Here is a 57671-nt window from a genome sequence, read left to right on the forward strand (position 1 = left end):
GATTGCTTGAATCAGAAGTCTCGAAGTAAGGCTGAGCGGCGCAGGACTAACAACTGGGCGTTCTACCAGCTCAGGATGTTTGTAGCCTACAAGGCCGCCATTGCTGGAGTGCCTGTGGTGTTGGTGCCGCCCGCCTACACCAGTCAGACCTGCCACAAGTGCCTGCACATCCACCCTGAGCAGGGCAAGTCCTACCGAAGCGGTAAGTCGTTCAAGTGTGGGCATTGTGGGTGGGAAGGGGATGCTGACCATAACGCTGCTCAGGTGATCTCTCTCCTTGGGGCGACTGTAAACTCGCCTGAAATTCCGAAACTTAGCTGTCCTCTGGGTCAGCTAGGGATTGGGATAAAGCTCGCACCCTGCGCATAGCGCGGGTGTCGGGTAGTTTACGCTTCCTGCTCAATACAATAAAGGGCCTGCAAGCCAGCAGACCCAAGGAAAAGCCAAAAGGCGGTAAGTTGAGGTCTCTTAGATCAGGCCCAGCCAGGAAGCAACGCCTTGGCCCGTCACCGCTTCGATGACAATGGCCAACACGAAGCCAATCATGGCAGCCCGACCGTTGAGGCGCTCTGCATACTCGTTAAAGCCAAACTTGGGCTCAGACAAATTGGGATTAGACATGAGAACCTCCAGGGTAAATGGGAACGACAGAGAGTGGGATCCGTAAAGAACGAAAACGAGAACGGCACTTGACCTTCAGTATAGTTTGCATTTCTTCATGATCGCAAGCAAGGTGGTCACCCGCTGCCAATGGCGGCGATGATCTGCCGCGCCAGGGGAATGGCCGCCTCATAGGCTTTGCCCTGATGCAGATGCAGCACCAGCACCCAGCGGGGATCCGGTAGGGGCCAAAAGGCCAGCAACCAGGCTTGAAAATCTTCTGCCCAGAGAATTGGTCGTCCTCGTCGTTGAGGATTGAGGATGGTGCCAGACTTGGCTGCCACTGGGATCCCTTCTGGGGCAATGCCGCGACAGGTGCCCGCTGTTGCCGCCAGGCTCATGCCGGCATGGAGAGCCTCCCAAATCCAAGCCGGTAACGAGAGAGCAGGCAGAGAGACCTCGCCAGAAAGGGGTACACCTCGGCGGGCAATCACGCCCCCATAAACCAACAGCTCCCAGGGATCCACCGGCCCAGCCAGACCGGTCGCCAAGAGCGGAGCCGGAGTTGTATTCTGCACACTCCCTAGACCGAAGCGCCGCAGCCACTCCACCAGGGTATCGGCCCCCAGCTCCCAGCCCAACTGGTAAAAATGCACGTTGCAAGAGTGGGCCAGGGCCTGGCGCAAGTTCAAGGTTCCATGGCCGCGGGGATCCCAGCAGGGTAGGCGGCCCAACCCCAGTTGCGGCGGCGGATCCCACCAACCCGGACAGTGGATCAAGCGCTCCCCAGAGCTGATCCCGGTCTGCAGAGCAGCAGCGGCAACGGCACACTTGACGGTTGAGCCAGGGCTGGCCCTGATTCTGGAAGCCTGCTCCGGCTGCCAAACCCTTGTTAAACGACCGGTGTTTAGGTTGAGGACGGCGGCAAAATCGCGCGGATGGGGCAGCCCTGCAGATTTCCCCTGCAAGCCCCAGGTCAAAGCAGAACCCAATAGCCAGGCTCCACAGGTGCGGCGGTTCATCTGCTGTCGGCCCCGAAAACCCAGGAAGACACGGGCGGATCCCTGTTACAAAAATTCGGAAATCGCAGCCTTCTCACGGACTAGGGTAATCTGAGTTCAGGTCAATGGAGATAACCCTCATGGCAATTCAGCGTGGTGCCAAAGTCCGTGTGCTGCGGAAAGAATCCTACTGGTACCGGGATGTGGGAACGGTTGCAGCGGTGGATACCAGCGGCATTCTCTATCCGGTGATCGTTCGTTTCGACAAGATCAACTACTACAACATCAACACCAACAACTTCCGCGAAGATGAGCTGGAAGTGTTGGAAGCTCCCAAGGCCAAGGCCAAAGCCGCTCCGGCCAGCTAAGCCAAAGTTCTGATGCCGGGGACTGTGTTCTTGAGCAAGTCGTTCTGTGCCTGAACTGCCGGAAGTTGAAACAGTTCGGCAAGATTTGCAACGCCTCACCCTGGGGCCACGCATACTTGCGGTGGAGGTGCTCCTGGCCCGCACCATTGCCTACCCTGCAGGGGAGATGTTTGGGCGGAGCTTGATTGGCACCCGTTTTACCCAGTGGCAGCGGCGAGGAAAGTATCTCCTGGGATCCCTGGATTCGAGAGCTGTTCTGGGCGTGCATCTGCGCATGACCGGGCAGTTGCTCTGGGTGCAGGGATCCACCCCTTTATCAGCTCACACTCGTGTTCGTTTGGCCTTCGAGGAAGGGTGGGACTTGCGCTTTGTGGATCAGCGCACCTTTGGCCAGATGTGGCTGGTGCCTGCCGGTGTTGAGCTGGAGGCGGTGATCCCCACCCTGCAGACCTTGGGGCCGGAGCCCTTTTCGCCAGCTTTTTCTGAGGCCTATTTCCAGGCTGCCCTGCAGAAGAGCCGCCGTCTTATTAAAACCGCGCTGCTGGATCAATCGCTGGTAGCCGGGGTGGGCAACATTTACGCCGACGAAGCCCTGTTTCTGAGCGGCATTCACCCTTTGACGCCAGCAGTTCAGCTTTCGGATGTGGCCAAGGCACGCCTGCGAGAAGCTTTGATCGAGGTGTTACGGGCCGGGCTGGAGCAGCGGGGCACCACCTTGCGGGATTACCGGGATCTGCGTGGGCTCAACGGCAACTATCAAGGGCAAGCGTGGGTGTACGGTCGGGAAGGGGATCCCTGTCGCCTCTGTGGCACCCCAATTCAGCGGATGAAGCTGGCAGGTCGGTCGGCCCACTTTTGCCCCCACTGCCAGCCGCAACAGAGCTAGTGGCGCTCCTCAAGATATGGGGGATCCCTGGGGAAATGGGCCAGAGCGGCTACCATCAGCAGTAGGAGGGGATCCCAGTGAAAACCATGGGATGGGCACGGCTCCAACCTGTAAAGCCCTTGATGAGGGGAAGTCGCCTCTGGTCGGGAGCGCTGTTGGCGCTGGGGATCCCGACGGCTGCGGCCTTTGCCCAACTGGAGTTGGATGCCCAACTGGGCCGCTCCCAAATTGTTTTTCCCAGCAAAGATTGCCCCGCCTGCAACCTAACGGGGGCAGAACTGCCGGGAGCTGACCTCAGTGGGGCCAACCTGAAAGAAGCGATCCTCAGACAGGCCAATCTCCAAGCTGCCGACCTCTCCCAAGCGATCCTCAATCTGGCCGATTTGAGAGGGGCCAATCTGAGTGGCTCAGCTCAGGCGGGGGCTTTCTTGTGGGAAGCCGATCTGGCGCAGGCCAACCTGCAGCAGACAGATCTGACGGGTGCCAATCTGCAGGTGGCCAACTTAAGCGGGGCCGACTTGCGTCGAGCCATCCTCACCCGCGCCGACCTCACAGGGGCCAAGTTACACAATGCCGATCTGCGGGGGGCCGACCTGCGAGGCGCTTTTCTGGAGGGGGCGGATCTGACCGGCGCCCTGTACAATGCCCAAACCCGGCTGGATCCCACCTTTGACCCCCAGGCCCGCGGCATGGTCTTGGTGAAGCCATAACCCCCCTCTCCCCAAGGGAGAGGGGCTGGGGGTGAGGGCGCTTTATTTGGGATCCCCCCTTGGGCAGATTAAAACCAGCACCCCCTCGGCTGGGATCCCCTGCCATGACTTCCCCTGTCCGCGTTCTCATTGCCGACGATCATCCCCTCTTCCGGCTGGGGCTGAAGTTTGCCCTGCAAGCCCAAGGATTTGAGGTGGTGGCCGAAGCCGAGACGGGATCCCAGGCCGTCAACTGTTGTCGCAGTTGCCCCATCGACGTAGCCATTTTGGATGTGCGCATGCCGGATGGGGATGGGATCGCCGCCTGCCAGCACATCACCGAGCTGGGTCTGCCGGTGGTGGTGGTGATGATGACCACCTTTCAGGAGCCGGGTCTGATTGAGGCAGCCCGCCGCGCCGGGGCCAAAGGCTACCTCTCCAAAGAGACCGACCCGGCGGAATTGGCCCGCGTCATCCGTCAGATTTTGTCCAACCCCGAACGAGACTGGCTGCCTGCCCGACAGGAGCTGCCCAAGCTCACCCCCCGCGAGCTGTGTGTGCTGCAACTGATGAAAGAGGGCTTGGCCAACAAACAGATTGCCCGCCGTCTGGGCCTGAGCATCGAAACCGTCAAAGAATATGCCAGCACCGCCTACCGCAAGCTGGATGCTAGCGACCGTGTCACCGCCCTGCTCAAGGCGCAGCAACTGGGGATCTTGTGAATTGGAGAAAGGGCTTGGGGATTCCCCCCAGAGGTGGGGATTTGCGGCGGCCATGATCACCGGCATACTGTTGCTAGCTTGGCATCTTGACAAGGGATCCCTGGGGTGCCGCCTTCCCCTTCACGTTGTCCGAGATACGGTATGTCTGCTCCTTCCACGCTGCTGCTCAAGCTCACCCTGCGCTTGCTCGCCTCTTTGAAAGCACGGGTGGATCGGCGCAAGATTCGAGAGCGGGGCTTTGTCCTGCCGGTTGCCATTTTGATCGTGCTGGTCTTGAGCTTGGTGACGGTGGGGCTGCTGACCCGCTCTACCCAGCGCACCATCCAAACCCAGGTGGAGCGGGCGGAGCTGACCATTAGCCGGCAACTGAATGCTGCCATCGACCGGGCCAGGGCCAAGATCGACAACCTGATTCGGGATCGCCGCCTGCCCAACAGCGCTCCCACCGATGCCCAATTTACCTCTGCCCTGACCAACGATGGCACGGCGGTGCCTGCAGAGCCCTCGGATCCCTATACCCTTCCCGATGAGCGGCGCTTTTTGCTGAACTACAGCGCCCTTGTTCCGGATCCCCAGGATCCCAGCCGACGAATCCAGGTGCGGCGGCAAGCCCCAGCCTGGTGGTTCTTGGTGGATACCGATAACAATGGCCTCAACGACTCTGTAACAGTTTATACCATCCTCTACGCCCGTCGCGCTCCGGTAGAGGGCCAATCTGGATTGCAGGGTTTTGAGGAAAACATCAGCGATACCGAGCGGGCGCGGCGACTGGTGATGCGCGGCGGGCCTCTTCAAGGATCCGCCCTGGCAGGGTGTAACGATTCCCCTGTCAACCAAACCGCCAACCCCAACGTGGGGGACTGGTTCCAGGTGGGCTCATCTTTGCAAAAGCCCTTTCAGGTCTATGCAGTTACTCTTCCCATTGAGGGGGCCGACTCCACCACCCGCGCCGTTTCGGCTTTGCAATTTCAGCAAGATCGGCGGCGGGATCTGCTGAACAAGTGGGGGGTTTTCAACCGCGGCGACGTGGAGTATTTCTTTACACCCGGCTACAACTGGAACGGCGCCATCTACGCAGGCGGTAGCCTTTTCTTCCGGTACACTGCCAACAACTTGTTCCGGGCTTTCACCATCAGCTCGGAGCAGTCTTGCTTCTACATGCCGCCGGAAAACTCGGAAATTACAGCCTATGGAGAGCTGGTGGCAGGGGCCATCGGCTATGTCGGGCAGGATGCAAGCGACACCCTAATTTTTGATGCCCACCCCGGCGTGGCGGATGTGCCGCCAAGTACGCCCCTTCCCCGCCTGAATAACCTCAATTTCGATTCGGTTCAAAACACCGCAGCTCCTGAGATGGTAGCTCTGGATCCGCTGGAGCTACAGCTTTTTGGTCGCATTCGTACCCGCGGAACCTACGCCCAGGATCCAGCGGGATGGTCAGTCTCTCCAATTAATGTCAGGCGGAATTCAGCGAGTGGCCCACCAGGACGAGTTCAAGCAGGCGGCTTTCAGTCAACGGAAGACCAAGTCTGCCCCCCCTACGTGGACGATGTGTATCGGGCCGACAACCGCTTTGGCCCCAAGGCCAGCTATGACCGTCCACCGGTCAACCCTGACCCGGCAAGGGGCTGCGATGTGGACACCTTTGCTCAAACGTTTGGTGTCAGGGCTGGTGCTCCGATCCCTGGGGATGCTCAGAACAACCAGAGGGAATCTCTAACGCAAGACAACCCACCCCCAGGCGCCCTTTCCGAGGTGGGCTTGGATGGCTATTGGGAGCGGCGGGCCCGTGTGGAAGGTCTGCGGGTGATCGTGGGCCAGCGGCTGGAACTAACCCGCACCGATTCTTTGCCTTTGCCTCTGGTGCCCACCGGGAATGCGGATGATCCCACCAAGCTGCAGGCCATTTTCATCAGCAACGAGGCGCGGCAACGCCTGACGCTGCGGGATAACCCGGCGGCAGTGCAGGCTACAGCCGTTTACCACTACAGCCACAGAGATGGCCGCTTTCCGATAGCCTGCCTGGCTACGGTGGCCCACCCAGGCTCTCCCTGGAGCTTGCAGCGGGCTTCCACCTTCCCTACCGGCGACCAGCGCACTCAACTGGGCATCAACTTCTTTACTGGAGAGGGCACCAACGTTTGGGAGTATGACCCCGAGCCGATGCGGGAGCAACTGCGGCCTGGCACCCCCTTGTGGACGGCCCTCACCAACCTGGCCAATTTTGCCGGCGATCCCGATGGGGCCTATCCACCCAGGCAAGAAGCGGGCCGCATTCACCCGGATCCGTTTATTACGGCCTTTGGCAACTTCTCCGAGCTGCGGCGGGTCATCGATACCGTTAACAGAGGCACCTCTGTTGACCAACTGAGCCTAGCTGACCAAACCACCCTGCAAACGGCAGGCTGCATGTTGGGCATGCTGGCCGACAACATCCTGCGCATTGAGGCGGCTGCCACTGCCAGCAATCCCATAGCCGAAATCCTCCGGGATGACATCCAAGCCAGCCGAGCTGGGGACCGAGAAGCAGCCAACCGGTTTTATCTGCCGCTGCGCTACATTTTCCCTCTGCAGACCTTCCACCACAGTGTGCCTCCCAACCCCGACGATGACCTTGAAAATGAGCGGAGGCAGGCCTACCCCTTCCTACAGGGGCCAGTAACCTATCAAGCCGTGGTGGATCTGGAATCCATGAGGCTGAGGCCCCGGGCCACCATTGACCAGTGGACTTTGCCCCGTGCCACTGCCAACTGCCCCAATAACACTGCTGGCCCCAACAGCAACCAGTTTGAGCTGATTCGGGTTGGTAATGGTAACCAGTGTCATCGCGTGCCCTTTAAAGATTCCGTCTTCTACGATGGCCGCGAGGCGATGGCGGTGCGGGCCCTCAACATCGACCTGGCCCTGCTGACCAACAACGTCAACGGACAGGCCAGGGGGTTGATTAACGGGGACACTTGGCTGCCTGCCGGCATTGGCGAGAACCGAGAAGGGGGGATTTTCTACGCCTTCCGGGAAGATGCCGTGCGGGAAGATGCCATTGCCCGCCCACCCTTGGGCGCTTTTAATAACTACCTAACCAACTGGCGCAACGGAAATGCCCGCGGTGACTTGGGCAGCGCCGGTATTATGAACGCCGGTCAGCCGAATCGAGGCACGGCCAATGGCCAAACGGTCTGGGATCCCCCTGTTTCCAATCCGGGTGGACTCAGCCCCAAACCGGTGGACTACTATGCCGATCCGGATCGGCGGCCCTACGGCTTCCGGCTGCGCAACGGGGCGGTGCTGGCCCGCGGCGGGTTCAACCCTGATGACGCGATTTTTGGCCTCTCCTTCGTTTCCGACAACCCCGTTTACATCCAAGGGGACTTTAACCTGCACCGGACGAGGAACGGGCAGCGGCTGGAGGAGTTCACAACTCTTCTTAACTTCGGAGCAGATGGCCTCTACAGCAACTTCTACGGGCGGCTGCGGGCCAATGAAGATCGGCGCTTTGCCCGGGCGGCGCAGGATCTCTGGCGGCCGAGCGACGTGTTGGGCGACTCGGTGAACATCCTCTCTGCCGATTTCTGCGATGGCAGCATCGACGACGGCTTTGTGCAGGATGCTACGCTCAACGGCGGCGGCAGCAGCTTTGTGGCTAACCGGAACTACCAGGGCAGCCCACAACGAGCCTCGGCTCCTCGCCGCAACGAACACTACGGCTGCAGCGGGGATAACCTAGGGGCCAACACTTCTTTCCTCAACCAAGCGCTGGTGATCCGGGGCGACAACTGGCCGGCTCGGGATCCCAACAGAGATGGTGCTGGGGTTCTGCGCTTCGACAACACCAACGGGGCGCAGAATTTGGGCAACCACGTGCGGCGGCCAGGCTGGCCGGAGGTCTTCGCCCGCGACACCATCTTTGCCCGCCGCGACAGTGCCAACCCGAGCTCAAATAACGCTGACAGGACAGCAGGGCTTGGCGTGCCAGAAGTGCGGCTCTTGCGCGCACCCGATGCGGGCTATGCCAACTTTGGCACCCGCATTTCGGCTTTGGGCAACCCGGTGCTGGACACCTCTCGCTGGCTGCTGATAGCTTCCCTCCAGCCTTGCCGACCGCCTGAAATGGAAGGAGGCGGTGGCCTGTTGGCCGAGTACTACAACGGCTGGATAACCAGCCCGCAGAACCAGTACAACCCCGACACAGGGTTTGGGGACACCGGAGCCATAGGCCCCCTGCCTTCGAGCGCTCAAGATGACAACCTGCCCTACCTGCGGGCAGTGCGCTGGCCGGATCCAATCTACCCTGCTCAAGATTGGCAGATTGGCTCTTTCATGAGGGAGGAGGCTCAGGGAGGGCCAACCTGCAACACCTCAGGCGGCTGGGGCAGCTCAGCCGGCTCGCGATGGGCCTGTATTCGCGATGCTTTAAAAACCGATGGTTCCGGTATTTCCGGCTGGGATCCCCCTAGAAATCCACCTGGAAAAGGCTTTGCCTTCTGGGAAGACGGTGGCCATCCCGATCTCCCGCCTTGGGGTGGGTTCTACTACCTGTTTGCCAACCAGAACTACCTGAGCACCAACTCCCCCTTCCTCTGGCCCTTTGGCTGGGACGGCTGGCCTTTGTGGAATACTCAACCCAACTTTCCCAAGGCTGACTTTTTGTGGATGCCAAGATGCAGTGAGCCGGATATGAATCCGCCTCAACTTCCCGCTGATGCTCCAGACATAGACAGGGGCAACATAGGCTTCTGGCGCTCCTGCTGGCGGCGCAGAGACGGATCATGGGGAAGTGGCAACAACCTCGGCAACGACTTTTTTGTGGTGCGCTGGGTAGGGGAGCTGTATCCCCGTTGGCCGGGTGTTGCGACCTACAACCTCAACACCGACGATGGGGGCCGACTCATCATCCGCAGGAACCCCAACTACACTCTTAACCCAGATGAGGAAGAGCCAGCTTTTAGAGGCTTCTATCGCAATGCGGGCACTCGTCTAGAAGAGCTGTCGGAGGATGAGGCTGTCGGTGTCGAAGCCTGGCGGGATGGCGCCGATAACCGTGTGAGTTTCCGGCTGGAGCTGCAGTGCGTTACCGACTACACTCGGCCTTCTCCCTACCTGGTGGAGATCCAAACCTACGAGAACATGGGCAATGCCTTTGTCCGCTTCACAACCCAGGGAGATGGGCAGCCGCTGGAAAACTATGACCTTCGCTACCTGAAGCCGCTGAAGCCGGTCAACCTGCCCTGCCAGCCGGATCAGACTAAACCTCTGGCACCCAACCAGCAGTACTGCGCAGAACCCCTCAATTGCGATCCCATCTGGACAGACTGGACTCCTGCATGTAAAACCAACATCTGTCAGCAAACCACTATTAAACAAACCAGAACTGCCACCTTGCCTGCCGGTTGCCCTGGCACTCCGCCGTCGGAAACTCGGACGATCACCTGCTACCCTCAGTACAACTACGGGAAATGGTCGGACTGGATGCCTCAGTGTACCCAGCAGCAGCAGTGCAACAAAACCACCATTACCCAAACCCGCACCCGCACAGTAACGCCGCTTTGTACCAGCCAAAGCCCCTTCACCGAAAAAGAAACCCGAGCCTTTACCTGCCAGCCTCCGGGGGCTACCTGCACCGACACAGGCTGGACTCCTCAGTGTACGGTGGCCAACGGCGGCCAGACAATAACTCAGAGCCGCACCGTGACCTGCACCTCAAGCTGCGGAACCACTACTTCTACAGAAACCCGGACATTTCCTTGCCCGCAGACCTGCAACTACAACTGGGGCCCTTGGTCACCGGCCAGTTGCGATGAGGTCATCAACCAGATCGCCTGCGGCACAACCAAAACCTTTACCCAAACCCGAACGGGCACCCTCATCGCCAACACCAGCAGCCCCACCTGCTCGCCCACCACAACGGGGACAAAAAGTTTGACCTGTCAAGGGCGTCCCTGCGGGCCCAGCACTTTTGCCCCAGAAACGCCCTCCAAGAGCCCCTTGGGCGAGTGGATGGCGGCCAAGCCCAACACGGTGGATCTGCGCCCCGTCTGGGAAATCCAAGCGGATCCGGAGCCGGAGACCATCAGCGTGAATACGGTGGCTGCGGCTCCTGCCGAGGGCGTAACCATTGCTCTGCAGCCGCAGCTTTCGCCGGTGCTGGAGGTGAAGGCGGGGGTGCCCAAGCCACCCAAGTGGCCCAACCCTGCCGAGGCTCTGCAGGCGGCCTTCAATTGGATGTTTGGCGAACCGGCCTATGCTGCCCGCGAGGGCTTGGTGAGAGGTGGCGTTCTCTCCGAGATCGTTTCTCAACCCAACCGCGAGCCCGGCATCCGCCCGGCTATCAAGGGAGAGGCTCTAGAAGGCCCGTTTACAGAGGAAACCGACCTCTGGGCCCGAGCGCTGAGGCGCAAATTACTTAGGGAAGATCTGACGGTGGGCTGCCCCTCGGAGGAGGAAGGCCCAGATTCCAAAGGCGGCTTCTGGGTGCCCGGAGTGTTTCGCCCCAACTTCAACACCACCTTCAAGTACACCGCCTACACCGGTGACAGCCGCCCCAGCACGTTGCGCATCAAAGACTGGAACGGAGACGGCAAACTGAACTTCTGGGACAAAAACGACAACGGCGTTCGCGACTCCGGCGAGCCTTGGGATGTACTGGATCGGGATCCGCTGTTTGCGGAGAAGGATCCTGCCAATCCCAATAAACTGCTGGTTCAGCCCCAGATGGCGTTGAACCCCTATGCTTGGGTAAACGAAGGTGACACTCAGAACTACTCCCCAAGCTCCAACTATCGTGGCGGTTACTACATTGACACCAAGGGGAGCGAAGATATCCGCAATGGCCTGTGCTTCTACGTCAGGGTGGGCTCCGACTCGGGCACCAAGAGGGTTCAAATCCAGATTGATCGCAACGGTTCCACAATGACCGACAGCGACTTCACCAACGACACCGCCGCTTTTGCTTGGGTGGATGTGGAGCCGTTCACCCTGGACCTGAACAAGACTCCCACTGGCTTTGACGGCGAAAACCCGGTGCTGGGGGTAATCCTGGATGAGGTGACCCGTCGGCCCATTCCCATTCCCCGCTTCCAAGAGCTGGCTTCAACCAATGTGAACCAGCGCCGCCGCAACGACGATGGCAGCCAAAACTGGCAGCTGCAGCCGGCCAGGGAAACGCGGGTGAATGCCATTGCCATCAGCGGCACCCTGCCCTCGCGGTTGGATCAAACTGCCGGCGGCATGCACAACTTCCTGCGCCTCAACGAGCTGTGGAGAAATACCAACCTCTTCTTCAGCGGCTCGATGATCCAGCTCAACTACAGCACCTATGCCACCGGCCCCTTCCTGCAGCAGAGCTTTGAGCCGCCCAACTTGGTTACGGGCTCGGCCCTCACGCGCGGCTACGACTACTACTTCCCGCCCAATCGCCGCTTCGGCTACGATGTGGGCCTGCAAATTGCCCGTCGTCCCAGCGCGGTGTCGGCTCGCTTCCAATTCCCCTCCAATGCCCGCACTGAGTTCTTGCGGGAGTTGGATCCTCAGGATCCGTATGTGCGGCGGCTGCGCTGCGGGCTGCAAGCTCAGCCAGATGTGCCCCTGCAGGCGGCTGCTCGGATTGGAGGCTGCAACGAATTCAACTGATATTGACTTCCCATGCCAGGGGTAGATTCAAGGTAGGAGCAGAGTGGGCTAAGGGAGGGATCGATGAGCAAAGGACGGCTTTGGCGGCAACAAGAAACAGGGGGCTTTACCCTCATTGAGGTCTTGGCGTCGGTGGTCATTGTGGCTTTGGCCATGGCTGCCCTTGCTCCTGCCCTTACCTTGATCGCCTATCGACGGGCCATGAGCGAGCGGATAGAAGTGGCCAATCAACTGGCCCGAGCCGAGGTAGATCGCATTCGCACTCTGGTTGACCTGGAACTGGCCGCCAACCCAGCTGCTTTCCAGAACCCGGCTCAGTTGGCTCGTCTGCCCAGGATTGGAGCAAGCCCCTTGGCCAATACCCCGCCTCCTGCTGATATGGACAACCCCGGCCCCAACTACTCCATTCGTTTGGCTGAAGTTCAGGTGCCGGGGCGAAACCCCGAGGTCTATGTCATCCAAACCTTTCGGGATAGGGGCGGGGAATGCATCGACCGACGTAGCAGAACCATCATTGCAGGGGTTCCCTGCAGCTTTATGATGGGAGTCAGGGTCTACCATCGCTTTTCCTTTAACCCAAACACTCGGCAAGCTCTTCCTGGCCTGCGCGCTGAGACGGTCTCCGCCAATCAGAACTTGGCCAATGCCGATGTGTGGCTCTTTCCCATGGCCAGCTCGATTGTAGAAGTCAACCTGGCCGCCAATTTGGGGGATGTTTGCCGCGCCGTTTTGGCCGACGTTCAAGCTAGGGGTGGGATCCCGACCAACAACTGCAATGCCTTCCCGCTGCCCAGCCCAAGCCCTACCTCGCTTTGAAGCGACGGGTAAGCTCCTCCTGCAGGCTCACAAAAAGGTGGTGTCTTCCTATGTTCAAGGTTTTTCGCCACAGGGTTTACCAGAGTGCGGGGTTTACCCTCATTGAGCTGTTGGTCTCACTGCTGGTTGCCTCCATCTTTCTCCTGGCCACCGCGATGATTGTCATCGAGACGATGCGGCTGGATCGGGAAGAGACGGGCCGCACCCAGGTGCAGGCGGAGCTGACCCAAGCCATGCAGTTTATCCAGCAGGATCTGGCAGAGGCGCTTTACATCTACAACGATGCGGAACAGCCCAACGGAGACGGAACGCCAGATCTCATCCAAAGGCTTTACACTCCTGGATGGATTCGCCGCCCCGATGGGGCCATTCCAGTGGTCGCCTTTTGGAAGCTGAATCCGATCCCACGCGATTGCTATCAAGGCCCTCCGACGTTGCAACAAATTCGAGAAGGCCGAGTAACTTTGAAGGAGAGACCTACGGGTATTTCCGAAGCTGACTGGGATAACATCCGCAGCCGCCGTAACATTTACACCTTGGTTGTGTACTACTTGCAACGTAACTACAACAACGCCGGTAACCCAGACGGCAACACCCCTTGGGAGGGTAATGCGCGCATTGCTAGGTTTGAGTTGCAACCTCTTAATGACACATGCACTGAGCGCAGCCGATTTTTTGTCGAGGATCCGGATCCCTTCCGGGAAGGCTTTCTGGTTTGGCCCTCTGAGCAAGCTAGGGCTCGCCAAACTCCCATTGCTGGGGCAGGCAATCAAGGTAATCGACTGGTAACTCTGGTCTCCAACATCTTCAGCAGCCGGCAGGGCAGCCCGCAGGTTGCCCCCCCTTGCCCAGAAGGCTACGCCTTGGGAGGGGGCCTGCCCAATGGAGTCACTTTCTCAGGCTTGGGAGTCAATCAAAACGACGTGGGCTTCCATGTTTGCGTCCGGCGCAGCGCCGCCGCCAGCCTTCCCCAAGATGTGATTGTTACCATCACGGCAACGGCTATGGAGCGATCCAATCCCGGCCTGTTCCGGCGCTACATCCAAGATGCCACCAGCGTTGATGTGGAGCAGGTGTCGCGGTATCTGACGACAATGCAAACTCAGGTGTTGGCCCGTGGTGTGTTTAATCGTCAAGCCTAGTCAAGCCCATATGACTTGCCCAGAGGGGGGATCCCTGCCTATGCTGGCCTCAGTGAGCCGATTTAGACGGATTGCACCTGCCCAGATGAAGGGCTTTACCCTGGTGGAACTCTTAGCGGTCACCGTCATCATCGGCATCTTGGCCGCGCTAGCCGTTCCCTCTGGGATCAACATCTGGGCCCGGATCCAGCTTGATGATGCGCAGAACAGGGTGGAGCGAGCCTTGCGCACTGCCCGCACCAACGCCAGGGCTTCTCTCTTGGGCCGAGCTTGGGTGGTTGGGGTGGACAATTCGGAGCCAAACGTGCCGACTCTGGTTATTCAAGATGAGCAGGGCCTTTGCGATGAACCTACCCCCTGTCAGCGGCTACGCCTGAACAATTTTGTAACTGTGGCCAACACCTTCAATGACGGAAGGGCGGTTTTTGAATCCGATGGCCGCGCCCGTCAACTGGGTCGCTTTGTGGTCAGCAGCACCTACTCTCAGGGAGAAAACCGCTGTGTGGTGGTAAGCACCTTAATCGGTACCATTCTCAAGGACAACAACCCTGAGTGTGGCAGCGTGGTAGAGGGAGAATAGTTGGGGTAGGATGGTCGGACTGCCGCCCTCACCCCCGGCCCCTCTCCCAAAGGGAGAGGAGGGTTTGGGGGGCTGGTAATGCTGTAGGTTCCTTCTATGCTCACGGCTTCCCCACCGCTTGTTTTTCCCTGGCAAACTCGTCAGCCGGCTCTCTTGGTGCTGGCGGATGGCACTTCCTTTGCCGGTTGGTCTTTTGGGGCGCCGGGCACGGCGGTGGGCGAGGTGGTGTTTAACACGGGCATGACCGGCTACCAGGAGGTGATCACCGATCCCAGCTACCGGGGGCAGATGGTTACCTTCACCTGTCCGGAGCTGGGAAATACCGGAGTGAATGAGCTGGACGAAGAATCGGCTCGGCCCCAAGTCGCGGGGGTGATTGCCCGCAATGTGTCTCGCCTGGCCAGCTCCTGGCGGGCTACTTCCACCCTCCCCGAATACCTGCAACGATATGGGATCCCGGCCATTGCTGGGGTAGATACGCGGGCTTTGGCACGGCGGCTGCGCTCTCAGGGGGTGATGAACGGGGCCCTTTCCACGGAGACTTTGGATCCCCAGGTTTTGTTGGAGCGGGTGCGCCAGGCTCCTTCCATGCAGGGGTTGAGCTTGGTGGCGGAAGTTACTACTCCCCAACCCTACGAGTGGCTGGAGCCTACGCCTGCCGATTGGGACTATGGCCGCAGCCAAGGGATCCCGATCCCGGAGCCGCCCCTGCGGGTGGTGGCCCTGGATTTCGGCGTTAAGCGCAACATTCTGCGCCGCCTTACCCGCTATGGCTGTCGGGTGATGGTGTTGCCGGCCAATGCCAGCCCGGAGCAGATTTTGAGTTACAACCCCGATGGGATCTTCCTCTCCAATGGGCCAGGGGATCCCGCCGCTGAGACGACTGCCATCCGCACCACGCAAGCGCTGCTGCAAACCGGGAAGCCCCTATTTGGGATCTGCCTGGGCCATCAGATTCTCAGTTTGGCCCTAGGGGGATCCACCTACAAGCTCAAGTTTGGCCACCGCGGCCTCAACCACCCTTGCGGGTTGGAGAAGCAAGTGGAGATCACCAGCCAAAACCACGGGTTTGCGGTGGATGCCGACTCGATCCCTGCCGATGAGGTCACGATCAGCTACCTTAACTTGAATGACCACACCGTAGCCGGGATCCGCCACCGTCACCTGCCCCTGTTTTCTGTGCAGTATCACCCGGAGGCCAGCCCCGGCCCCCACGACGCCGATCACCTCTTCCGCGAGTTCGTGGAGCTGATGCTGCAGCACCGCTCCCGTTAGCCTCACCCCCGGCTTTTTTCCCTCAGGGCCAGGGTGGCGCGGGCTTCTTCTCGGTCGTCGAAGTGAATCTTCTCGGTGCCCAGGATCTGGTAGTCCTCATGGCCTTTGCCGGCAATGACCACCGTATCCCCTGGCTGGGCTGCGAGGATGGCCAGGCGAATGGCCTGCCGCCGATCCACCTCCACCGCCCTGGGGGATCCAGGGATCCCGGCCAAAATATCCCGTAGGATCTGCTGGGGATCTTCGGTGCGGGGGTTGTCGGAGGTAACGATCACCTGATCGGCCCAGGTGGCGGCAATGCGGCCCATCTGCGGTCGTTTGCCCCGATCCCGATCCCCGCCACAGCCAAAGACGCAGATAAGTTGCCCTTGCACCTGGGATCGCAGGGCCTTGAGCAGGTTTTCCAGGCCGTCGGGGGTGTGGGCGTAGTCCACAACTACCGCGATATCCTGCCCCGGCAGGGTCACCCGCTCCATCCGCCCCGGTACGCCCGGAAAGTGGGGCAGGGCCGACTGGATGATCTCGACAGGGATCCCCAAGTGCAGGGCTACCCCCACCGCCGCCAGCAGGTTGGCCAGGTTGAAGGATCCCACCAGGGGGGCTGCCACGGCAAAGGCGCCAGAGGGGGTGTGGAGCGTCGCCTGTAAGCCGTTGGGGTGCAATTGAACGTTGCTGGGCCAGAGGCCGGGGATCCCCTGCAGGGGCTGCAGAGAATAGGCCCAGGGATCCAAAGAGGGTTGGATGGCCTGCAAGAGCCGCCGTCCCCCAGCATCGTCGGCGTTGATCACCGCCCGCCCTTGGAGATACTCGTGTCGGAAGAGGGTGGCTTTGGCCTGCCAGTAGTTCTCCATGCTGCCGTGGAAATCCAGGTGATCCTGGGTAAGGTTGGTCCAGACGGCAGCGGCAAAGGAACACCCCCACACTCGATCTTGAGCCAATGCGTGAGAGCTCACTTCCATCACGGCCACCTCTGCCCCGACTTGGTGGGCCTGCCGCAGGCTGCGCTGCAGCTCTAGGGGAAAAAGGGTGGTGTGGGAGGCCACTTCGCTATAGCCAGGCCAGCGGTTGTACAGAGTGCCCAGCAAAGCCGCGGAGCGACCGGCAGCCTGCACCAAATGTTCAATGAGATGGGTGGTGGTGGTTTTGCCATTGGTGCCCGTCACCCCCACCAAGGTCAGTTGGCGGGCGGGAAACCCATAGAAAGCTGCCGCCACCTGGGCCACGGCCCTGTTCAGGCTGGCGCGAGGCAAAACCAGGACGGGCTGACTTCCCCATCCAGCCTCTCCGCTGACGCTCTCCCACGCCTCTTGGGAAATGAGGGCCGCCACTGCCCCTGCCGCCAGGGCTTGGGCCACGAAGCTACCTCCATCCACGCGGGATCCCGGCATCCCCAAGAAGAGATCCCCCGGCTGTACCTGGCGAGAGTCGGCACAGAGGCCCCAGACCTGCACCCCCTCCAGGGATCCCTGGGCCAATTGAGGCTGGATCCCAGCTTGGTGGAGCAATTTGGACCCAGCTTGGTGGAGCAATTTGGACAAAGTGATCCCAGCAGTTTCCATCGTTGCCACTCCCCACAGCTTTGCCGGTTAGGGTAGCGGCCAGGGATTGCCGCCGTCAAATTAGGCCAGGGCTTCCTCCAGCTTTTGCTTGGCCCACAGAGAAGCGTAGAGGCCCTTCTCGTCCGCCAGCAATTCGGCATGGGATCCCTTCTGCACAAGGCGGCCCTGGTCCATCACCCAAATCTGATCGGCCTCCACCGCAGGCGTGAGGCGATGGGTGATGAAGATCACCGTTTTCTGGGCCGTGACCCGACGCAGATGGCGAAGAATGGCCTGAGCCGTCTGATTGTCCACGCTGGAGAGAGAGTCATCCAGGATCAAGATGGGAGCATCCACCAGCAAAGCCCGAGCCAAGGCCACCCGCTGTCGCTGGCCACCGGAGAGGGTAATGCCCCGCTCTCCCACCAGAGTGTCGTAGCCCTTGGGAAAGTTGAGGATCTCGGCGTGGATGTGGGCGGCTTTGGCAGCCCATTCCACCTCCCAATCTTCGGCATCTGGCTTGCCGTAGCGGATGTTGTCCCGAACCGTGGCGCTGAACAGGAAGCTCTCCTGGGGCACATAGGCGATGGCCCGGCGCAGGGATCCCAGTTGAATCTGGGTGATATCCTGCCCATCCAAAAACAGTTGCCCCGGCTGGATCTCCAGCAGCCGAGGAAGGGCATTGGCCAGAGTGGACTTGCCCGCCCCAATCGGCCCCACCACCGCCACCATCTGGCCCGGTTCTATGCAAAAGTGCAAATCCTCTAGAGCCGGAGCTGCCGCAGGGCCGGCGAAGGCAAACGCGAGACCTCTGGCCTCGATGCGGCCCTGCACCTTTTCCAGAGGCAACGGCAAAGCGCCTGGGGCGTCTCGGATGGTGGGTTCTACCCCCAACAGAGCATCGATCCGCTCCAAGCTGACCTGCCCCCGCTGGTAGGCCGTGATGGTGAAGCCCAGCAGGGCGGTGGGAAATACCAACCGTTCCACGTAGAGGGTGAGGGCCGAAAAATCCCCGATGGTCAGCGTCCCTGACGCAATCTGCGGCCCCCCCACCGCCAGCAGTAGCAACAAACTGAGGCTGACCAGCGCCACCAAAGAGGGGAAGAGCAAGTTGCGGGTGAGGGCTAAGCGTAAATTGGCCTGCAGCAGCCGCTGGTTCTGGCGGCGAAACCCCTGCTGCTCGTGCTGTTCTTGGCTGTACACCTTGATCAGGGCAATGCCGTTCAGATCTTCTTGGATGAGATCGCTCAGATCTGCCAACTCCTGCTGCACCTGGAGCTGCTCCTGCTGCAGGCGGGCACTGCTCAGCTTGACCAAGACCAACATCACCGGAAACACCGATAGGGCCAGTGCGCTGAGGCGGGGCTCAATGCCAAACATGGCGGGCAGAGTGGTGGCATAGGCGAAGATCGTGTTGGCCAAACTGAGTAGGGCAAAGCCCAACAGGCGGCGGATGTTTTCCACATCGCTGGTGATGCGGGTGAGAATGTCCCCAATGGTCTGCTGGGCAAAGTAGGAAGGCTGCAGGGTGAGCAAATGCTCGAAGATGGCTTGCTTGAGGTGAAACTCCACCTGCCGTCCCACCCCAAACATCCACACCCGCGAGGCAATGCGAATGCCCATCATCAGGCTGGAGACGACCAGCACCGTTAGGGCGTAAAGGGCAATGCGCCGGGCCGACAAAGTGGCCAGGTTCTGGCTCAGGTCATCGATGACCAGCTTGACGTACCAGGGCAGGAACACCCCCAGGCCATTGACCAAGAGCAGGGATCCAATGCCCAACCCCACCTGTCGTCGATAGGGGCGCAGATAATGGGCCAATTGTCGGAGATGGGATCCGGTCACTCACTTGCTCCCTGCATCCTCTTCCACTCTAGCGTTCAGCCGGATCCCCCCGGTAGGGATCAGACCAGAACCTGAGCCGGGGCTTGCTGGGCCAGTTGCGCCGTTTCCCGCCGTGCCCAGGCATCTGCCTGCAAAATGTCCTCCAGGCTGGGATCGGCAATGACTTGATGCCGCTCACAAACCCGCTCCAAGAGACGGGGAATATCCAAAAAACGGATGCGCTCCTGCAAGAACAGGGCCACCGCCGCTTCGTTGGCCGCATTCAACACTGCCGGCAGCGTTCCCCCCCTCCGTCCAGCGGCATAGGCCAACTCCATGCAGGGGTACTTGCGGTGATCCGGAGCCTTAAAGGTGAGGGATCCCAGCTTGACCAAATCGAGGGGATCCCAGGGGGTGGCCAGGCGTTCCGGCCAACTGAGGCCGTAGAGGATGGGCAGGTGCATGTCCGGCCAGCCCAACTGGGCCAGAACCGAGGTATCGGCCAGCTCGATCAGGGAGTGGACAATGCTCTGCGGGTGGATGAGGATGTCGATGTGGTCGTAGTCCAGGCCGAAGAGCCAGTGGGCCTCGATCACCTCCAGGCCCTTGTTCATTAGGGTAGCCGAGTCGATGGTGATTTTGCGCCCCATCACCCAATTGGGATGCTTGAGGGCATCGGCCAGAGTGACCTGATCCAATTTTTCGGCAGGCCAATCCCGAAAGGCGCCACCCGAGGCAGTCAACAGGATTCTTCGCAGGGATCCCGCGGGCACCCCCTGTAAACACTGGAAAATGGCCGAATGCTCAGAGTCGACGGGGATCAGGTTCACCCCGTACTGCCGCACCAAGGGCAGCACCACCGGCCCCCCTGCCACCAGGGTTTCTTTGTTGGCCAGGGCAATGTCTTTGCCGGCACGGATGGCCGCCAGGGTTGGCAACAAACCGGCGCAGCCGACGATCCCCGTCACCACCCGCTGGGCCGCCGGGTGAGCCGCCACCTGACACAGCCCCTCCGTTCCGGCCACCAACTCCGGCAGCGGTCGGATCCCCGTCAGCAGCGACCGCAGCTCCGGCAGCAGCTCCTCCCGGCCAATGGCAACCATCTGGGGCCGAAACCGCCGCACCTGCTCGGCCAAGAGGGCAACGTTGCTGTAGCTGGTCAGGCCAACAACCTGAAAACGCTCTGGATACTGGGCCACCAAGTCCAGAGTTTGGGTGCCAATCGAGCCGGTGGAGCCGAGCAAGGTGATGGCTTGCATAAAGGATCCCTTTACCCCTGAAAGAGCGTGACGTCCTCCCAACGCAGACTTCCCCTCGCGCAACTTGCCCAAGGACTCCGTCCCGCTATTGCGAACGGCCCCACCTCGCGTTCGGGGATCCCTGCCTCACGCCCCTTCATCTTATTCTTATCTGGTTCTGATCTGGAATCTGTGTGCTCCCTCCGATCCCCGACAGCGGGATCCTATGCGGCTGTGGGGTCCGCGATGCCCCCCTTCCCCAGATTTTGGTTTCAAACCTTTCCCGACTGAGAACGCAGCCACTGGCTGAGCAGCGCCTCGATCAGCTCCGAAAGATCTTGATCCGATTCCAACAGGATGCGCTTCACGGCTCGGTGAGTCTCTTTGGGGATGTAGGCCGTCAATTTGACGTACTCAGAGCTGTTGGGCTTGGCGCCTGCTTCCGGTTGCTCGAGGGTCGGCTTGGGTTCTGGAATCTTGTAGGCTTGGGCGCTCAGCTTTTTCGGGGCGGGTCGGGCCGGGATCCCCTCTGGCTGCCGGTCGAGAAGGCGCTCAAACTTGCTCATGACGAGATTTCCTCCCCCACAGCAACGTAGTCTGACCAAGCTTGTTTGGCTCTCGGCTCTGGGATCTCGTGAACACAGACCCCCTCCAGAGCAGCCCGTTGAAAAGCCACCGTGCGGCGAATGGAATGGTGGCAGAGAGGAATCCCGACTTGCTTGAGAAAGTTGCGGGCCTCCGCTCCATCTCGGTTGGGCCAGGGGGGAACCAGCGTCAGCAAGACCTTGTAGTGCTTTGCCCCCAACCGGTCTAGGGCCTTGGCGGTCAGCATCAAGGCATCTAGAGCCAAGGCATCCGGGGAACAGGGCAAAAGCAGCAGATCACACCGCTGCGCCAGAGCGTGTAACTGTTCCGGGGTGGGACGGGCAGGGGTGTCAATCACCGTGTGCTGAAAGCCTGTGGGCGTGGGAGTGGTGGGATCCCCGGCCAATACCTTGATAGGAAAGGATGATCCCCGTTCTGCCCAGCGAGAGGCCGAGCGATTGGGATCGGCGTCGATCAACAGGGCCATCCCCGACCCACCCGCAGGAGCTGCCCCTTGTTTTTGCTGAAGGTAGAGGGCCAAATGCACCGCTGTGGTGGTTTTGCCCACGCCCCCTTTGAACCCCAAGACCGCGATATTCATCTGCCACACACCCTCCCACCCTGGTTTTACTGCCCAGGTGCACGGGCGGCAAGAGGCAAAAGTGGGCATTGGGGTCTTGGGGCAACTCGGGAGAGCCGGCCGCGGGGAGAAGTTCTCCCGGTTGCGCAATCTTTAGGCTTCGCCGGTAGGATATCCTTGGCTGGCATAACCGGCTGGCTTTGGAGAATCTGACCATGCCTCATCTCTCGCGATCCCATTCCCCCCTTGGCTTGGCTCGCTCCTGGTCTGTTCTGCTGGGGTTGAGTCTGGCCTTGAGTGTGAGCGCCTGTGGCGGTGGCGGTTCCAGTCGCCTGCTTCCCCCAGTCTCGGCCCCTCCCACAGGACGAATTGAGGGATCCCATTTCGACGATCTCAACGGCAATGGGCTGCGGGATCCGGGGGAGCCGGGGCTGCCGGGCATTACCACGTTTTTGGACTTAAACGGCAATGGCCGCCTCGACCCGGGGGAGCCCAGCACCGTCAGCGACGGCGGCGGCAACTTCCGCTTCTCCAACTTGCCCCCTGGCATCTACCGCGTCACCGCCCTTTTGCCCCCAGGGCGAATCTTCACCACGCCGCGCTCAGGCTTGGGGCTGGAGCGGATTGTGGGCGGCAGTCCTGCTCCCGAAGGAGCCTTTCCCTGGATGGTGGCCTTGCTGAGGGCGGCTGAGCCAGATCCTTTTCAAGCGCAGTTTTGCGGCGGATCCCTGATCGCGCCGGAGTGGGTAGTTACCGCTGCCCATTGTTTTTTCGACGGACAAGGCAACCAGGTAGTGAGTGCCCAAAATCTGGATCTGCTGTTGGGTACCAACCGCTTGCAAATCGGTGCCGGCCAACGCATTCGCGCCGCGCAAATTGTCCTCAACCCCGGCTACAACCCCCAGGTGGGGAAACTTGGGGGGAACGACATTGCCCTGGTGCGCCTTTCTCGGCCAGTGGCTCTGGCCACCCTGCCACTGGTGCAGCCCAACCAAACCAACCTGACGGCCCCTGGCACTGCCGCCACCATCCTCGGCTGGGGAGCTACCTTCCCCCGTGCTCTGGACAACGAGGAACCCAGCGGCTTTCCCCGAGATTTGCAGCAGGCCACCGTTCCCATCGTCTCCAATGCGGTGTGCAATGCGCCCCAATCCTACAATGGCACCATTTTAGATACCATGCTCTGCGCCGGCTTTCCTCAGGGGGGAGTCGATACGTGTCAGGGCGATAGTGGTGGGCCTTTGATTGTGTCCAGTGGCACGGGTTTTGCCCTGGCCGGAATCACCAGTTTTGGCATCGGCTGCGCCCAGCCCAATTTCTATGGGGTGTATACGCGGGTGTCTAGCTTCGCCGGTTTTGTGCAATCGGTAATCGGCAGTGCCCCCAGCCCAACTCCAGCACCCTCTCCCCCGCCCCCCACTGGGACAACGGCCTCATTTGTTGTGAATTTGAGGGAAGGTGAGGTGGTTTCGGGGCTCAACTTTGGCAGCCGGGCGCAGTGAACACGAACTGTGGCAGCAAGCAGTGGTGTGGCGATTGTTTAGCTAGGCCGCCGTTCGCGCTAGCGGGACGGAGTCCTTGAAGCCCCGCCCTCTGCCCGTAGGACGAGGGTCGGAATGAAAGGCGGACATCCCCTGTTCTATAATCAACCTGGCTGTGCAAAACGGCATTGCCGGAATCTGGTACAGCTACGCGGTGGGGCATCCCGTGTCTGCTCGTGGAGGGTTCTTGCACTAGCTCCCCATTCGCGTCAGCGGTGCGTAGCACTTTGAAGCGAGAAGCCCGCTCCGTACCGCCAGCAGTCGGAGTCGGGAGTATGTCACGATAGGGATCCCTGTTGTAACCAAACCCATTTGATTGACGGAGGAGATGTCTTTCCTATGACCCAAGTGACGATTGGCGAAAACGAAGGGATCGAATCGGCGCTGCGCCGCTTCAAGCGCCAGGTTTCTAAGGCGGGCATTTTGCGGGATTTGCGCAACCATCGGCACTTTGAAACCAACCTAGAAAAGCGCAAGCGCAAAGCGGTGGCCGTCCGGCGCAACCGCCGCAAGTCCATGGCCTAGGCTACTGCCGACACTCGGAAATCTGAACCCCTCTGAACAGGGCTTGTGGCCTTGCCTGAGGTTCTGACGTTAGTTTCTCGGAATCTGGGTTGGGCCAGCCTGCAGGGATCCGCTCAACACGTTAATTTCCAGCATCAGTTCTTCGCCAACATAGCTCTCGGGCAAAGGAGCAAAGGGGGCTGAGCGCTGGATGGCACTGAGCACGGCTGCATCCAACAGGGGATCTTCTGAGGGGGTTTGCAGGCGCAGTTCCCGCAAGGATCCCTGTCGATCCAGACGCACCTGCACCACTGTTACGTAGGATCCGGATGCCCGCCGTACCATCCAGTGTTGGCGAACCCTTTCTTGGAATTGAGCCAAGTAGTCTCCCCAATCCGGATCGGCGACGGCATTGAGGCTGGGTGGGCCTGCCCGCGAGGACTCTATCCCACTGGTGCGACCAAGGCTGGAGCTGTGGGATCCGGTAGGAAAAGTCGGGGGCAAGGTGGGAGAAGGCTCTTCCAACGGGGCTGCGATCGGCTCTGGAGAGGGCAAAGTTGGATGCGGATCCGCTGGAGCCGACAGGTAGGGTTGTGGCAAAACCTCAGGAGAACTTGCTGCTCTTTCGGGTTGAGGCTTGAGGGATTGAGCAGGAGAGATCTGAGCCGATTTGGTCTCCACTGCTGCTGCCGAGGAGGTAGCCAGTAGGCTTTGCAGATGCTGACGATAGTCCTGCAGTTGCTGGCGCTGTGGAGAGGACAGAGGCCAGTGATCCAGCCATTCTTCCGTCAGATGTAGCGCCTCCGCCCAATTGTGATCGGCAACTGCCTGCTCCAGAGCTGCTAAACCCGCTGACAGATTTTCTAACCTGGCCTCTGGCTGCTGCTGAGGAGAGGCAGAGTTCCGGGCGGGCTGGGGCACCTCAAGCTCCCTTGTCGGCGGAGAAAGGATCTCAGGGACAGGACTCCCTGCGGCTGAGGCGAGCAGAGGCTGTGCCGCCGCAGAAGTGGCCTCTTCACTTGGGCTGGGCACTTGCGACTGCCGCACCGATACGTGATCCCGAGGTTCAGAGACACCGGACTCACGGGCGGAGACGGGCGCAATCCACTGCGGCTCTGGGGGCGGCTCGTCTGCCACCTCCACCCACTGAAAGGGGAGGATCTCCTCCTCTTCCCGGATCCTAGGCTGCCAACCCACCCAGCTCATCGCGATGAAATGCAACCCTGCCGAGAGCACGTTGGCCAGCCCCAGACGCCAAGGTAAGGAGCGGCGTTCCTGCTCTCGTTTTTGTTGAGAACGGCTGAGGCGAGGATCTGGATCCGTCAGTTGGTTTGGCCGGCTCTCAGCAGCCGGTTCTGGTTTGGGGGAGGTGGACTCTGCAGTAGGTTGGGCCGGGATCCCTGCGCTACAAGGATCTCGAGCGGGGTTCAATTCGTTTTGCACCTTTCCACCTTTCCTCACAGCCACATGCCAACAGAAGCCCACCGACGCTTCTCTGCTTCCTTCGATCAATAGCCCATCCCCGGGCAGGGGGGTAGCCATCGATGCACAAACGCGCCCAGGGCAAAGCTGTGTTGGCTTATACGGACTTCTGCCATTTCAACGCCTATCTTTTTCACGGGGGGCGGTGCTTTGAGCCACCTAGGCTCACGAAAAGCCAGCTCATGATTCTCCGAACTAGAGCTTGTGGAGCGGGTTTATGCTTGTTACCCAGCAACCTGTCCTGAGGCGGTTTTGGTACCCCGTGATCCCGATGTCGGCCCTGGAAACCGGCCCACAAGCTTTCACGCTGCTGAAGACTCCTCTGGTGCTTTGGCTCAATGAGTCAGGGCAGCCTTGCGCCGTCTTGGATCGTTGCTGCCATCGCTCGGCCCAACTTTCCAAAGGGGTTGTTTGCAATGGTCACATCCGCTGCCCCTATCACGGCTGGGAATTTGACGGCTCTGGCACCTGTGTGAAGGTACCCCAACTTACAGACAACTTCATCCCTCGCACCTACAAGGTGGAGGGGTTTCGCTGCCAAGAGCGCTATGGCTATGTTTGGGTGGCATTGGCGGATCCCTTGACCGATATTCCCGAGATCTCAGAGGTGGCGGATCCCCGGTTTCGCCAAATTCATCAGTTCTATGAGGTCTGGAAATGTGCTGGCCTGCGCCTGATGGAAAACTCCTTTGACAATGCCCATCCCCACTTCGTCCATCAGCAGAGCTTTGGGGTGATCTCCGAGCCTGTACCCCCCGATCTGGACAGCCTTGAAGGGCTGGAGTACGGCCTTCGGGCCACCTCTGTTTTGCCGGTGTTCAACAGTGACTTGCAGAAGCAAAACTTGCGGATGTCAGAGGATCGCACAGTGCGTATCCTGGAGGGCACCTGGTTTATGCCTTTTGGTCGCAAGCTCAAAATCACCTACCCCAACGGCCTCATCCACATCATTTTCACAGCGGCTACCCCCATCGACGACCAAACCTCGCAGGTGGTGCAATTCTGTTTGCGCAACGATTCAGAAGCAGAGGTGAGTGGTAAACTACCCGACTCCGACCGCTAAAGCGGTACGGAGCGGGCTTTCAGTAGCCCTGAGCCTGCTCTGCTCTACCAGAGAACAAAACAGGCCCGAACCTCTAGGCTGGTTTACGACAGCCCCCAAGAGCGCAATCACATTCGCACCATTCAAATCCGCATCCCCTTCCCATCCACAGTGCCCACACTTGAACGACTTGCCACTGCGGTAGGACTTGCCCTGCTCAGGGTGGATGTGTAAGCACCGGTGACAGGTCTGCGACGTGTAAGCAGGCGGCACAGGAATCAGAGAAACCCCTGCAACCCTCGCCTTGTATTCCAGAAACTGGCGTAGTTGGTAGAACGCCCAACTGTTGGCCCTGCGCCGCTCGGCTTTGCTGCGCGGCTGTTGATTGACTCTTTTCCGGATCCCTGTCAGGTCTTCCAGGGCGATAGCGCTGTTGGTAGCTTTTGCCCTAGAGACAATAGCTTTGGAGATGCGATGATTGACCCACGCCTGAAAACGTCTCTCCTTGCCAGACAGCCGTTGCAGCAGTTCTCTGCATCTGCGCCGCGAACTGCGTGTGCCCTTACTGGCTTTGCGTTGGAGTGCCGCCCTCAACCGGGAGTAGTGGTCGCGGACTCTGTTCAACTGCTGTCCATTCCAGTTGTCCCCCTCTGACGTATGGGCAATATCCGTCCTCCCCAAGTCCACCCCCAGCACTCTGCCCGTGCGTTGCGGCGGGGATGGCTCCGCTTCCACACAGATTTGAATGGAGTAGGAGCCGTCTTTACGCTTGACCAGGGTGGCAGATTTGGGGTTGGAACCAGCCAGCCGTTCTCTCTGGTAGCGGCCAATCGCCAGCTCAAAGCGCTCCCGACCCTCCACCGTGGTCAGCGACACCGTCCAGTCTTTCTCGCGGAACGAAAAGATACGTGCATCGTAGGTAGCGAAGCCCCCTTTGAACGTTTTGACGGGGCGGTTTTTCTGTTGGGCAACTTTACGGGCGCCGGCCAGCCGTCTGCAGACCTGCTGGTCGCGTAAGCGGGACGTAGTCCTTGCCAAGTTACTGGATAAGCCGAACCGGGCATGGATTTCGCGGTAGCACAGAGACTGGAGCTTAACGGCGTTGGCGACTTTCTCCGGCGTGTTCTGGTTGACCCAATTCAAGGCTTGGCCAAAAGCCTCCAAAGTCGCGTCCAATTTGGCGGCTTGCGACTGGGACGCCTTGAGCTTGCAGGATACGGTCAGGACTTGGGTCATGGTTCTATCATAACTTCCGCATTCCTCCCGACACTGACCCTACGGGTACAGTGCGGGGCTCCTGCGATTTCTAGCTGAGAGTATCATCGCCTTCGATCGGCAGGTGACCCTTGAGGATCAACGGGTTCTGGAAAGCACCGACTATGACGTTCCCCTCGATATCAAGGCGGAGCAGCACATGTTTACCGATAAACCCAGCATCGTCATGCGTCGCAAGCTGGCTGCCCTCTTGAAAGCTCACGGAGAGGTGGAAGCGCGGCGGAGCAGGGATCCCGAACCCACGCCAATGGTCGGGCAGACCCAAAAGAGGGGCCGGAGCAGCCCCCCTTGGGTTTGAGAGTCTTGATTAGATTCCTCGTCAGAGCAGGGAGAGGCGCTCTCCTCGTAACTGGAACTACTTGATCTTGACGGTAGCGCCGGCTTCTTCCAGCTTCTTCTTGATGTCGTTGGCTTCCTCTTTGGCAACCCCTTCTTTGACGGGTTTGGGAGCCGCCTCGACCAGATCTTTGGCATCCTTCAGACCCAAGCCGGTCAACTCGCGCACCACCTTGAGGATGGCGATCTTCTTGTCGGCTGGCACAGCCTCGAGGATGACATCAAAGGCAGTTTGCTCTTCCACCGGCTCAGGGGCTGCCGCCGGAGCTGCCGCCGCCGCTGCCACAGGAGCTGCCATGACCATGCCGCCGGCTGGGGCTGCTGCACTGACGCCAAAGGTTTCCTCGATGGCTTTCACCAGCTCGGAAGCTTCCAGCAAGCTCAAGGCTTTCAACTCTTCCAAAATCTTTGCAACGCGCTCTGAAGGCATGATGGTTTCTCCTTAAGGGGTAATGGAATGGATGACATAGGTTTGGGCTGATGAACCGAAGCCCTTTAGGCAGCCTCCTTGTCGGCAATGGCCCGGATGGCCCGCCCCAGAGAGGCTGGGATCTCGTGGATACCGCGCGCCACTTGCGTGGGCACAGCATTGAGCCCGACCGCCAGGCCGGTGGCCACCGACTTGAGGCTGCCCGCCACTTGGGCCATGAGCACTTCCTTGGGCGGTAGCTCGGCGATGGCCTTGGCCTGCTCCAAGGTCAGGGATAGCCCTTCAATGCCAGCACCGCGGAACTCGGTTTTCTTGGTTTGCTTGGCAAAATCTTGATACGCCTTCAGGGCGGCTGAAATATCGCCCCGAATCAAGATAAAGGCCGTCGGCCCCGCCAAAAAGGGAATGATCCCTGCCCAAGCTTTTTGGTCGGCGATGGCTCGCCGCATCAGGGTATTCTTAACAACCATGCAAACCGAATCCGACTTGCGCAGCTCTGCCCGCAGTTGGTCCATCTCCGCAACGGTCAGCCCCTTGTAGTCGATCACCAGCACCATTTGGCTGGCCTGCAGCAGGGATCGGACTTTATCGACGATCTCCGCTTTCTTCGCTAAAGGTTGCTTGCCCATGCGCTCACCTCCTTTGTTGTCAATGGTCACCCAGGGTTAACGGGTGGTGAATCTGGGTTCTGCCAAACAGAATGCGTCCCAGCCGTGGCCGAGACGCATGGAGATAAGCGCACCATCAAAAGCGATCCAAGAAGGGATCCCTTTGAACTTCGCTCAAACCTCGGCAGGACATTAAGCCCGCGGGCACCTGCTGTCTTCGGCTTGCTATTCGACTGGGGAAAGATGTTCTGCCGGGATCCTCCTCCAAATTACACTCACTCAAACCCTTTTCAACCCATCGCAGCGCCGAAGCCAGGCTTAGGTCGCCAACTTCAGCTCCCGCAGGGCATTGATATCAACCTCAATCGAGGGGCCCATTGTAGCAGAAACATGTAGGGTTCGCCAATACTTGCCCTTGGCTCCAGAGGGACGGTTGCGATCGATGGACTCCTGCACTGCCTTTAGGTTCTCCAGCAGAGCTTCGACGGGGAACTTGCACTTGCCGAAGATCAAATGCACAATGCCGGTGCGATCCGCCCGGTACTCCAGCTTGCCGGCCTTGAACTCCTTAATCGCTTGGGCCAGATCCATGGTTACCGTTCCCCCCTTGGGAGAGGGCATGAGGCCGCGCGGCCCCAACAGCCGCCCCAGCTTGGCCACTTGGGGCATCACATCGGGGGTGGCGATCAGAAGGTCAAAATCTATAACTCCCTTGCCGATTTCCTCGATCAGGTCTTCATAGCCAACCCGATCCGCCCCTGCATTTTGGGCCTCCGTCACTTTCTCGCCACGGGCAATCACCGCCACCCGGATCTCTTGGCCGGTGCCCCTGGGCAAGACTACAGTGGTGCGCAGTTGTTGGTCGGCGTACTTGGGGTCGATCCCCAGGCGGATGTGAACCTCTGCCGCCTCTTCAAATTTGGCGGTGGCCGTCTCTTTCATCAGGGCCAAAGCCGCTTCGGGAGCATAGGCAATGGGCTTCACCTTCTCCCGCAAAGCCTGCATACGTTTGGAAAGCTTTCGAGCCATCGTTTCTCCTCGGGGTACTGGCGAGAACTTCTCTCCCCCACAGTGGTTTGCTAGAACAACTTTTTCAAGCTTTTTCAAGACCGTGAACACCTCAGACCGGGCAAGGGATCCCTCCATCAATCCACCACCGTCACCCCCATGCTGCGAGCAGTTCCGGCAATAATTTTCATGGCCGCCTCCACATCGTGGGCATTCAAATCCGGCAGCTTCTGCTCGGCGATCTGGCGCAGTTGAGCTCGGGTCAGGGATCCCACCTTGGTTTTGTGGGGCTCGCTGGAGCCAGACTCAATGCCCAGAGCCTTCTTGATCAACACCGAAGCTGGCGGCGTCTTGAGGACGAAGGTAAAGCTGCGATCCTCGAAGATGGAGATTTCAACAGGCACCACCATCCCGGCCTGATCCGCCGTCTTGGCGTTGTACTCCTTACAAAAGGCCATGATGTTGACCCCGTGTTGACCCAAGGCTGGGCCAATGGGGGGAGCGGGGGTGGCCTTGCCCGCCTGAATGGCCAACTTGACCACGGCCACCAACTTCTTAGCCATGAAACGCAGTTACACCTCTTTTCGCACTTGACCAAACTCTAATTCTACCGGGGTATCGCGCCCGAAAATCGAGATCAACGCCTTGAGCTTGCCCCGTTCTGGGCTGACCTCCACCACCTCGCCGTAGAAACCCTGGAAGGGGCCGGATAGCACCTCGATGCGATCGCCAGGGGCCATGTCGATTTTGAGGGGCACTTCCTCCACCTCGACGCTGCTGAAGATGCGCTGCACCTCACTTTGGCTGAGGGGACGCGGCGTAACATGCCCCCGACCACGACCGTAGGCCCGTTTTTCTTCCGTGCCAACAAAGTTGATCACATTGGGGGTTGTTTTCACCACCATCCAAGTGTCGTCGTTCATGTCCATGCGCACCAGGACATAGCCGGGAAAAATCTTCTCCTCTTGCTCCTGGCGCTTGCCGGTTCGATCCAGCTTGAAGCCCGTCCGCTTCGGGATCACCACCTCGACAATTTGATCCGCCACATCCAAAGCAGCCGCCCGTTGCATCAGGGTGCTCTTCACTTTGTTCTCGCAGCCTGAGGCCACCTGCACGGCGTACCAGCGCAGGTTACGACGCTCTTGACCTTCCCCCTCGTCTGGTTCCGGGATCGCGTCTGCAGGCTCAAAGTGCTCCACACGGCCCCCACGACGTTTTCGCTGCTGCTCTGGCCTCATCACCTCACATCCTCCCTGTAGCCATCCTTGAACATGACTCTCTTGCCCCTCAGGACAGAACATCACAAGAACAGCTGAGTGGCTACCCAAGCAAACACTTGATCGACCAGGTAGATGAAGGAAGCAAAAGCCAACACAATCAGTAAGACCCCTACCGACTCGCCGATCAATTGCCGGCGGCTCGGCCAAACAATCTTGCTTAATTCTGTGCGGGTCTCTTGAATAAAACCCAGGATCCCTTTGGGTGCGGTGGAACTGTCTTTGGAGTGACCCCGGCTGGCGGGATCCAAACGCTGCTCCGTATCGGTTTTGCTGGAGGGGGTGCTCTTAACCACGGCGGTGTTCTCCTAATGGATCCCGAAAACGGTGTACCGCATTTCAGCAGGCACGGGATCGGCTTTGCGATCCTAACAGATTTACCGGGAATGGGATCCAACCTTAGGGAGTGGGGGTGGGCTCAGGTGCCAAGGAACCGGGAGAAAGCGGGAGGGAGCGGCGGCGGGATTGGTTAAATTGCTCCACAGCAGCATCAACGCTGGCCTTGCCGTCCCAGCGGGAAGCAGCATTCTGGCGGGAGAGGAAGTCGGCAGCCCGGAAGAGATCGTTGACGTTGATGCTGGTGCCATCCAACAGAGGGGGATTGCTGTCGCGGCGAATGGCATCGTTGACACTTCCGCTTTGGGCCAGGGCCACCCCAGAACCGCTCAGAACCGAGCTCAAGGCCATTCCCACCAGAAGCAGCACTGGGGGCGAGGGGATCCCACGCCAGCAGACGGGCGATGGATTCAGGAGACGGTTGAGAAGCTTGCCGAGCATGATTTATTTCTCCGCTTCGTTTACACGAGGGTGCTGCTCCGCCAGCCCCTCTACCAACAACTGCTGCTCTTCGGCGGTCAAGGGGCGCTTGGCCAACAGGTCTGGCCGCCTTTGCCAGGTTCGAACCAGCTGCTGCTGCAGACGCCAACGGGCAATGGCTTGATGGTCGCCTGAGAGGAGTACCGGCGGCACCTTGTACCCCTGAAACTCTGGCGGGCGGGTGTACTGAGGATAGTCCAGCAGCCCCGCCTCGAAGCTTTCCCTCTTTAACGAGTCTACCTTGCCTACGGTGCCCGGCAAGAGCCGCACCACGCCGTTGATCAGGGCCAGCGCCGGAATTTCCCCCCCGGTCAGGACAAAATCCCCCAGCGACACCTCGCGGGTGGCCAGGTATTGTCGGATGCGTTCGTCAAAGCCTTCGTACTGGCCACACAGCAGGATCAGCTGCGCCTTCTGGGCCAGCTCCTGCAGCAGCGCCTGGTTTAGCGGTTGCCCCTGGGGCGTCAGCAGAATGATCTCGCAGGGATCCAACCGGGGCAGGGAGGCGACAGCAGCGAAGAAAGGCTCTGGCTTGAGCACCATGCCCACCCCACCCCCGTAGGGCTCATCATCGACACGGCGGTGCTTATCGGTGGCGAAGTCGCGTGGATTGGTGCAGTGGACTTCGGCGATCCCCTGCTGTAGGGCTTTGCCCACCAGCCCAATGCGCAGCGGCGTTTCAAAAAATTCGGGGAAAAGGGTAAGGATATCGAACCGCACAGGACTCAGGACGAGGTGCGCAACCGCTCCAAATCCAGGCGCAAGGACTCAATCTGATGGATCAGCTCCATCAACTCAGCCATCTCTTCTCTGGAGATAGCCGGCTTGTTGGGGGAGGAAGCTGGTGTCGGGGGAGCATTCTCGACAGGCGCTTCAGAGTCAGGACTTGCCGAGGGGGCGTTGGCGGCTGGATCCCTGAGACTCTCAACGTAACGAACTGCCTCCTGCTCGATCAACTCTCCCTTTTGCTCCAGCTCCGCCGCCAGTTGTCCCAAGTCCATCGAAAGGCGGTTGAGGTTTTCGGTGCGCTTTTCCGGGTCTTGCAGGATCTCCACCAGAGCGGTGGCCGTGCCGTAAAAAATGTGGCGAGCCCGCGTGAACCAATCTGAAGAGTGAGAACTCATGGCAGCAGAAAGAGGTGGGTTGTGGATTATTCTAGGCGATCCACCCACCGGGATTGACCCAAGCATTGCAGACTGAATACCCAGCGCCGAAGGACAGACTGGGATCCAATTCTCCAAAATCCTAGGGACACTCTCAGTCTTAAGGCAGGGCTCAATCGACAGCGCGGATCTCGCCACTGTTTAGGCGCTCCACAATCGATTCCAGCAGTTCGTGCTCTTCTGGGGAAATTTCTTGATCGGCCATGACGGCACTGAGAATCTGCTGTTGCTCGGCGCGAGTCAAGACTTTGTCCGCCAAAGCCCGGTTGATTAGAGCTCTCAGCTCAGAGGGTTGAGAGGGTTCCACCGTTTTTCTCCTAGCGCTGGAGGGCAAGGGGTTCCATAATGGGGTTCTGGATCCAAGAAGCAATGGACAGCGGCCCACCACCCAGTATAACGGTACGGCTGTGGAAACCCAGGTATCCTCAAAAGACCAGAGATCCCAACCTGTGGGGGTGATCGGCGGCGGGCAGTTGGCGCAGATGTTGGCCTTGGCAGCTCGCCAGATGGGGATCCCGCTGGTGGTGCAGGCTGCTGCTCCCACCGATCCGGCGGTGGCAGTGGCCGATGGGGTGGTTTGGGGATCCACAGCCGACAGCCAGGCCACGGCCCAGTTGTTGAAGCGCTGCCCGGTGGTTACTTTTGAAAACGAGTTTATCCCTCTGCCGGAGCTGAAAAAACTGGATCCGGAGGGATCCCGCTTTCGTCCTAGTCTCAGCACGCTAGAGCCGCTGCTGGACAAGTTGCACCAACGGCAGTTCCTGGCGCGGTTGGGGTTGCCGGTGCCGGCTTTCTTCCCGCTGGAGGCGGTGTTGGATTCGGCAGACCTGGCTGGACTGAGCTTTCCGGTGGTGCTCAAGCGACGGCGGCAGGGCTACGATGGGCAGGGCACCCGCATCTTGCACGAGCGAGCGGCTTTGCAGCAGGCCCTTAGCCAATCTGAGGGGATCCCGCTATTGCTGGAGGAATGGATCCCGTTCGAGCGGGAGCTGGCGGTGATGGTGGCGCGGGGGCTGAGGGGAGAGATCCGGGTTTACCCGGTGGTGGAAACTGTGCAGATCGAGCAAGTCTGCCGCCATGTCCTGGTGCCTGCCCGCATCCCCCCAACCACCGAGGCCGAGATCCGGCGCTTGGCAGCCGATCTGATGGAAAAATTGGGTGCAGTTGGCGTGTTTGGCATCGAGCTGTTCTGGGTGCCGCCGCCCCACCCCAAGGCCGGGATCTGGATCAACGAAATCTCGCCGCGGGTCCACAATTCCGGCCACTACACCCTGGAAGCCTGCCGCACCTCACAATTCGAGCAACACCTGCGGGCCATCCTCGGCCTGCCCTTGGGGGATCCCTCCCTCAAGTGTGGGGGGGCAGTGATGGTGAACCTCTTGGGCTATGAGCATGCCACCGGCGATTACGCAGAAAAGCGGCAGTGCCTGGCCCAGCTCCCCAATGCCACGGTGCATTGGTACCACAAAACCCCTGCCCGCCCAGGGCGAAAACTGGGCCATGTAACCGTCTGTCTGCCGACCGCTTCTTCCCTACAGCAAGCAGAGACCATTGTTCGCACCCTCGAATTCCTCTGGTACCCCCAGCCATGAGCCAAGTGTCGGATCCCTCATTTTCTCCAGCCACACAAGCCCTGATCCAGGCCATGCAACGGCGGGATGTGCCCGCGGTAGCTCAGCAGGTGAACGGCTTGTCCCCTCAAGAGCGCCCTGCTGTGTTGACCCCTGCCCTCCAATACCTGGCCGAGGTGGATCCCGCCAGCGCCCAGTGGTTTGTTCGCCACCTCATGGCCCCTGCGGTCAAAGCGCAACTGCGAGAAGGGATCCTCAAAGCTGCCCAAGACTACCTACAGGAAGCCGGCTTCACCGAAGGGATCGACTACGAACTCAAGCCTGTTCGCGAAAGCGGTGCGGAGCACCATCCCCAATCGGGGGGCAACATCTTGAGCATCAGCCGCAGAGCCTTGCCCTACGCGGCTCCCGATGACGATCCCTTGGGGCAGTTGTTGTTGGCGGAATTCTGCGAATTGCGAGACTAGGCCACCATGAGCGGTACGAGTTATCGGCTGCAGCTGTTGGACATCACTGCCCTGCCCCAACTGCTGGAGCTGGATCGGCGATGCTATGGGGGATACTGGGGAGAACAGGGATATCGAGCGGAGCTGGAACGACCCACAAGCACGGTGATTGGGGTAGTGGCGGAACCCGCTGCCGTTGGCGCTTCGTGTGGCTCGGGCCGAGCCGAGTTTCCCCTTCCCTCTCCAAACCCCACTTCGCCGACGCAGACGACAAAAGAGCTGGTGGGCTTCGGCATTCTCTGGCGCATTGAAGAAGAAGCGCATATCATCTCCTTGGCGGTGGATCCCGAGCACCGGCAACAGGGTTTGGGCCGGCGGATTCTGGAAGAACTGCTGAACCAAGCGAGAGCAGCAGGCTGCCGCTGGGCCACTCTGGAGGTAAAGGCTTCCAATCAAGCGGCAATCCGCCTGTACGAATCGGCAGGGTTTCAACGGCTGGGACGTCGCAAGGGGTATTACAACGGAGAAGATGCGCTGGTGTATTGGAAGAAACCGATTTAGAAGGCTATCAATTGTAAATTGAAGAACTGCAAACGTATTTCGGGATACACCTTAGGTCAGACAGTGAGCAAGCCAATAGGCTAAGCATATCAAGGCTACAGGGGATCCAACCCATTGACCGAGTGTCGATTGCCCGTTTGATTCTTTATATAGGTCATCAAAATGCTCTCATTCTGTGGATGCAAACTGCCCGCTACAGTTCCTCCCAGCAACACTGACTCTAGCCAATGCAGCCGCATCCATCGCACAACAGAGATCCTGACTTAATCTACAAAGCTCCTGCTCGGTGGGGAAAAGCTATAATCTGCGGTATCAACAACTTGAATTCGATCCTTGCCGTTCGATGGCCCATCGGAGCTTTGACTGATGGCTGGAGCCCTTGGGTTAATAGAATGTGAAGTTTTATTTCGAGATCCGACATTTCTGCCTCAATATATATTTCTCATATCATATTCCCCCTTTGGCCAACTTGCCTGAAAAAACACTTCAGGTTAACCTACACTTGTTATCTGTCCATCCTGAGCATTTTCAAGCTGTGAGGATCATTATGGACACCTCTGGAAACACCATTGGAGATGAGGCCATCTCTTTTGTCGTCAGTCTTTGGTCTAGGCTTATCGATTTTATGCCCAATCTCCTTGCGGCGATTGCCATCTTAATTCTGGGTTGGATAGTGGCCATGGCAGTAGCCTTCGGCGTTAGAGGACTGCTCAAAAGGACGCAACTGGACAATCGCTTGGCTGCTTGGGTTTTGGGCCAAAAGCCCGGCGAGAAGCTGCCCCAAACGGAGCGCTGGGTGGCCGCTGCCGTCTACTGGGTGATTCTTGCTTTTGTGTTGGTGGCGGTACTGAATGCCCTGCAGCTTCAAGCTGTCTCCGATCCGCTCAACAGGTTTTTGGGGGAAATCTTCGTTTATCTGCCACGGGTGGGTGGGGCGCTGGTGCTGCTGGCTGTGGGCTGGGCGGTGGCTACAGTTGCCCGGCTGGCAGTCATCCAGGGGCTGCGGCGTTTCAACCTCGATGAGCAGTTGGCCCGGCCTCTACAGCAGGAAAGCACTGCCGGTGAGGCAGGTGCAGAAGGAACCCCGACCGGCCAAGAGGGAGGTACAGAGGTCACCCCTTTCCTGCTGAATGAAACTTTGGGCAATGCCCTTTACTGGCTGATTCTGCTGTTCTTTTTGCCGATCATCCTGGATACCCTGAACCTGCAGGGGCCGCTGCAGCCGGTGCAAAACCTGCTGGATCAGTTGCTGTCGATGGTGCCGCGGATTTTGGGAGCGCTGATCATCGGTGCAGTGGGCTGGTTTTTGGCCCGCATCGTGCGTGGGATCGTCTCCAATTTGTTGGTGGCAGCAGGGGCAAATCGGTTGGGGGCACGCTTTGGCGTTCCCCAGTTGGCCCAGATCGTCGGGACGGTGGTGTATGTCTTGGTGTTGATCCCGGCGGTGATTGCGGCGCTGAATGCCTTGGAAATTCGGGCCATCTCCGATCCGGCGGTGGCGATGCTGGAGCAGGTGTTGCGGGCCATTCCCTTGATCGCGGGATCCGCTTTGATCCTGGCCGTCTTTTACTTGCTGGGGCAATTTTTGGCCAGCTTGGTAACCCAGTTGCTGCAGGCGGTGGGTTTTGACCGTCTGGTCGCGGGGCTGGGCTTGCCCCTGGCCGCTGCTCCTGAGCCTGAAGGGGATCCCGCTGCCAAACGTCGCACTCCCTCCGAGATCGCCGGCTTGGTGGTCTGGGTAGGCGTGGTCTTGTTTGGGGCGGTGCCGGCAGTGGAGTTGCTGCAGTTTGCCGCCCTAACCGACATTGTGCAGGGGCTGTTGCTGATTTCCGGTCGGGTGCTCATCGGCGCCCTGGTGTTTGGGATCGGTCTTTATTTGGCCAATTTGGCCCACTCTATGATCAAGAGCTTGGGTAGCCCTTCCTCAGGGGTACTGGCCCAGGCGGCGCGGGTGGCTATCTTGGTTTTTGTTGGCGCCATGGCCCTGCAGCAGATGGGCGTGGCCACCGACATTGTGGTGTTGGCTTTTGGTCTGGTTCTGGGGGCGATTGCCGTGGCGGTGGCGTTGGCTTTTGGGTTGGGAGGTCGCGATGTAGCTGCCGAGCAGATCCGGCAATGGCTCAAGAGAGAGTGAGAGCAGGTTTTGTAGATATCGCCAAGGGGGACTTTGGTAGAATCACTCGGCTGTGCTACCACCTAGACGATCTGCAGTCTAGGCTGAGTAAAGCACCGAGACCCAAGCGTAGGCGAATGCGGCAAGCGGCGTTTCGTCTGCGGGAGAGAATCAGGAACTTGGTGGACGAGTGCCATCGCAAGGTAGCGGCGTTCCTAACGGATAACTACCGATTGATATTCCTCCCCACTTTCGAGTCAGCCAAGATGGTTGCCAAGGCAGGGAGGAAGTTTGGTAGCAAGACAGCAAGGGCGATGCTCACCTGGGCGCACTACCGGTTCAAGCAGTTCCTGAAGTTTCAAGCCAAGAAGAAAAACGTGGTTGTCGTGGAAGTATCGGAAGCGTACACCAGCAAAACCTGTACCAAGTGCGGGCACATCCACACTAAGTTGGGTGGTGCAAAGGTGTTTAGATGCCCAAAGTGCAACCATAGGCTACCACGAGATTGGCAAGGCGCTCTGGGTGTTATGCTCAGGGCTTTGCGGGATACCGCCTTTCTGTTCGGAGACGGACAGAATGCTATCGCTTCACCGTTGAGCAGTAATGCTCAGCAGTGTTCAGCGTAAATGTATCAGCCTTTCTCTGTAGACGTTCGATTGCACCTAAAAAATTGCCCCGCCCATCACCGGGCGGGGTTATTGCTGCATCCTCAGGCCAGCTTAAACTGCCTCTGGAACTTTGGCCTCTTCCGCCGCCACTTCCTGCACCACGATCTTGCCCCGGAACACCACGTAGTTGTAGATGTTGTAGGACAAGATAACCGGGATCAGAAAGCCAATAAAGGTGAGCATAAACACCAGCGAGCTGGGGGAGGCTGCCGCTTCGTAGATGGTGACGCTGGGGGGGATGATGTTGGGGAAGACCATGAACCCCAAGCCGATAAAAGAAAGCGCAAAGATCAAAAAAGTGTAAACCAAAACGCTATTTTCTTCCCGCCGGCGCAGGCTGCGCAGCAACAACGCCACCAACAAAAGTCCCAGAACTGGGATGGCAGCAAAGATGTAGAAAAGAGGGGGCGAGAAAAGCTGAGCACGCGCCTGCTCGGACATGATAGGAGTGCTGATGGTGATAAACACTGCCCCCAGTAAAGTTGTCCAGGTGGCGATGGTTGCCGTCTTGTAGTAGGTTTCCTGAAGCTCGCCGGTGGTCTTAACGATTAGGTAGGCTGAGCCGATTAACACATAGCCCTGGATCAAAGTAAGAGCCACCAACAGCGTGCGCCAGGTCAGCCAATCCCAGGGGCTGCCGGCAAAGTGGCCGGCTTCGTCCACGCGGATCCCTTCGAAGACGCTGCCCAAGGCAAATCCCTGGCCCAAGGCTGCCAAAAAGCTGCCCACTCCAAAGGCCAGGTTCCAAACCAACTTGTTGTCGGCGTTTTCCCGAAACTCGAAGGAAACGGCCCGCAAGATCAGGCCCACCACCATGATCACCAAGGGTATGTAGAGGGCATTGAGAATGGTGGCGTAGGCGAGAGGAAAAGATCCAAATAGGGATCCCCCCATCAACACCAGCCACGTCTCGTTGGCATCCCAAACATTGCCCAAGCTGGTCATGAGAATGCTGCGCCGCGTCTCGCTGGAGGCCGTCAGGGAGAGGATACCAACTCCCAGATCAAACCCGTCCAGCAGAACGTAGAGAAATAGGAATAGGCCCAGGATAAAAAACCAAACCTGGGGCAGAAACCGCTGTAAAGGCTCAAAAGATTCCATCGCTGTTCCCTCTGCTTTGAGTATTTCTGACCAGTGCGAGACAGTTCCCGATGGCGATCCCCAGTCCCTCTCCCTCTAGGGAAGGGAAGTTGGGAGTTGACGTAGCGAAGGGTTTCACTGCTGTGGGGAATGGGCCTGCTACGTTGCCCTGTTGCTACTTGGAGTCACCAGTTAGATGGCTACCAAACTGCTGCTACCGAGCTTCTGCAGGACGGCGATCTGGCTCGTGGCGGGCAGGCTCGACCACGATCACCGGCTGCGTTGCCGGGACAGGGGCGGGCAACTCCAGGTTTGGCCCTTCGCGGATGATGCGGCTGCCAAAGTAGAGAGCGGCAACGAAGAACACAGTGTACAACGCGGTCAGGCCAACCAGAGAAAACAGCACTTCTCCTGCCGGCAGGGGCGAAACCGATTCCACCGTGCGCAGTTGTCCATACACAATCCAGGGCTGCCGACCCACACAGCGGACGATCCAACCGGTTTCAACGGCGATGTATCCCAGGGGTGCTGCGAAGATCCAAGCTCTCATCAGCCACTTTTGCTGAGAAAGGGCCTCCACTGAGAGCTTGCCCCTCAGCCATTGCACAAGGGTAACTCCGACAAGCCCGGCTAGGAGGAGGCCAATGGCCACCATTGTCCTAAAGGAGTAGTAGATGAGGCCAACCATGTGGGGACGATTTTGGGGATCCCAGCTTTTGAGCCCTTGAATGGGTCGATCCAGCCTGGGTTTGAACTCCAGCAGATAGCCCAGCGCGCCAGGGATCTTCACCTCCCACTCGTTGCGCTCTTCGCGGTCGTTGGGCACAGCCAACAGGCTCCAGTCTGCCCGCTCGCCGGCAGGGATCGTCTCCCACTGGGCCTCCATGGCCGCCAGCTTGGCCGGCTGATAGCGATAGACTTGCTCCGCGCTCAGATGGCCGACGAACACCTGCAAAGGGGCGACCACCAGGGTCATTGCCAAGACCACTTTGAGGGAGCGGGAGAAGAACTCGCTGTGCCGCCGCTTGAGAATGTACCAGGCACTGATGCCACCGATAACAAACAAAGAGGTTTCCAAGGTGGCAAAAAACATGTGCAGAAAGCTGTTGACCATGAAGGGGTTGACAATAGCTTGCAGGTAGTCCCGCACCACAAATTTCCCATCGACGAACACGCCACCTGCCGGCGTCTGCAGCCAAGAGTTGGCCGTCAGGATCCAAAAGGTGGAGAGGTTGGCGCCAAAAGCCACCAGGATCGTCGAGATCCAGTGAATCACCGGCGGGACGCGCTCCCAGCCGAACAGCATGATCCCCAGAAAGCTGGCCTCCAGCATAAAGGCCATCGTGCCCTCAAAGCCCAGGATGGTTCCAAAAAAATCTCCCACCGCTTCGGAAAAGGGTGCCCAGTTCATGCCAAATTGAAAGGCCATTGGCAAGCCTGAGGCCACGCCAATGCCAAAGTTCAACACATAGAGTTTTGACCAGAAACGAGCGTGACGATAGTAATCTAGGTTGCGGGTTTTTAGCCAAAGCCCCTCAATAACAACAAGGTAAATGGCCATCCCCGTTGTTAAAACCGGCCACAACATGTGAAAAATGGCCGTGAGGGCAAATTGTAGCCGAGAAAGCGCGACGGTGTCTAGAAACATAATTTGTACCAAGTTTAGGTGGATTGATTCATGCAGCTTTTTCCGACAACATCTGCTGCAATTGATACAGCTACATCTCTTGCATGAAAAACATCTTGCTGACTGGCAGACATCAGATGAGGCCGGGAAAGCCGCGCTTTGTGGTTCCTTCTAACATCGAATCTTGGCTAAGACAATCGACAAGCCGTCCGACTCTAAAGGTTAATTTTAGGATTCTGTGAGATATAGACCTTTTTTTGTAATTTGGACTACAAAGCAAAAAGCCCTCTGTGAACCTAGCGGCCAAAAACTGGCAGGCCATTGACATAGGGTTCTGGTTTTCTTCGTCTTTAAACAACAAAACTGTTGTCCCAATAGATCGAGGAGCAATTCCCAGCAAGGGGCGACTTCCCGTCTACAGCGCCAGCAGACAGCTGCTGATTGTCCCCGGAGCCTGCCAGAATTGGGATCCCTGCTTGTTGGGATCGCAGTTTGCAGTGTGGGGTGGAAGATGTCGTTTATTCCGCTGGTGCGCTTTCTGGCCCAATCTGGCTTGATGCAAGAGTTGGCCGCCCGGTTGAGATCACGGCGACAGGCAGATCTGCAGGGGGCAGGGCGGATTGCCAAGGGGTTGATCGCCTCGGCTTTGGCCCAGCAGGAGGGAAGATCCCTGCTGGTGGTCACCGCCACCTTGGAGGAGGCAGGCCGCTGGACGGCGCAACTGGAGGGCATGGGCTGGGAGACGGTGCAGCTCTACCCCACCTCCGAGGCTTCCCCTTACGAACCTTTTGACCTGGAACCGGAGCTGGTGTGGGGTCAGTTTCAGGTGCTGGCCGATGGTCTCCAGGGCAGGAAGGACATGGCCATTGTAGCCACGGAGCGGGCCCTCCAACCCCACCTTCCCCCTCCAGAGGTGTTGCGGGCCTTTTGCCTCAAGCTGGAACCCGGCCTGGAGATGTCGCCGCAGCAGTTGGGGCAGCAGTTGGCTCGTCTGGGCTATCGGCGGGTAAGCCTGGTGGAAAGCGAAGGGGAGTGGAGCCAGAGAGGCGATATTCTCGACGTTTTCCCGGTGGCCTGCGAATGGCCGGTGCGCCTAGAGTGGTTTGGCAACGAGCTGGAGCGACTGCGGGAGTTTGACCCAGTCAGCCAGCGCTCCCAAGATGGGATCCCCTACGTCTGGCTGACCCCCACTGGCTACGGACCCATCCTCTGGCCAGCTCTGCACGAAAAAGCCGATCAGCTCTCCCAGGGCCTACGGCAGCAGTTGGAGCAGTCGCCGTCTCCTCCGGAGGGCTTGCGCCGTTTTCTCGGCCTGCTCTACACCCCTCCCGCCAATCTGCTCAGCTATCTGGATCCCGAGGCTTTGATCCTGATCGACGAGCCGGAGCAGTGCCAAGCCCACAGCCGGCAGTGGCTAAGCCACGCCCAGGAGCAGTGGCAGCTGGCCCGGGCCAGCGAGCCAGCTCTGGTGCCTTTCCACCGCCCCTTTGATCTCAAGGCTCCCGACTGGGATCCCTTCCCCTGCCTGTTGGCCCGCACCTTTGCCCCTGCTGGCGAAGCCGAAGCTGCCCTTGACCTAAAAAGCCGGCCTGTGCCTACTGCTCCCCACCAATTTGGATCCCTGGCCAAAACCCTGCGCGAGTACCGCAAGCAGCAGTTGCAGGTGTGGATCCTCTCTGCTCAGCCCTCCCGCACCGTAGCTCTGCTGCAGGAACACGACTGCCCCGCCCAGTACGTGCCCAATCCCAAAGACTTCCCGGCCATCGAGCGCCAGCTGCAGTCCTACACCCCGGTGGCCCTCAAGTATTCCGGCCTGGCCGAGCTGGAGGGGGTTCTCCTGCCCACCTTGGGGTGGGTGGTGCTCACCGACCGCGAGTTTTTCGGCCAGCACAGCCTGGCCACCCCTACTTATGTGCGCAAGCGCCGCCAGGCCAGCTCTCGCCAGGTGGATCCCAACCTGCTCAAGCCAGGGGATTTTGTCGTTCACAAGGCCCATGGCATTGGCCAGTTTCTGCGCTTAGAAAGCCTCACCATTGGGGGCGAAACCCGCGAGTACCTGGTTATTCAATACAGCGATGGCCTGTTGCGGGTGGCTGCCGACCAGGTCAACTCCCTTTCCCGCTACCGCGCCAGCGGGGATGGACCACCTGCCCTGCACAAGATGTCCGGCAGCACCTGGGAAAAGACCAAACAGAAGGTGAAAAAGAGCCTGCGAAAAGTGGCCTTTGACCTGCTGCAGCTCTATGCCAAACGCGCCGAACAGGAGGGCTATGCCTTCCCGCCCGATTCTCCTTGGCAACAGGAGCTGGAAGATTCTTTCCCCTATCCCCTGACGCCGGATCAACTCCGAGCTGTCCAGGAGATCAAGCGGGATATGGAATCTCCACGCCCTATGGATCGGCTGCTGTGTGGGGACGTGGGCTTTGGCAAAACAGAGGTGGCAATCCGTGCCATTTTCAAAGCCGTAACCGCCGGCAAGCAAGTAGCTCTCCTGGCGCCAACCACCATTCTTACCCAGCAGCACTACCACACCCTCAAAGAGCGCTTTGCTCCCTATCCTATTCAAGTGGGCTTGCTCAACCGCTTCCGCACCTCGGAGGAGAAAAAAGAAATCCTATCCCGTCTCAAGAGTGGCGAACTGGATGTTGTGGTGGGCACCCACCAGCTTTTGGGCAAGGATGTGCAATTTCGGGATTTAGGCCTTTTGGTTATTGACGAAGAGCAGCGCTTTGGCGTCAACCAAAAAGAGAAAATCAAACTTCTCAAAACCCAGGTGGATGTACTCACCCTCACCGCCACCCCTATTCCCCGCACTCTGTATATGGCCTTGTCGGGTTTGCGGGAAATGAGCTTGATCCAAACTCCGCCTCCTTCCCGCCGGCCTATCAAAACTCACCTTTCTCCCTACAACCCCGAAGTCATCCGCACGGCTATCCGCCAAGAGTTGGATCGCGGCGGTCAAGTCTTCTATGTCGTCAACCGCATTGAAGGCATCGAAGAAACCAGTGCCAAATTGCGGGAGTGGGTGCCCGGTGCTCGCATTGCCATTGCCCACGGGCAGATGCCGGAAGGGGAGCTAGAGGCAACGATGCTGGCTTTTAACAATGGGGAAATCGATATCCTGGTCTGCACGACGATTATCGAATCCGGTTTGGATATTCCCCGCGTCAACACCATTTTGATTGAAAATGCTCAGGAGTTTGGATTGGCTCAGCTATACCAGCTGCGGGGGCGGGTGGGCCGGGCTGGGATCCAAGCCCATGCTTGGCTGTTTTACCGAGAAGACGGGATCCTCACCGAGGAGGCCCGCAAACGCCTACAGGCCATTCAGGAATTTACCCAACTGGGATCCGGCTATCAGTTGGCAATGCGGGATATGGAAATTCGTGGCATTGGCAACCTGCTGGGAACGGAACAATCCGGGCAAGTCAATGCAGTGGGCTTCGATCTTTACCTGGAGATGCTGCAAGAGGCTATTCGAGAAATTCGCGGCCAGGAGATCCCACAGGTGGAGGACACGCAAATCGACCTGAATGTTACCGCTATGATCCCGCAAAGCTATATTCCCGACGAAGATCAAAAGATGCAGGCTTATCGACAACTGGCCGCTGCTGGCTCTCGGGTCGAGCTGTTGCAAATTGCCCAGGAATGGCAAGACCGCTTTGGCCCCCTGCCCAAGCCTACCCAGGAGCTGCTGCGGGTGATGGAGCTGAAGATCCTGGCCCGCACGCTGGGCTTTTCCCGCATTAGGCCAGCCAAGGAGCATGTCCTTTTGGAAACCCCCATGGAGGAGCCGGCTTGGAATCGCCTGAAAGAGGCTCTGCCCACTCACCTGCAGCCTCGCTTTGTCTACCAACCGGGCAAGGTGACGGTGCGAGGGCTGGGGATGGTACCGGCAGCGCAGCAACTGGAGAGCCTTTTGCAGTGGCTGGACAAGATGAGCCTGGCCCTGAGCCGGATGGAGGCTGGGATCCCAATGACCCCCTAGATCTTGCCGGATCCCTCTCGAGGCGGGCCCATGCTCTGGTGTGAGAGAGTGGAATGGCCGGCCCTCCTCTCTTCAGCGCTCCTTTTTGCATCGGCTTCGCGTTTGCATCGTGTTCGCGTCATGTAAAGTTCTAGAAGCCCACCACCTGCAGAAGACCTACCGGCAGGGGAGCAAGGAGGTGCGGGCGGTGGTGGATGTATCCCTGACGATGGCGGCAGGGGAGATCCTGGCTTTTTTGGGGCCCAACGGGGCCGGCAAGACCACCACCATTAAGATGATTGCCGGCCTGATCCAACCCGACGCGGGCACAGTGTGCGTTCTCGGACGGGATCCCCACAGGGATCCTGGCACATTGGCCCAAGTAGGGGCGGTGCTGGAAGGCAACCGCAACCTCTACTGGCGGATGACCCCCCTACAGAACCTGGAGTACTTCGGTGTGCTGCGGGGGCTATCCCCCAGAACCGCTCGGCAACGGGGGCTAGAGCTCCTGGAGACCTTTGGCCTGTGGGAAAAGCGGGATGTTGCCGTGCAAACCCTTTCGCGGGGCATGCAGCAGAAGGTGGCCATTGCCGTCGCCCTCCTGCATCAACCGGCCCTGTTGCTGCTGGATGAGCCCACCCTGGGGTTGGATGTGGAATCGGCGCAAGCGGTGAAATCCCTGATCCGCCAAATTGCCGCTTCGGGTCGAGCCATCTTGCTCACCACCCATCAACTGGATATTGCGGAAGCGCTCTCGGATCAGGTAGCCGTTATTCGACAAGGGGTGATCATCGCCCAAGCCCCCACGGGAGAGTTGATCCGGCACTTTGCCGGCGCCGTCGGTACTTACCGGATCGAGCTGGAACAGGGGCTGGATCCCTGGAGGGTTGAACAACTGGCCCGCCAAGGGGTGGAGATTCTCGGATCCCATCGGGTGCGGTTCAGCGGCCCGCCAGAGATGCTCTATCAGGTGCTGGAGATCTTGAAGCCTTTGCCCTTGCTCAGCCTCAAACGAGAGGAAGCCGATCTCACCCATATTTTCCTCGAGTTGTTGAAAAGGGGAGAGGGGCAAGGATGATGCCGGTGATACACCTGTTTTGGGCTGAACTAAAGCGGGCCTGGATCCAGTACATTCGCTATCCGGCGGAGGCCCTGGGCGGGATCCTGATCACCACGTTCTTCTTCTATGCCCTCTTTGCCGGCGCCCAATATGTGGCAGGGCCTGCCTCCCAATTTGGCGAACGGTTGGATGCGGTCGTGATTGGCTATGTGCTCTGGACGCTGGTCATTTTTGTGGTCAACGATATTGCCCTTAACCTGCAGGTGGAAGCCCAGACGGGGACGCTAGAGCAGGTGCTGCTTTCGCCCTTTTCCGCGGCCACCCTGTTTCTGGCACGGGCTTGTGCCAGCTTGGTGTTGCGCTTTTCCATTGTCGTCGTCATTCTGGGCGTCATCTTATTGCTGACGGGCAGCCGGTTGCGGTTTCCCCCTGCTCTGGTGTTGCCTTTGGTGAGCGTGGTGCTGGGGGCCTACGGCTTCTCGTTTTTGCTGGGATCCGCTGCTCTAATTTGGAAGCGAATTCAGCAGCTTTTGATCATCAGCCAATTCGGCCTGCTTTTCCTGTTGGCTGCTCCCACGGAAGAATGGCCGGGATCCCTGAAGGGGCTGGGGCAGATGCTACCCATGACAGCGGGGGCGGGGCTGCTGCGAGACGTGATGGTGCGGGAGGCGGGCTTGGATCCCGTGCGCTTGGCCATGGCTCTAGCCAGCGGCGTTTTCTACTTCGGCCTGGGCTTGCTGACCTTTCGCCGGGCAATGCGGCTAGCCAAACGTCAAGGGATCCTGGGATCCCAGTAGAGGTCTGCAGGAGGGCATCTAGAGCGAACGTTGGTCGGGGGAGCGGTGCAGCAGGTGAGGGAAGTGGTATTCTACCGCTCCAGTGACCGGGTTGTTTTCGGGGAAAGCCATGCTCCGCCGGCTCAGCTCTTGCAGCGCCTTTTCAATTTCGTCAAAGTCGGCAGGTAAGTCGATAGCTATCTCCGCAAGAGTGAGGATCCCTTGCCGCTGTTGGGCTAGCCGCAGGATCTCCCGCATCAGAGCTTGACCTTTCAAGGGCTGAGAAGGCGCTGAAACGGCCTTTGCAGGCGTTGGGGAAGGCTGGGATCCCTGTAGAACTGCCAGTTTGAAGTTGTGATTTTCCACCATGCCTGGGATCAAAAACAGGTCAATTAACTGGCCAAAGCCCAGCAGGCCAAAGGTGAACAGCCAGAGGATGCCTGTTCCAGTCTTGCCCAGGTAGAAGCGATGGACGCCACAGATCCCGAAGATGCCCAACGCCCAGAGGATATAGGCAGTACCGACAGACTTGGGTTCAGCGGGGGGCAGCAGGTAGCGAGAACTCATGGAGATTTGACGAGATAACTCCGAGCGGGTACTTCCAGTTTGTCATCTTCTGGCCTGGACGGGCAGAAGAGAACCGGCGTGATCTCTGCAAGCAAGCTGGGATCCCTTCTACGCTCTTGTCTGAGGGAGGGCAGCCTCAACGGGAAAACAACCGGAATAATGAGATCCAAGTCCCCCAGGCTCAAAGAACTCCGTCTCCCGCTCACGCAAGCAGTGGACATGCCTATAGAAGGCAAGGGAAAGTCGATGTTTGAGCCAATTTTAATCGGGTTGAGCGCTGTGCTCTGGGGCCTCCTCTGGGGCTACGCTACACTGCTGGTTGTGCTGGTGAACTTTAAGGAGCAAGGATCGGTTTACGCCTACCCTATGCAGGCGGTGCTGGATCGCTTTGTCGAATCCTTGGGGCTGGGCTGGCTTAAGGATCTGCATGCCCTGCAACTGAGGCCGCTGCGCCGGATCAGCTATGCTCTGTTTGGTGCCGTCACCCTAGGGGTGGCTTTCATGCTCTGGGTGTTGGGGTGAGGCGATGACCAGATCGACAGGCGCATTCCCGCAGCAACTGCAAATGCGTTAACCCAACCCGAGTTCTCGACAGGCTCATAATGACCGCTGCCCAACTGGTTGCTATTCTCTCCACTGCCATTGCCACCGCCACACCGTTGGTCTTTGCCTGCATAGGGGAAACCATTACCGAGCGGGCAGGGGTGATCAACCTCTCCGCAGAGGGGACGATCATGCTGGCCGCCATGGTTGGGTTCGCCGTGGCCAAGCTGACGGGAAGCTTGGTATTGGGCTTTTTGGCTGCCGCCGCGGTGGGAGCGCTGTTTGCTGGGATCGTGGCCTTTGGCTCGCTGACCCTGAAGGGATCCCAAATTGCCATTGGTTTCGTCTTGACCCTATTGGGGGCGGATTTGTCTTCCTTTTTGGGCAATCCGTTCGTGCGGATCCCAGGGCCAACGGTGCCCAGCCTGCCCATCCCCTTCCTGAGAGAGGTGCCGCTGCTGGGGCCACTCCTGTTCCAAGGGGATCTGTTGCTGTACGCCAGCTACGCGCTCATCGGGGGAACTTGGTTCTTTTTGTATCGCACTCAGCCTGGCCTGATGTTGCGGGCCATGGGAGAACAGCCGGCAGCAGCCTTTGCCCGCGGCACCGATGTCATTTTCTGGCGCTATGTTTACACCCTTGTGGGGGGATCCCTATTGGGCTTGGCGGGGGCTGCCTTTTCTCTGGATTTCAAGGCCGGCTGGAGCCACCGACATACAGCAGGGTATGGCTGGATTGCCTTGGCCATCGTCATCTTCGGCGGCTGGAACCCCTTGCGGGTAGCTCTGGGGGCCTACCTGTTCGGCATTTTGCAGTCCTTTGCCGGAGTTGCCCAGACTACCATCCGCGCCGTGCCCACCCAAGTTTTTACGGTGGCTCCCTTTGTGTTGATGATTTTGGTGTTGGTGCTCACTTCTGGGGAATGGTGGGAGTACGGCTTGCGCGGGATCCCACCTCGGCTGCGGCGCTGGATCCAGCAGGCGGTGAAGGCCACTCCGCCGGCAGCTCTGGGGCAGCCGTTTGAACCGGGCTAGAGGGGATCCCTCCTCAGCAAGGGGGAATCTGAAAGCGCTAGAAAATAGCCTGCAGTTTTTTAAGGCAAGCCTGGATCTGCGCCATCTCCGAGGGATCCAGCTTTTGGAAGCGCTCTTTCAAGTAGGCGACGTGGGCCGGGAAAATTTCCTCAAACAGTTTTTCCCCCGCTTCTGTCAGCACGACCTTAAAGCAGCGTCGGTTTTCCGGGGGCACTTCCCGGCGCACCAGCCCTTTTTGTTCCAGGCGATCCACAATGCCGGTCAGTGTCCCTTTGGTCACCAGCGTTTTTTGGGCCAAGACATTCATGGTCATCCCAGGGGTATTGCCAAGGGTAACCAACACATCGAATTGGGGGGCCGTCAGCCCCATTTGCCGAATGTGAACCCCGGCGTAATTTTCAAAAGCTTGGTAGGCCCGCGCCAGATCCCGCAACAGCCCCAAAAAAGGCTCACGGGCCGCCAATACCGTCCCCCTCAGCGGAACAGAGTCCTCAGGCTTGAGAACCTCGTCGCTTTGGAGAAGGGGGGATGGAGAGGAGTCAGCGGGAGTGGGCATGGTTGAAGATCGCAGTTCGCGTTGGTGGAACAAACTCAAACCCAAAGGACAGTCTCGGCTCCATGATAGCCCACTGTAGTACAGTTCTAACGCAAAATGAACTACGTCTATCTGCTTTGCTGAGCTAGCCCCTTCGCCGTTATGTGGTTCTCATAAAAAAAGGGGATCCACTGGATGGATCCCCCGTGACGGACAGAGCTTGTGGGGCAAACACCCGCCCAAGGCAGGTGACCACAGCAGACACTAGGGCTTCAGCTCGCTGGGGATGCGCTCCCCGAAGAGCACGAAGTAGAGAATGCGGTAGATGTCTGTGTTCAGGATTCCAGTGACCGGCACTAGCTCTCGAGCGTTCAAGCCCGCAGCGCGAGCGATGACTCCACTGCCGACGTCATCTCCGGTAGCCCAAGCCACGGCAAAGGGAAAGCGCTTGCCATTTTTGTCGGGAGCGGAAATGAACGGCTTTGTGCCCGTGCCGTCCACCCCGTCAAGGGGAGCGCCGCTTTCGTCAGTGGGCGGCAGAGGATTATCGGCAGACTCGACATCCACCAGCTGCATGCCACCGGCATTGCTGTCGCTGGTGGTAATCATGAAGGTCTTGGGATTCTTCTCGATAAAGTTGAGAATCACCCCGATGGCATCGTCGGCCCGCTTCATGGCCTCCAGGCAGCCAGAGGCATTGAGGTTGTTGCACATGTTATCAGTGCCCTCTTCTTCGATGACGGCGAAGAAGCCCTTAGGATTGCGGGAGATCCGCGCCAGGGCAAATTCGGTCATCTCGGCAATGGTGGGGGCGCTGGCGATGTAGTTGGGCAAGTTTTCTTTCCGCAACTCTTCTTCAGGCTTGTCGTAGAAGGTGTCCTCGACGTTGAACACCCCCAAAACCTTGGAGACATCTGCCGGCAGCTTGAGCAGCTCGTCGCGGGTGTAGACAACGGCGTACCCCTTTTTCTTGGCCTCCTCAATCAGGTTGCGGCCATCCTTGCGCTTCCCTTTGCCAAAGCGGCCCTGGACACCTTCCGGCAGCAGCCATTCCTCGCCAGCGCCGAGGATGATGTCTACCCCTGACTCCACCACCTGCAGGGTAATCTCCTCATAGTCGCTGCGCTTGGCAGCTTTGGCAACGAAGGCAGCCGTCCCCGGCTCAATGATGGATCCCGTTTGCACCAGAGCCGTACCCAAGCCTGCCGCCACGGCATCTTCCATGATCGTGTTCAGGGTGCCGTTGGCAGAGGGGTACTCTTTGCCGTCCGGATCCAACCCAAAGCTCTTGGCGTGGACACGAGTTCCTGTGGCATGGGTCACCGCTCCGGCGTTGGAAGTTCCCCCAAGCTGGTCGAAAAGGTGCCCGCGATAGGGGGCAATCACGGGGAGACGATCCCAGTTCAGAAAGCCATCGGGGCCGTAGTGGAGAATGCGCGTAATGTCCCAGTGGGAAGCTGAGGTTCCATCTGGGTGAAAGAAGATTGCACCGTTGCCGGTTGGCTTAGGCGCCGCTTGAGCCACACTAGAGGAAAAAACTGACGAGGACAGCAGACACAAAGTTGCAGCCAAAGCCGCCCTCAAAGAATAGCTACGCATAGCTAACACGCCCTTGCTCGTTCAAAAACGTAACACAGCTTCAGATGAGTTTGCAAGGGCATAGGAATGCAGCAGCGCGAAACGTGCCTGAAGCGAGTGCGCCACTGAGCGATTTCCCCGTCTGACAGTGCAGCTTACGGGGTATATAACTAACGTTAACTATCTCTTAACTGTCTCATAACTGTCAAGGCTTCTCGCAGGGCTTTTGGGGTACCTGTTCTAAGGCGCAGCCGTCCCTCTGGTCAAGTGGCTCTTCTGGAGGTGATGGCGGGGTTTTTGGCCAGTGGCTGCCATGCTTGCCTAAGCTGTCTGAGTTGCTGCTGCCAGCGCTGCAGTTCCCCCACCTCCAACGGGATCCCACCGAAGCGCACCTCCATGTAGCGCTCCAAGAACCGGATGGCCAACTGGGCTTGTGGCAAATCGGAGTGGCGCAGGTGCTCAACCCGTTGCGCTGGCCCCAAGTGCTCCGGGATCCCCACTGCTGTCGAAGCCTCCCGCAGTTGCAGGTACAGCTTTGAGATCGCCTGTCGCCGGTGCTGGGATCTGGGCAGAGCTGCCGGACTCCAGCGCACCAGAGCAAAGGTCAGCCCTGGCAGCAGGATCCCTACCATCCAGGTAGGCCATGCGGGGGGCGGCTGCCACAGGGATCCCAGCAAAACCCCATTGCCGGCAGTGGCCAACAGAATCCACCCCCCATCCTGCCAGCGCAAAGCCCGATAGCGGCGGCGGCGACCCCAATAGGCCATGGATCCGGTGATCAAAACCACCCCCAACACCGGCAGGCCATTCTGCTGCAACGTTTGCCCCAAGGCAACCAGGCTGCGACGGAAGCCAGCACCGACATCCTCTCGATCCGGAGAGGCGGCTACAGCGCTGGCCATCTCCTGAATCTGCCGCCAGATCTGCTGCTGGGTGGATAGGTCGTACTGGATGACGTACTTAAACCAGCGGAAGCGCAAGCTGTCGTAGAAATCTTGAAGGGGATCCCACCAGGTTTCCCGCCGGCTGACATTGGCCTCTGCCGGTGTGGCATCGAAAATGATCCACCCGTAGGAGCCAAAGGGGATCTCCGTCCAGGAATGGGCGTCGGCATTGCGTACTGCCAGATAATTTTCCTGCGCCACCCAGCGCCCGCCCAAAAAGCCATTCACCATCCGGGCCGGGATGCCAATGCTGCGGGCCAGTATCGTCAGGGCTGTGGCGAAATATTCGCAGTGGCCCCGCCGATGGGTGAACAGAAAGGCTTCCAAAGGCGGTTCAGGGCCGGGATCCGGCAGATCGGTGGTATAGGCGTAGTTCTCCAGCAGGTAGTTCTGCAAAGCCGTCACCTTGCCAAAGACATCGGGGATCCCAGCGGTAACGTCTTCAGCCAAGGCGGGAATGCGCGGATCCAGGTCTGCTGGCAACTGCAGATAGGCTGCCTGTTGGACTGGGTCGAGGGCATTGAGCAGCTCTGCGTGGCTCAGCCGGCGCAAGCGCGGGCCCAACTCCCTTGGGATCCGGCTCCGGGCACGGTAGAGATGGGGCACCTGCCGAGGCAGAGAATGGCCAACATCTCCGGTCTCGCTCAGGATGAGGCGGCGATTCTGCCGTTGCCAAGCTTGTTGCACCGTCGCTGCTCCGCCCCGCTCCAGCCATTCCATCTCCACCAGCGGGGCCACCCCAAAAACGGTGTTGGTGACCAGCGGCTCCAGATAGATGAGCTGCTCCAAGGGGAGAAGCAGCAGGTCGGGAGCAGTGGGGATCAAGCTGGAGGCAGAGAGATCAAATACCCCTGCTGCGTTGGGGAAAATGGGGATGAAGCGGTCTAGCGTTCGCGACCAGGCCCGTCCATCGTAGCGATCGAAGCTGATCCCGCGCCAGTAGAGGGACTCCACACGGGGCGGCACCCCTGCCGGAAATTCCACCCGCATGACAACGGTGTTATCGGTTTTGAGGGTGCCGAATGCTCCCAGGCTGACTTCCTCGGCAAAGCCAGTGGTCATCACCGGCGAGCGGGCCTGGCGACCCAGAATTCCTAAACTGACCCGCGGGAACAAGAAAAACAAAGCCACGGACAGGATCACCGCCAGCAAAGCCAGGGATCCGAGAAAGCCCAAAAAGTTGAGGTTGATGCCACGGGTTTGGCTGGCTGCCTGCGGGTGCTGCTCTGCTTGCAGGCGCAGGTGGTAAAGGGTGAGGTTGATTAGCCCTACCCCCACGTACAGCAAAAACAGCAGCCCAAAGCTGATGTCTTCGTTGAACAGAGTGGCAATGGCCATCAGCAGCAGAGACAGCACCGCCAACTGAATGTGATCCGCCGCCCGTTCCCGCTGAAACAGCTTGGCCCCTGTTAGGTAAAGCACCAAGCCAATGGCCCCATCGGAAAAGGCAAGGATCCCGGAGATGACCAAAGCCAGCAGGCTGAGCAACACCGCCACCGTCAGAGGCATCCACAGAGGGGCATAGCGGGCAAAAGCAATCCTTGGCGGCTCCCAAAACCAACTGCAGGCCCCCGCTGCCAAACAGACACCAATCACCGGTGGCGACAGAGCCTGATCCCCCAGACAAAGGGCCGTGAAGGCGATCCCCACCAACAGGTAAACAAACACCTTTTGAACGGATGGCAGTGTCCAGGTCATGGCCCTTGGGATTCAATCCTTTCCAGCATAGCCAAGTCTTTTTTGCTACCGGTTTGCCCTCCCTGGGATCCCCTTTTGGACAAAGCGAAGGGCATTAGAATCGTTAGCTAAGAATCGTTAAGATTTTGTTACTCGCCGGTCTCGACGGGATACCTGTGACACGCTGCGCGAAAAGGTGGTGAGATGTCCAGCCAAAACGAAATTCATGTGGTGGGGGCGCGGCAGCACAACCTCAAGAATGTCAACCTGCGGATCCCGCGGGATCGCCTGGTGGTGTTCACCGGCGTCTCCGGCTCTGGCAAATCTTCTTTGGCCTTTGACACCATTTTTGCCGAAGGGCAGCGGCGCTATGTGGAATCCCTCAGCGCCTATGCGCGGCAGTTTTTGGGGCAACTGGACAAGCCGGATGTGGATCGCATCGAAGGGCTGAGTCCGGCCATCTCCATCGATCAAAAGTCCACCAGCCACAACCCCCGCTCGACGGTTGGCACCGTTACCGAAATCTACGACTACCTGCGGCTTCTGTATGGGCGAGCTGGGATCCCTCACTGTCCCCATTGCAACCGGGTGATCGCCCCGCAGACGGTGGATCAGATTGTGGATCAGATCATGGCTCTGCCGGATCGGACGCGGTTTCAGTTGCTTTCGCCGGTGGTGAAGGGGAAAAAGGGCACCCATGCCAACCTGTTGCAAAGCTTGCGCCAGCAAGGGTTTGTGCGCGTGCGCATCGACGGCCAGGTGCGGGATCTGAGCGAGGAGATCGAGTTAGCCAAAAACAAAACCCACACCCTTGAGGTTGTGGTGGATCGGCTGGTCAAGAGCCCCGACATAGCGGAGCGACTGGCCGATTCTCTGGCAACCTGCCTGCGCCAGTCGGGAGGAATTGCGGTGGTGGAGCTGCTGCCGCGGGAAGAGGAGCGAGAACAGCTGCTGCAAAAGGTGGCCGAGTCGGCGGGGCAATACCTGAACAGCAAGCCAACGGAGCTGATTTTTTCTGAGCAATTTGCCTGCCCGGAGCACGGTTCGGTGATGGGCGAGCTGTCGCCGCGCCTGTTTTCCTTCAACTCGCCGATTGGGGCCTGTCCTGTCTGCCACGGGCTGGGTTTTGAGCCCATCTTCGACCCCGAGCGGATCGTGCCCGATCCCAAGCTCCCCTTGTACGCGGCCATCGCCCCTTGGGCAGAGCGGGAGAACCCCTACTATCTGGCTTTGTTGGCGGGAGCCGCCAAGGCTTTTGGCTTTGACCTCAGCAGCCGCTGGTGTGATCTCACCCCCCAGCAACAGCAGATCATCCTCTACGGCGCCGACCAGGAGGTCTACATCGCCGAGGCGGAATCTCAGTACCGAGGCCGGGGGTACTATCGCCGCTATGAGGGGGTGATTCCCCAATTGCAGCGGCACTACCAGGAAACCACTTCCGAAATCTATCGGCAAAAGCTGGAAGCCTACCTCACCTACCGTCCCTGTTCCGCCTGTGGGGGATCCCGTCTCAAGCCGGAAGCTCTGGCCGTGCGCATCGGCGGCTACCGCATTACCGATCTCACCGAGATCTCCATCCGCGACTGCCTGCACCGCCTGGAGCAGTTGAAACTTACCCCGCGACAAGTGCAGATCGGCGAGCTGGTGCTGCGGGAGATCAAAACCCGGCTGCAGTTTTTGGTGGATGTGGGCCTGGACTACCTAACGCTGGCCCGCCCGGCCATGACCCTCTCTGGGGGCGAGGCGCAGCGGATCCGGCTGGCCAGCCAGATGGGCTCCGGCTTGACGGGGGTGCTCTACGTGTTGGACGAACCCTCGATTGGCCTCCACCAGCGGGACAACGAGCGCCTGTTGCAAACCCTGTTTCGCCTGCGAGATCTGGGCAACACCCTGATCGTGGTGGAACACGACGAAGAAACCATCCGTGCCGCCGACCACATCGTCGATATCGGCCCTGGGGCCGGCATCCACGGGGGGGAAGTGGTGGTGCAGGGATCCCTGGCGGACATCATGGCCTGCGAGCGCTCCATCACCGGAGCTTATCTTTCGGGGCGGCTGCGGATCCCTACCCCTGCGCAGCGGCGGGCTGGGAAAGCGGTTGCCCTCAGGCTCACCAATGCCCACAAAAACAACCTCAAGCACATCGATGTGGAGATCCCTCTGGGCAAGTTGGTCTGTGTTACAGGCGTCTCCGGCTCCGGCAAATCCACCTTGGTCAACGAATTGCTCTACCCTGCCCTGCAGCACCATCTTGGACACAAGGTGCCCCAACCCGCGGAGATGGGAGAACTTGAGGGCATCGAACACATCGACAAGGTGATCGTCATCGACCAATCTCCCATTGGCCGTACCCCCCGCTCCAACCCTGCCACCTACACGGGTTTGTTTGATCCCATCCGCCAAACCTTTGCCCAAACCTTGGATGCCAAGGCCAGAGGCTACCCATCCGGCCACTTTTCCTTCAATGTCAAGGGGGGGCGCTGTGAAGCCTGCAAAGGGCAGGGGGTGAACGTGATTGAAATGAACTTCCTGCCCGATGTGTACGTCACCTGCGAAGTCTGCGGGGGCAGCCGTTACAGCCGCGAAACCCTGCAGGTCAGGTACAAGGGCAAGAACATCGCCGAAGTCCTGGATATGACGGTGGGGGAGGCGCTGGAGTTTTTCGCTGCCCTGCCTCCTGCCGCCAAGATCCTGCAGACCTTGGCCGATGTGGGCCTCGATTACATCAAGCTGGGCCAGCCAGCTTCTACCCTCTCCGGTGGGGAAGCGCAACGGGTCAAGCTGGCCGCAGAACTGGCCCGCCGCTCCACCGGCAAAACCCTCTATCTGCTGGATGAGCCCTCCACCGGCTTGTCTTTTTACGATGTCCACAAGCTCTTGAACGTCCTGCAACGGCTGGTGGATACAGGCAACACCGTGCTGGTGATCGAGCATAACCTGGACATTCTCCGCTGTGCTGATTGGATTATTGACTTGGGGCCAGAGGGCGGCGACCGCGGCGGCCAGATCATCGCCGTTGGCACTCCAGAACAGGTGGCTGAGCACCCCGGATCCCATACAGGGCGATATTTGAAGCAGGTTTTGCAACAACATCCCCCAGGTCGCTGAGCAACTCAGCCTGCTCCAGGGAGAAAGTTGACCGAAAGCGGCTGTCGGGATCCCCTTTCGCTTTTTGCTCTGCTCACCTCAGCCATGGCGGTGGAGGACTGATGCGGCGAGGACTCTATCCCACCCAGGCGCTCCGCACCGTGAACGCAAGGGTGAACGGTTAGCCTGAGTCTCACGTCGCTATGGCATGATGGGTCGGAAGGAAAAGGTTCGCACTCTCCCCATGGTAGGGCAGACCCTGGGTGGCCGCTATCAGATCTTGGAAGCACTGGGATCCAGCGGACAAACCTACTTGGCACAGGATAGCCATCATCCTGAGCGGCTTCGGGTGGTGCTCAAACGCTGGCAGGCCGGCCAAAATGCTCCGCACCGCGAACACAGTGAGGACTCCGCCTCGCTACGGCATCTCTTTCAGCAAGAAGTGGCGCTGCGGGAGCACCTGGGATCCCACGAGGGTATCCCCCGCCTGTTGGCCTGCTTTGAGCAAGAGGGGGAGTTTTATTGGGTGGAAGAATGGGTTGAAGGGCCCACCCTGGAACAAGCTCTATTGCTAGGTAACGCAACCGAGAGGGGCCAGCTAACGACTCCGTCCCGCCAAATGCACTGCCATTGGGGGCACGACTGGACAGAGGCTGAGGTACGAGCCTTGTTGCAGGATGTGCTGCAAACCTTGGCCTTCCTGAATGGGGAAGGGGTGAGCTGCTGCAACCTGCAGCCCTCTCGCTTGATCTACCGTCAGGCGGATGGCCGATGGGTGTTGTTGAAGTGGGGGGGTGAGGAACAGGGTCTGGCTTTTTCCGGCTCTGGCTTCGGGAACCCCTATGGCCCCAGGCATTGCAGCGACCTCTATGCTCTTGGGCTGAT

The 57671-nt window shown here is 59.2% G+C and carries 49 protein-coding genes, 2 pseudogenes and 1 other annotated feature (1 of these 52 running past the window's edge); of the genes and pseudogenes, 26 read left to right on the forward strand and 25 right to left on the reverse strand.

Annotated elements, in window-relative coordinates; genetic code table 11:
* On the forward strand, nt 1–369 hold a 369-nt coding region (locus ACVWXW_RS08665), incomplete at its 5' end, for a zinc ribbon domain-containing protein (RefSeq protein WP_457403551.1).
* A gap of 99 nt (nt 370–468) precedes the next feature.
* Here the strand turns inward: ACVWXW_RS08665 and ACVWXW_RS08670 are convergent.
* Nucleotides 469–621: a chlorophyll a/b-binding protein gene (locus ACVWXW_RS08670; RefSeq protein WP_011429120.1), complete on the reverse strand. Its 153-nt coding sequence runs from the start codon at nt 619–621 to the stop codon at nt 469–471.
* A 116-nt stretch (nt 622–737) separates the two neighbouring features.
* The gene (locus ACVWXW_RS08675; protein WP_457403552.1) at nt 738–1622 is read right to left on the reverse strand and encodes a penicillin-binding transpeptidase domain-containing protein; all 885 of its coding nucleotides are present in this window, start codon (nt 1620–1622) and stop codon (nt 738–740) included.
* 119 nt (nt 1623–1741) lie between these two features.
* Between ACVWXW_RS08675 and ACVWXW_RS08680 the strand changes: the two genes are divergently transcribed.
* The 9 genes from ACVWXW_RS08680 to carA all read left to right on the forward strand — a co-directional run bounded on the left by ACVWXW_RS08680 (nt 1742) and on the right by carA (nt 15705).
* Nucleotides 1742–1969, forward strand: coding sequence for a photosystem I reaction center subunit IV (locus ACVWXW_RS08680; protein WP_414329200.1), 228 nt, complete (start codon nt 1742–1744; stop codon nt 1967–1969).
* 46 nt (nt 1970–2015) lie between these two features.
* Entirely contained in the window at nt 2016–2855 is an 840-nt protein-coding gene (locus ACVWXW_RS08685) for a DNA-formamidopyrimidine glycosylase (protein WP_414389126.1), read from the forward strand.
* A gap of 86 nt (nt 2856–2941) precedes the next feature.
* Nucleotides 2942–3565, forward strand: coding sequence for a pentapeptide repeat-containing protein (locus ACVWXW_RS08690; protein ID WP_011432871.1), 624 nt, complete (start codon nt 2942–2944; stop codon nt 3563–3565).
* A 104-nt stretch (nt 3566–3669) separates the two neighbouring features.
* Nucleotides 3670–4266, forward strand: coding sequence for a response regulator (locus ACVWXW_RS08695; protein WP_457403554.1), 597 nt, complete (start codon nt 3670–3672; stop codon nt 4264–4266).
* Nucleotides 4267–4407: 141 nt separating this feature from the next.
* On the forward strand, nt 4408–11892 hold the full coding sequence (gene hpsA / locus ACVWXW_RS08700) for a hormogonium polysaccharide biosynthesis protein HpsA (RefSeq protein WP_457403556.1): 7485 nt from the start codon (nt 4408–4410) through the stop codon (nt 11890–11892).
* 63 nt (nt 11893–11955) lie between these two features.
* Complete coding sequence (locus tag ACVWXW_RS08705) at nt 11956–12708, forward strand: prepilin-type N-terminal cleavage/methylation domain-containing protein (RefSeq protein ID WP_457403557.1); 753 nt, start codon at nt 11956–11958, stop codon at nt 12706–12708.
* A 50-nt stretch (nt 12709–12758) separates the two neighbouring features.
* Nucleotides 12759–13850, forward strand: a complete 1092-nt coding sequence (locus ACVWXW_RS08710; RefSeq protein WP_457403559.1) for a PulJ/GspJ family protein — start codon at nt 12759–12761, stop codon at nt 13848–13850.
* A gap of 40 nt (nt 13851–13890) precedes the next feature.
* A complete protein-coding gene (locus ACVWXW_RS08715; protein WP_457403561.1) occupies nt 13891–14430 on the forward strand; it encodes a pilus assembly FimT family protein in 540 nt (179 codons plus the stop codon).
* A 96-nt stretch (nt 14431–14526) separates the two neighbouring features.
* A complete protein-coding gene (gene carA / locus ACVWXW_RS08720) occupies nt 14527–15705 on the forward strand; it encodes a glutamine-hydrolyzing carbamoyl-phosphate synthase small subunit (protein WP_457403563.1) in 1179 nt (392 codons plus the stop codon).
* A 2-nt stretch (nt 15706–15707) separates the two neighbouring features.
* On the opposite strand, the gene ACVWXW_RS08725 is transcribed toward carA, so the two are convergent.
* The 5 genes from ACVWXW_RS08725 to ACVWXW_RS08745 form a co-directional block, all read right to left on the reverse strand.
* Nucleotides 15708–17264, reverse strand: a complete 1557-nt coding sequence (locus tag ACVWXW_RS08725) for a UDP-N-acetylmuramoyl-L-alanyl-D-glutamate--2,6-diaminopimelate ligase (RefSeq protein WP_457403564.1) — start codon at nt 17262–17264, stop codon at nt 15708–15710.
* A gap of 60 nt (nt 17265–17324) precedes the next feature.
* A complete protein-coding gene (locus ACVWXW_RS08730) occupies nt 17325–19088 on the reverse strand; it encodes an ABC transporter ATP-binding protein (RefSeq protein WP_457403566.1) in 1764 nt (587 codons plus the stop codon).
* A gap of 59 nt (nt 19089–19147) precedes the next feature.
* A complete protein-coding gene (locus ACVWXW_RS08735; protein ID WP_414329119.1) occupies nt 19148–20326 on the reverse strand; it encodes a 1-deoxy-D-xylulose-5-phosphate reductoisomerase in 1179 nt (392 codons plus the stop codon).
* Between the two features lie 251 nt (nt 20327–20577).
* Nucleotides 20578–20871 carry a hypothetical protein gene (locus tag ACVWXW_RS08740; protein WP_011432860.1) on the reverse strand — a complete coding sequence of 98 codons (294 nt, stop codon included), beginning with the start codon at nt 20869–20871 and terminating at the stop codon, nt 20578–20580.
* A complete protein-coding gene (locus tag ACVWXW_RS08745; protein ID WP_041436401.1) occupies nt 20868–21491 on the reverse strand; it encodes a ParA family protein in 624 nt (207 codons plus the stop codon). Before ACVWXW_RS08745 ends, ACVWXW_RS08740 begins: the two co-directional genes overlap by 4 nt.
* Nucleotides 21492–21685: 194 nt before the next feature.
* On the opposite strand from ACVWXW_RS08745, the gene ACVWXW_RS08750 reads away from it, so the two are divergent.
* Together ACVWXW_RS08750 and rpsU are read left to right on the forward strand one after the other, a co-directional pair.
* Nucleotides 21686–22972: a trypsin-like serine protease gene (locus ACVWXW_RS08750; protein ID WP_457403568.1), complete on the forward strand. Its 1287-nt coding sequence runs from the start codon at nt 21686–21688 to the stop codon at nt 22970–22972.
* A gap of 378 nt (nt 22973–23350) precedes the next feature.
* Nucleotides 23351–23536 (forward strand): 30S ribosomal protein S21, encoded by a 186-nt coding sequence (gene rpsU / locus ACVWXW_RS08755; protein WP_011432857.1) that lies wholly within the window; start codon nt 23351–23353, stop codon nt 23534–23536.
* Nucleotides 23537–23605: 69 nt separating this feature from the next.
* Here the strand turns inward: rpsU and ACVWXW_RS08760 are convergent, their stop codons facing one another.
* Complete coding sequence (locus ACVWXW_RS08760) at nt 23606–24958, reverse strand: TonB family protein (RefSeq protein ID WP_457403569.1); 1353 nt, start codon at nt 24956–24958, stop codon at nt 23606–23608.
* Nucleotides 24959–25214: 256 nt separating this feature from the next.
* Between ACVWXW_RS08760 and ACVWXW_RS08765 the strand changes: the two genes are divergently transcribed.
* The gene (locus ACVWXW_RS08765) at nt 25215–26060 is read left to right on the forward strand and encodes a Rieske 2Fe-2S domain-containing protein (RefSeq protein WP_457403570.1); all 846 of its coding nucleotides are present in this window, start codon (nt 25215–25217) and stop codon (nt 26058–26060) included.
* Here the strand turns inward: ACVWXW_RS08765 and ACVWXW_RS08770 are convergent.
* Complete coding sequence (locus tag ACVWXW_RS08770) at nt 26040–27275, reverse strand: RNA-guided endonuclease InsQ/TnpB family protein (protein ID WP_457403571.1); 1236 nt, start codon at nt 27273–27275, stop codon at nt 26040–26042. The genes ACVWXW_RS08765 and ACVWXW_RS08770 overlap by 21 nt on opposite strands.
* Before the next feature lie 73 nt (nt 27276–27348).
* On the opposite strand from ACVWXW_RS08770, the pseudogene ACVWXW_RS08775 reads away from it, so the two are divergent.
* Nucleotides 27349–27612: pseudogene (locus ACVWXW_RS08775) on the forward strand (hypothetical protein); the annotation flags it as partial.
* A 57-nt stretch (nt 27613–27669) separates the two neighbouring features.
* Here the strand turns inward: ACVWXW_RS08775 and rplL are convergent.
* The 10 genes from rplL to ACVWXW_RS08825 form a co-directional block, all read right to left on the reverse strand.
* On the reverse strand, nt 27670–28080 hold the full coding sequence (gene rplL / locus ACVWXW_RS08780) for a 50S ribosomal protein L7/L12 (RefSeq protein WP_011432852.1): 411 nt from the start codon (nt 28078–28080) through the stop codon (nt 27670–27672).
* 65 nt (nt 28081–28145) lie between these two features.
* Nucleotides 28146–28709, reverse strand: a complete 564-nt coding sequence (rplJ, locus tag ACVWXW_RS08785) for a 50S ribosomal protein L10 (protein ID WP_011432851.1) — start codon at nt 28707–28709, stop codon at nt 28146–28148.
* Nucleotides 28710–28767: 58 nt separating this feature from the next.
* Nucleotides 28768–28927, reverse strand: a sequence feature (ribosomal protein L10 leader region).
* A gap of 79 nt (nt 28928–29006) precedes the next feature.
* Nucleotides 29007–29717, reverse strand: coding sequence for a 50S ribosomal protein L1 (gene rplA / locus ACVWXW_RS08790; protein ID WP_414421788.1), 711 nt, complete (start codon nt 29715–29717; stop codon nt 29007–29009).
* 116 nt (nt 29718–29833) lie between these two features.
* On the reverse strand, nt 29834–30259 hold the full coding sequence (gene rplK, locus ACVWXW_RS08795; protein ID WP_011432849.1) for a 50S ribosomal protein L11: 426 nt from the start codon (nt 30257–30259) through the stop codon (nt 29834–29836).
* Nucleotides 30260–30268: 9 nt separating this feature from the next.
* Complete coding sequence (gene nusG, locus ACVWXW_RS08800) at nt 30269–30934, reverse strand: transcription termination/antitermination protein NusG (RefSeq protein WP_414342805.1); 666 nt, start codon at nt 30932–30934, stop codon at nt 30269–30271.
* A gap of 62 nt (nt 30935–30996) precedes the next feature.
* A complete protein-coding gene (gene secE / locus ACVWXW_RS08805; protein ID WP_414329112.1) occupies nt 30997–31269 on the reverse strand; it encodes a preprotein translocase subunit SecE in 273 nt (90 codons plus the stop codon).
* 103 nt (nt 31270–31372) lie between these two features.
* The gene (locus tag ACVWXW_RS08810; protein WP_414351005.1) at nt 31373–31750 is read right to left on the reverse strand and encodes a hypothetical protein; all 378 of its coding nucleotides are present in this window, start codon (nt 31748–31750) and stop codon (nt 31373–31375) included.
* Between the two features lie 3 nt (nt 31751–31753).
* The gene (gene trmD, locus ACVWXW_RS08815) at nt 31754–32509 is read right to left on the reverse strand and encodes a tRNA (guanosine(37)-N1)-methyltransferase TrmD (protein WP_414342776.1); all 756 of its coding nucleotides are present in this window, start codon (nt 32507–32509) and stop codon (nt 31754–31756) included.
* A 5-nt stretch (nt 32510–32514) separates the two neighbouring features.
* Nucleotides 32515–32913, reverse strand: a complete 399-nt coding sequence (locus ACVWXW_RS08820) for a hypothetical protein (RefSeq protein ID WP_414329472.1) — start codon at nt 32911–32913, stop codon at nt 32515–32517.
* A gap of 151 nt (nt 32914–33064) precedes the next feature.
* Nucleotides 33065–33259 carry a hypothetical protein gene (locus ACVWXW_RS08825; protein WP_414329471.1) on the reverse strand — a complete coding sequence of 65 codons (195 nt, stop codon included), beginning with the start codon at nt 33257–33259 and terminating at the stop codon, nt 33065–33067.
* Between the two features lie 142 nt (nt 33260–33401).
* Here ACVWXW_RS08825 and ACVWXW_RS08830 point away from each other — a divergent pair, with 142 nt between their 5' ends.
* The 5 genes and pseudogenes from ACVWXW_RS08830 to ACVWXW_RS08850 all read left to right on the forward strand — a co-directional run.
* Nucleotides 33402–34544, forward strand: coding sequence for a 5-(carboxyamino)imidazole ribonucleotide synthase (locus ACVWXW_RS08830; RefSeq protein WP_457403573.1), 1143 nt, complete (start codon nt 33402–33404; stop codon nt 34542–34544).
* Nucleotides 34541–34990 (forward strand): hypothetical protein, encoded by a 450-nt coding sequence (locus ACVWXW_RS08835; RefSeq protein ID WP_414351012.1) that lies wholly within the window; start codon nt 34541–34543, stop codon nt 34988–34990. The genes ACVWXW_RS08830 and ACVWXW_RS08835 overlap by 4 nt, the downstream gene beginning before the upstream one ends.
* A gap of 6 nt (nt 34991–34996) precedes the next feature.
* Entirely contained in the window at nt 34997–35530 is a 534-nt protein-coding gene (gene rimI, locus ACVWXW_RS08840; protein WP_414351014.1) for a ribosomal protein S18-alanine N-acetyltransferase, read from the forward strand.
* A 547-nt stretch (nt 35531–36077) separates the two neighbouring features.
* Nucleotides 36078–37664: a mechanosensitive ion channel gene (locus ACVWXW_RS08845; protein WP_457403574.1), complete on the forward strand. Its 1587-nt coding sequence runs from the start codon at nt 36078–36080 to the stop codon at nt 37662–37664.
* A gap of 2 nt (nt 37665–37666) precedes the next feature.
* Nucleotides 37667–38269 (forward strand): annotated as a pseudogene (locus ACVWXW_RS08850) (zinc ribbon domain-containing protein); the annotation flags it as partial.
* A 93-nt stretch (nt 38270–38362) separates the two neighbouring features.
* On the opposite strand, the gene cydB reads toward ACVWXW_RS08850, so the two are convergent.
* Both cydB and ACVWXW_RS08860 read right to left on the reverse strand, forming a co-directional pair.
* On the reverse strand, nt 38363–39412 hold the full coding sequence (gene cydB, locus ACVWXW_RS08855; RefSeq protein ID WP_011432837.1) for a cytochrome d ubiquinol oxidase subunit II: 1050 nt from the start codon (nt 39410–39412) through the stop codon (nt 38363–38365).
* Nucleotides 39413–39605: 193 nt separating this feature from the next.
* Nucleotides 39606–41039, reverse strand: coding sequence for a cytochrome ubiquinol oxidase subunit I (locus tag ACVWXW_RS08860; protein ID WP_457403576.1), 1434 nt, complete (start codon nt 41037–41039; stop codon nt 39606–39608).
* Nucleotides 41040–41529: 490 nt separating this feature from the next.
* On the opposite strand from ACVWXW_RS08860, the gene mfd reads away from it, so the two are divergent.
* The 3 genes from mfd to ACVWXW_RS08875 all read left to right on the forward strand — a co-directional run bounded on the left by mfd (nt 41530) and on the right by ACVWXW_RS08875 (nt 46842).
* Entirely contained in the window at nt 41530–45006 is a 3477-nt protein-coding gene (mfd, locus tag ACVWXW_RS08865; RefSeq protein WP_457403577.1) for a transcription-repair coupling factor, read from the forward strand.
* A 109-nt stretch (nt 45007–45115) separates the two neighbouring features.
* Nucleotides 45116–46063: an ABC transporter ATP-binding protein gene (locus tag ACVWXW_RS08870; RefSeq protein WP_457403578.1), complete on the forward strand. Its 948-nt coding sequence runs from the start codon at nt 45116–45118 to the stop codon at nt 46061–46063.
* Nucleotides 46060–46842 (forward strand): ABC transporter permease, encoded by a 783-nt coding sequence (locus ACVWXW_RS08875; protein WP_457403579.1) that lies wholly within the window; start codon nt 46060–46062, stop codon nt 46840–46842. The genes ACVWXW_RS08870 and ACVWXW_RS08875 overlap by 4 nt, the downstream gene beginning before the upstream one ends.
* Nucleotides 46843–46860: 18 nt before the next feature.
* Here ACVWXW_RS08875 and ACVWXW_RS08880 read toward each other — a convergent pair whose 3' ends face one another.
* A complete protein-coding gene (locus tag ACVWXW_RS08880; protein WP_414331507.1) occupies nt 46861–47388 on the reverse strand; it encodes a TM2 domain-containing protein in 528 nt (175 codons plus the stop codon).
* Between the two features lie 246 nt (nt 47389–47634).
* Between ACVWXW_RS08880 and ACVWXW_RS08885 the strand changes: the two genes are divergently transcribed.
* Both ACVWXW_RS08885 and ACVWXW_RS08890 read left to right on the forward strand, forming a co-directional pair.
* Nucleotides 47635–47910, forward strand: a complete 276-nt coding sequence (locus tag ACVWXW_RS08885; RefSeq protein WP_041436392.1) for a hypothetical protein — start codon at nt 47635–47637, stop codon at nt 47908–47910.
* 80 nt (nt 47911–47990) lie between these two features.
* Nucleotides 47991–48965, forward strand: coding sequence for an ABC transporter permease (locus tag ACVWXW_RS08890; protein ID WP_457403580.1), 975 nt, complete (start codon nt 47991–47993; stop codon nt 48963–48965).
* Between the two features lie 37 nt (nt 48966–49002).
* Here ACVWXW_RS08890 and ACVWXW_RS08895 read toward each other — a convergent pair whose 3' ends face one another.
* The 3 genes from ACVWXW_RS08895 to ACVWXW_RS08905 form a co-directional block, all read right to left on the reverse strand.
* The gene (locus ACVWXW_RS08895; RefSeq protein ID WP_011432828.1) at nt 49003–49428 is read right to left on the reverse strand and encodes a MarR family winged helix-turn-helix transcriptional regulator; all 426 of its coding nucleotides are present in this window, start codon (nt 49426–49428) and stop codon (nt 49003–49005) included.
* 336 nt (nt 49429–49764) lie between these two features.
* On the reverse strand, nt 49765–51108 hold the full coding sequence (locus tag ACVWXW_RS08900) for an alkaline phosphatase (RefSeq protein ID WP_457403582.1): 1344 nt from the start codon (nt 51106–51108) through the stop codon (nt 49765–49767).
* 233 nt (nt 51109–51341) lie between these two features.
* Entirely contained in the window at nt 51342–53720 is a 2379-nt protein-coding gene (locus ACVWXW_RS08905; RefSeq protein ID WP_457403583.1) for a transglutaminase family protein, read from the reverse strand.
* Nucleotides 53721–53903: 183 nt separating this feature from the next.
* On the opposite strand from ACVWXW_RS08905, the gene uvrA reads away from it, so the two are divergent.
* Together uvrA and ACVWXW_RS08915 are read left to right on the forward strand one after the other, a co-directional pair.
* Nucleotides 53904–56807 (forward strand): excinuclease ABC subunit UvrA, encoded by a 2904-nt coding sequence (uvrA, locus tag ACVWXW_RS08910; protein WP_457403584.1) that lies wholly within the window; start codon nt 53904–53906, stop codon nt 56805–56807.
* Between the two features lie 223 nt (nt 56808–57030).
* A protein-coding gene (locus tag ACVWXW_RS08915) for a WD40 repeat domain-containing serine/threonine-protein kinase (protein ID WP_457403585.1) crosses the window boundary here: on the forward strand, nt 57031–57671 show its start. It continues 1600 nt past the right edge of the window; the window shows 641 of its 2241 coding nt (coding positions 1–641); it begins with the start codon at nt 57031–57033; its stop codon lies off the right edge, out of view.

Source organism: Thermostichus sp. MS-CIW-30, from assembly GCF_054058015.1.

Excerpts from the sequence above, each read along its gene's own strand:
- ACVWXW_RS08670 (WP_011429120.1), bottom strand. The coding sequence starts at position 621 with ATGTCTAATCCCAATTTGTCTGAGCCCAAGTTTGGCTTTAACGAGTAT.
- ACVWXW_RS08675 (WP_457403552.1), bottom strand. The coding sequence starts at position 1,622 with ATGAACCGCCGCACCTGTGGAGCCTGGCTATTGGGTTCTGCTTTGACC.
- ACVWXW_RS08680 (WP_414329200.1), top strand. The coding sequence starts at position 1,742 with ATGGCAATTCAGCGTGGTGCCAAAGTCCGTGTGCTGCGGAAAGAATCC.
- ACVWXW_RS08690 (WP_011432871.1), top strand. The coding sequence starts at position 2,942 with ATGGGATGGGCACGGCTCCAACCTGTAAAGCCCTTGATGAGGGGAAGT.
- ACVWXW_RS08695 (WP_457403554.1), top strand. The coding sequence starts at position 3,670 with ATGACTTCCCCTGTCCGCGTTCTCATTGCCGACGATCATCCCCTCTTC.
- hpsA (WP_457403556.1), top strand. The coding sequence starts at position 4,408 with ATGTCTGCTCCTTCCACGCTGCTGCTCAAGCTCACCCTGCGCTTGCTC.
- ACVWXW_RS08705 (WP_457403557.1), top strand. The coding sequence starts at position 11,956 with ATGAGCAAAGGACGGCTTTGGCGGCAACAAGAAACAGGGGGCTTTACC.
- ACVWXW_RS08710 (WP_457403559.1), top strand. The coding sequence starts at position 12,759 with ATGTTCAAGGTTTTTCGCCACAGGGTTTACCAGAGTGCGGGGTTTACC.
- ACVWXW_RS08715 (WP_457403561.1), top strand. The coding sequence starts at position 13,891 with ATGCTGGCCTCAGTGAGCCGATTTAGACGGATTGCACCTGCCCAGATG.
- carA (WP_457403563.1), top strand. The coding sequence starts at position 14,527 with ATGCTCACGGCTTCCCCACCGCTTGTTTTTCCCTGGCAAACTCGTCAG.
- ACVWXW_RS08725 (WP_457403564.1), bottom strand. The coding sequence starts at position 17,264 with ATGGAAACTGCTGGGATCACTTTGTCCAAATTGCTCCACCAAGCTGGG.
- ACVWXW_RS08735 (WP_414329119.1), bottom strand. The coding sequence starts at position 20,326 with ATGCAAGCCATCACCTTGCTCGGCTCCACCGGCTCGATTGGCACCCAA.
- ACVWXW_RS08740 (WP_011432860.1), bottom strand. The coding sequence starts at position 20,871 with ATGAGCAAGTTTGAGCGCCTTCTCGACCGGCAGCCAGAGGGGATCCCG.
- ACVWXW_RS08745 (WP_041436401.1), bottom strand. The coding sequence starts at position 21,491 with ATGAATATCGCGGTCTTGGGGTTCAAAGGGGGCGTGGGCAAAACCACC.
- ACVWXW_RS08750 (WP_457403568.1), top strand. The coding sequence starts at position 21,686 with ATGCCTCATCTCTCGCGATCCCATTCCCCCCTTGGCTTGGCTCGCTCC.
- rpsU (WP_011432857.1), top strand. The coding sequence starts at position 23,351 with ATGACCCAAGTGACGATTGGCGAAAACGAAGGGATCGAATCGGCGCTG.
- ACVWXW_RS08765 (WP_457403570.1), top strand. The coding sequence starts at position 25,215 with ATGCTTGTTACCCAGCAACCTGTCCTGAGGCGGTTTTGGTACCCCGTG.
- ACVWXW_RS08770 (WP_457403571.1), bottom strand. The coding sequence starts at position 27,275 with ATGACCCAAGTCCTGACCGTATCCTGCAAGCTCAAGGCGTCCCAGTCG.
- rplL (WP_011432852.1), bottom strand. The coding sequence starts at position 28,080 with ATGCCTTCAGAGCGCGTTGCAAAGATTTTGGAAGAGTTGAAAGCCTTG.
- rplJ (WP_011432851.1), bottom strand. The coding sequence starts at position 28,709 with ATGGGCAAGCAACCTTTAGCGAAGAAAGCGGAGATCGTCGATAAAGTC.
- rplA (WP_414421788.1), bottom strand. The coding sequence starts at position 29,717 with ATGGCTCGAAAGCTTTCCAAACGTATGCAGGCTTTGCGGGAGAAGGTG.
- rplK (WP_011432849.1), bottom strand. The coding sequence starts at position 30,259 with ATGGCTAAGAAGTTGGTGGCCGTGGTCAAGTTGGCCATTCAGGCGGGC.
- nusG (WP_414342805.1), bottom strand. The coding sequence starts at position 30,934 with ATGAGGCCAGAGCAGCAGCGAAAACGTCGTGGGGGCCGTGTGGAGCAC.
- ACVWXW_RS08810 (WP_414351005.1), bottom strand. The coding sequence starts at position 31,750 with ATGCTCGGCAAGCTTCTCAACCGTCTCCTGAATCCATCGCCCGTCTGC.
- ACVWXW_RS08820 (WP_414329472.1), bottom strand. The coding sequence starts at position 32,913 with ATGAGTTCTCACTCTTCAGATTGGTTCACGCGGGCTCGCCACATTTTT.
- ACVWXW_RS08835 (WP_414351012.1), top strand. The coding sequence starts at position 34,541 with ATGAGCCAAGTGTCGGATCCCTCATTTTCTCCAGCCACACAAGCCCTG.
- rimI (WP_414351014.1), top strand. The coding sequence starts at position 34,997 with ATGAGCGGTACGAGTTATCGGCTGCAGCTGTTGGACATCACTGCCCTG.
- ACVWXW_RS08845 (WP_457403574.1), top strand. The coding sequence starts at position 36,078 with ATGGACACCTCTGGAAACACCATTGGAGATGAGGCCATCTCTTTTGTC.
- cydB (WP_011432837.1), bottom strand. The coding sequence starts at position 39,412 with ATGGAATCTTTTGAGCCTTTACAGCGGTTTCTGCCCCAGGTTTGGTTT.
- ACVWXW_RS08860 (WP_457403576.1), bottom strand. The coding sequence starts at position 41,039 with ATGTTTCTAGACACCGTCGCGCTTTCTCGGCTACAATTTGCCCTCACG.
- mfd (WP_457403577.1), top strand. The coding sequence starts at position 41,530 with ATGTCGTTTATTCCGCTGGTGCGCTTTCTGGCCCAATCTGGCTTGATG.
- ACVWXW_RS08875 (WP_457403579.1), top strand. The coding sequence starts at position 46,060 with ATGATGCCGGTGATACACCTGTTTTGGGCTGAACTAAAGCGGGCCTGG.
- ACVWXW_RS08880 (WP_414331507.1), bottom strand. The coding sequence starts at position 47,388 with ATGAGTTCTCGCTACCTGCTGCCCCCCGCTGAACCCAAGTCTGTCGGT.
- ACVWXW_RS08885 (WP_041436392.1), top strand. The coding sequence starts at position 47,635 with ATGTTTGAGCCAATTTTAATCGGGTTGAGCGCTGTGCTCTGGGGCCTC.
- ACVWXW_RS08890 (WP_457403580.1), top strand. The coding sequence starts at position 47,991 with ATGACCGCTGCCCAACTGGTTGCTATTCTCTCCACTGCCATTGCCACC.
- ACVWXW_RS08905 (WP_457403583.1), bottom strand. The coding sequence starts at position 53,720 with ATGACCTGGACACTGCCATCCGTTCAAAAGGTGTTTGTTTACCTGTTG.
- uvrA (WP_457403584.1), top strand. The coding sequence starts at position 53,904 with ATGTCCAGCCAAAACGAAATTCATGTGGTGGGGGCGCGGCAGCACAAC.